The sequence below is a fragment of the Pontibacter amylolyticus genome (genome assembly GCF_014638845.1).
In the GTDB taxonomy this organism is placed as follows: Bacteria; Bacteroidota; Bacteroidia; order Cytophagales; family Hymenobacteraceae; genus Pontibacter; species Pontibacter amylolyticus.
The window spans coordinates 188,422-246,092 of sequence record NZ_BMFP01000007.1 but is presented as its reverse complement, the minus strand read 5'-3'; the positions used below and the strand labels follow the sequence as shown (position 1 = coordinate 246,092).

Sequence of the window (57,671 nt, the reverse complement as noted above, 5' to 3'; positions counted from 1 at the left end):
AAGTGTAGGTTATAGCATCAGAAAAGAACCAGCATGAGCCAGAAAAATTCCGCCTTATACAGCATATTCTTTAACCGGTGCCCGCGCTGTCGTGAGGGCAAAATGTTTAAGAGTGGACTCTACACCGCTAAGTTTGCCGACATGTACCGGGATTGCCCCTGCTGCGGACAGGAGTTTGAGCCAGAACCTGGCTTTTACTATGGCGCCATGTATGTGAGCTTTGCCTTTAATGTGGCCATCTTCATCATTTCGCTCCTTATCCTGTCCCTGTTTGTAAAAGAGATCACGATGGCCATGATGATCGGGGTAGTGGCTGCTGTGGTGGTCGGGCTTTTGCCAGTCATTTTCAGGTGGTCGCGTTCCCTGTACATCCACATATTCGTGCGCTACGAAGGCCCCTGCAGCGAGATACCTAAAAAGGTGCACTCTTCTTAATCCAGTCCGGCCCGGGAAAGACTTCAAATACATTTACGTATACCTTAAAACAAGCGAGAGCACTTCGGTAGGTCCGGGGTGCTCTCGCTTGTTTATTGGACTGGTGGATTAGTTCACGGTAAAGCCCTGCATGGTATAGAGGATGCCCAAACCCAGTGACTGGTTGTACTGAACATCGCTGTCCTGGTCGTAGTCATAGATGAAGTTGGCCATCAGGTTAACGTTGATATAGCGGTTAACCTTGGCAGTCAGCACGGAGTTGAACAGGTGGTCGATGCGTTTGCCGGTTAGCTCCTTGTAGTTGATGTAGGACATGTAGTTCAGTCTCAGGTTGACGTTGGTGAAAATGTCGCGGTTGTAGCTCGCCTGCACCATGGCAGCAAGCCACTCCGTGCGCACGCTTTTGCCTTCCGGTACGCCGTAGCGCTCGTTCACTGCTACATTATCATCTGCCAGAAACGTGAAGCGGGGCGCAAAAGGGCTTAGGCGAAGCGAGAAATAAGGATTGGGCTTATACTCAGCACCAAGCGCAAAGGTCAGAAAACCCGGCGACAGAAAGTTCGAGATCAGGCGGTCGGTGCCGTCGGCATCCACATCATACTCATAGCCTTTGGTAAACTGCGACAGAAAGTTTGCCGACACAAAAGTATTCCAGTCAGAGGAGATCGCGTAGCCGTACTTGGAGTCGAGGAAGATGCGGTCGATGCTCTTGCGCTGTTCCTCACCCTTGTTTTTAAGCATGCCATACTGCAGCTGCACGGCATTGTCCCAGGTGGTTTTGCCCAGTTTGTAATCGGCGCGGGCATCCACGTTGGCGTTAAAGGCAATAGAGCTGATGCCGCCCGCTTTCCAGTTGTCGCTAAAAGCAGCCTGGTTGAGGTTGATCCCACCCGCAAAGCTGCGACGCCAGGTGGTGTCGGGCTGGGCGGTAATCAAACTGTCTTGTGCTTGCAAAGTGCCAATGCTTAGCCATAGCAAAAGGGAGGTGAGTAAGGTTTTTTTCATGAGGTGCTGGTTATTGGAACGGGGTTGAGATTGTGGAATATAAATTTGCTATATAGTGCTTACGCAATTTTCCAGGGATGGGTATGTCTTTTTGTGATCTGGTCCTTACTATGGACAGGCTATTCACTTTCGGGATAGGTATACGCTATTTCTGTTTCTCCCTGGTGAACGGTACAAAAACCACCGGCATTAGGTTGCGGGTGACGGCTTTGCCCCGTTTCTTTTGGATCAGTTTGAGGGTTTGGGTCATGTATACCGGCCCGACAGGTATGACCATACGGCCCCCTTCCCTGAGCTGCTCAAACAGGGGAGGGGGAACGGACTCGGCGCCCGCCGTTACCACGATCGCATCGAAGGGGGCATGCTCCTCCCAGCCTGCATAGCCATCGCCGATTTTCACCTCCACGTTGTCATAACCCAGCTGCTTGAGTCGCGCTGCGGCCATTTTCCCGTGCTCCGGGATGATCTCGATGGTGTATACCTGCTTTACGATCTCGGCCAGTACGGCCGCCTGGTAGCCCGATCCGGTCCCGATCTCCAGTACTTTCATAGCGGGTGTGGGCTCGATCACCTGGGTCATGTAGGCTACCATGTAAGGCTGGGAGATGGTTTGCTTGTACCCGATGGGCAAAGCGCCATCAGTATAGGCTTCGGCGGCGATGGAGGGGGGGACGAAGAGATGGCGCTGGACGGAGCGCATGGCATTCAGCACGGCTTTGTCACTTATTCCCCGTCGCTTCAGCTGCTGCTCCACCATTTGCTCACGCTTCGCTTTGTATGCGTCTTCCTGCACCGAAGGTGTGAACAGCAGCAAAGAGAGCAGTATGTAAACGGGCATCAGCATAGGCTTCTTAATTTTGACAACAGGTATAGTTATTTATACTTCAGCCTATGGATTATGTTATGGGGCTGTTGCCGGGGAAATACAAATTTCTTTAGGCACGGGTGCTGGGAAAACCGATCTCTTCTTTTATATTTAAAGCTCATTTCCCTTGTTGGTATATTTCAGGTATGGCTTTTAGTATCTTTCAATCGTTCTTAATCCGGGGCGCTGTGGCGTGCGTTTTGTGTTTATCTTTCAGTGCCTGCTCTCAAAACGAAGCGCTTATCGTGGAGGAGGACTGTGAGTTGCACGTAGAGGCCCCCGAAACCTTCACACCCACCGTCGCCACCAAACTTGGCAAGCAGGTAGATTCCCTTTTCACGCAATTGCACAAAAGAAAGGGCTTCAACGGCACCGTGCTTGTCACCAAATATGACCAGATCATTTACCGGGGCGCTTTCGGGTATGCCGATTTCAAAACCAAGGACACCCTGAGTACCCAAACCGTATTTCAGCTGGCCTCCGTTTCGAAGCAGTTCACGGCCGTGGCTGTTATGATGCTGAAGGAGCAGGGCAAATTGAGCTACGACGACAGCCTGCAGGTATACATCCCCGATTTCCCTTACCGTGGCATCACCATCAGGCAACTGCTCACACACCGTTCCGGTCTGCCCAACTATACCTATTTCAGTGATGAATTATGGCCTGACCGCAAGGTGGACCTGAGCAACGACGATGTGCTGAGCATGATGGCCGTGCACAAGCCCAACATCTATTATCAGCCCGACCGTACCTTCAGCTATAGTAATACAGGGTATGCGTTGCTGGCCTCCGTTGTAGAAAAAGCCTCGGGGCAGCCTTTTGCCGAGTTTATGCGCGAGCATATTTTCGAGCCGCTCAAAATGCACAGCACCTATACCTTTAACCACGAGTTAGTTGCCCAGAGCGGCAAAGTGGCATCGGGCCACATAGGGGGCCGCCGCAAGCGCCTGCCCGACTACCAGGACACCGTGCTTGGTGACAAGGGCATGTACTCTACGGTAGAGGACCTGTACAAGTGGGACCAGGCACTCTATACCCAAAAGCTGGTGAAGCGCGAAACACTGGAAGAAGCCTTCTCGCCGACCGGCAAAGTAAATAAAAGAGATGAGTCCTATGGCTACGGCTGGCGCATCAAGCAGCTGGAAAGCGGCGATACGGTGGTCTACCACGGTGGTCTGTGGCATGGCTTCAACACCTACTTTCTGCGTAACCCCAACGACCACAGTTCCATCATTGTGCTCAGCAACTTGACTAACGGCAGCCTGAACTATATGAAGGACGTGCGAAACTTTATGTATCCGGCACGACCTAAAAGCGAACAAAGGCAAGTGCAGGTGGCAAGTGCCCGGTAGTAGGCAGGTATAAATCCGATGAAGCAACAGCAATTTCCAACCGATTTTATCGCCTTCCTGGCCTCTTCTACCCTCGTAGGGGTGAAAGGCGGAATAGCGCGCGAAACTTTTCTCAATATCTGGATGGTCGAAGTGGCGGGGAGGGTTTTCGCCCGCAGTTGGGCCAAAAGTAACAGAAGCTGGTTCACGGCTTTTGTAGAGGAAAGCGTCGGGCAGATCCAATATGGACAAAGTGTGCTGAACGTAAAAGGAGAGCGGGTGAATGACACTGATCTGAACCTGCTCATTGACGAGGCCTACAAAGCCAAGTATACCCAGGAGCACAACCTGCCTTATGTAGCTGGCATCACCCAGCCTGAATACCACCCCTATACAATGGAGTTTATTTTTGATAGTCTGCCGGCTTAGCTGCTTATCAGTGCATTTACAAATAGGGGTCTGGCCATTTAAAAAATAGCCATTTTCTTTCTGAACTGCCTCGGCGATACCCCACTCTTCCTTTTAAAAAATTTCCCAAAAGCTGATTGGTCGGAGAAGTTGAGGCTGTCCGCTATTTGCTTGACCGACAGCTTAGGTTGCTGCAAAAGCAGCCTAGCCTCACTATATATCATCTGGAAAATAAAATCCGCCACCATCTGGCCCGTCAGGCGCTTGACCACCAGCGTCAGGTAGTGGGGCGTGATGTGCAGTTGATTGGCACAACACGAAACTTGATGCTCGGTCTTGTGATGATCAGCTCCTCAGGTATAGCAGCAAAAGGAATTCTCCTTGATGTGCCGCCCTTTTTATAGTAGTAGTGGCTCACTATTAACCAATTCCATATTTGTGAGAAGCACGAATTGTGCGCTTTACCGCCGGTTACGGCCATCTAAAGATTGATGGAAATGTATGATAAAGTCTGCACAGCTATACCTGTTGAACTAATAGTGGCGCTTTGGATTTGGCTGGGACAGGAGCTTCAGGCAGTAAGTTATTTTGCCATATTGCTCCCTGCACACGCTTAAAGCAATTAAACAACTGCTCGCCACCATGGCCAAGAATGCGCAACACAAACCCATTGATAGCTGCCTGGGACAGTCCGAAGAAGACGCCTTTTTCTGCTGCTACTATCTGCTGGACCTTCTCTAGGTATACCTGCACAGGCTGCTCACCGGTGTTCAGGTATACGAGCGTTCCCTGGTGGGTATAGCCCTCCCACTGGCCGATGGTGCCCGGCGGCACCTGCCGCGGCTGTAGCAGCACATTGTCTTTTAGTATAAGCTTCTGTTTGTAATAAACCTCAGTCAGGTTCTGGAAAGAAGTAAACAGGAACGCTTCGCCGGAGTGCTTTCGGCCACAGGTGATGATCTCGCTCAGCAGCAATTCGCACCCCTCCTGCAGGTAGATTGTCGTATGGCCTTCAAACTTCGAATTTTGATGCGGCACCACGGGATGGGGCACGTAGCTGAAAGCGCAGCCGGGTTCCAGCATGATCTTCATGTTCTGAATTGCACCTGTCTGCATTCTGTACAGACGCTGGTAGGCCTGCGACTGCAACTGCAGTCGAGCGCCGGCTTCCAATTTTATAGAAATAGCATATTGGTCATTATCCAGCAAACCCGGCGAGGAACTCATGACCATCAGGTATAAATCATCATCGGTTTTGTATTGCCCCACATTCGCTACCCGAAAAGGCCGCGTGAAAAAGGCGTCTACTAGATAAGACTTCTTTTCCCTGAAACCAGCAACAATCGACAGTTGGCTTATCATGTAGTAAGTTGTGTTCAAAACAATTTTCTGCACTAAGACATGTAGAGTCGCGAGTACAGGTGCTCGTGTTGCATACAGTGAATATCGAATCCAATGTTGCAGACACCCACCAACTCCCTTCTCAGATCAAACGTTTCCTCGGTCAATTGCTCTAGCAGCGGGTGAAGGCGGAAAAGAATATTCTGCCCATCCAACTGCCCCAAAGGAATCAACTTGACACAATTGGTGACCATCCCTACAGCCGCGCTATAATAGAACGCCAGCAACGCTTCTTTCACAGGAACATGCAGCAGAAAAGCATACAGGCCAAAAGTAATGCAGTAGTGCCCGGCAGCTTCCTTTTCAAGGATCGCTTTCTCGAAATGCTCTACCAATTGATGATCTGTTTGCCGGTTAAAAATTTTGAGAAGACGAACTCCCAGTTTCATACTTGCCTGCCTGATTTCTTTTGGGCTTTTTAGGGCCGTGCATTCCTGGTCCAGCTGAATTAATTCGGATACATCTTGGCGAGACGCTGCTTCATATGCCAGCCGGACAAAGGCCGCGTCGTTGTACTTGATGTTGTTGGCCAGCATGCTTCTGATAAAGCTGTCTGCCGAAACCGCATCGTAGACTGTACCTTGCTGCACGTATGCTTCGAGTCCGTTGGAATGTGAAAAGCCCCCGATGGGCAGGGTGGGGTCGGAAAGATGCAGCAGGCTGGTCAGGTAATGGTTTTTCATGCTCTTCTTTTGATGCCTGCTTAATTATTCACAGGTGCCGCAATTAAAATACAAAATAGCGTTGCGCCATGGGTAGCACGCTGGCCGGTTCGCAGGAGGCCAGTTCTCCGTCCACCCGCACCTGGAAAGTTTCCGGGTCCACTTCAATATCCGGCGTTAAACCGTTATGGATCATGTGCTTCTTGTAAATATTGCGGCAACCAAATACGGGCAGGATCATTTTCTTCAGGCCATATTTCTCGATGATGCCCCTCTCAATGGATAGTTTGGATACAAAAGTGGCACAGGTATCAGGCAAGGCACCGCCAAAGGCCCCGAATGTGCGTCGGTACAAGACAGGCTGTGGTGTGGTGATGGTCGCATTCGGGTCACCAATCTGGCCTCCGGCAACCATACCCCCTTTGATGATCATCTCGGGTTTTAAACCGAACATGGCCGGCTTCCACAGCACAATGTCCGCCATTTTGCCCGACTCCAATGATCCCACATAGTCTGCTATACCATGCGTGATGGCGGGATTAATAGTGTACTTGGCGATGTAACGTTTCACCCTGAAATTATCGTTGTCATTCCCTTTGTCTTCCTCCAAAGGGCCCCGCTGCTGCTTCATGCTGTGCGCCACTTGCCAGGTGCGAATCACGACTTCCCCCACCCGGCCCATGGCCTGTGAGTCTGAACTTGTCATGCTCAGCACACCCATGTCGTGCAGCACGTCTTCCGCGGCAACTGTCTCGGGACGAATGCGTGAGTCGGCAAAAGCCACATCCTCGGGAATTTCCTTGCTCAAATGGTGGCAAACCATGAGCATATCCAGGTGCTCGTCTATGGTGTTTACCGTATAGGGCAGGGTCGGGTTGGTGGAGGCTGGCAGCACATTCGGGTACATAGCCGATTTAAGAATATCGGGCGCATGGCCCCCGCCAGCTCCCTCGGTATGGAACATGTGGATTACCCGTCCGTTGATCGCGCTGATGGTGTCCTCCAGGAAACCGACTTCATTCAGGCTGTCGGCGTGGAGGGCAACCTGCACATCGTACTTATCGGCTACTTTCAGGGCGGCGTCAAGCACGGCAGGCGTGGCGCCCCAGTCTTCGTGCACTTTCAATCCCAGCGCACCCGCTTCAATCTGTTCCACCAGTGGGCCGGTGGTGGAACTGCTTCCCTTGCCCAGGAATCCAAAGTTCATAGGAAACGCTTCCACCGATTTGATCATCTTTTCCAGGTTCCATGAACCGGGTGTTACTGAACTGGCCGTGGACCCACTTGTTGTGCCTACGCCGCCCCCGATCATGGTCGTAATGCCGCTGAACAGGGCATGGTCTATCTGATCGGTCGCGATAAAGTGTACGTGGGTATCGATGCCACCTGCCGTGGCAATCAGGCCGCTGCCATCGTGTACTTCAGTGGCGGCACCAATGATCATGTCAGGTTCCACCCCTTCTATGGTGTCGGGGTTGCCAGCCTTCCCGACGTGCACAATTTTACCGTCGCGTATGCCGATGTCCGCCTTGATGATGCCCCAGTGATCGATAATGATGACCCCCGTTATGGCCAGGTCCAGCACACTTTCACTGCGTCTGGCCGTGGAGGATTGCGCCATGCCGTCACGGATGGTTTTGCCGCCCCCGAACTTGTTTTCATCACCGTAAACACAGAAGTCCTTTTCTATTTCGATGATCAGGTCTGTGTCAGCCAAACGAACCTTGTCCCCTACGGTAGGCCCGAACAACTGAGCATATCTTTTTTTATCAATTGGCAGGCTCATATAGTTTCGTTTTTGAAGTTATTGTTTTCAAGGCGTTTCATGGCGGCCATCTTGCTTCTTTCCAGTATTGTATCGCCGCCTACCAGGTTGTTAATGCCGAAAACCCGCCGGGCACCGCCAATAGACGTCAACTCCACTTCCTTTTCCTCACCGGGCTCAAAACGCACTGCCGTACCTGCAGCCACGTTGAGGCGCATCCCGAAAGCCCTCCCTCTGTTAAACAGCATTTGCCTGTTTATCTCAAAGAAGTGACAATGAGAGCCCACCTGCACTGGACGGTCGCCGGTGTTAACCACTTTAATAGAGACCACAGGCCGCCCGACATTGCACATGATTTCACCTTCGCCTATAAAGTATTCTCCTGGTATCATATCTATTAATTTATCGATTTAGCGGATAGGGTTCAGCACGGGTATAAGCTTGGTACCGTCTGGGAAGGTGGCCTCCACATGCACTTCTGTCACCATTTCCGGAATGCCCTCCATCACATCCTCTCTGGTTAACAGAGAGGCGCCATACTGCATCAGTTCGGCCACCGATTTTCCCTCCCGGGCGGCTTCTATTAAACGGTTACTGATAAAAGCGATAGCCTCCGGGTAGTTGAGCTTGATGCCCCGCTCTTTCCGCTTTATTGCTATTTCACCTACCATGTACAGCAGCAGCTTTTCAGTTTCTCGTGGGGATAAATGCATAAGGAGAGGTAGGTTAGGTTATATTATTCAATTCGGTGTAATGGCAAATATTATATATATACAATTTAAAAACGGTATACTACTTATTCTTCAACGATTCCATAGATAAAACGTTACTTATAATGAGTTGTGATTTAGTAAGATAGTAGTTGGGGTATAGCGAACTCACATTATTCAATTAAACCTAGGGGCATGTATGAAGAATCTGGAAAATAAAGTAGCACTGGTAACCGGTGCAGGGCAGGGTATAGGTCGCGCCATCGCCTTGAGGCTGGCAAATGAAGGTGCCAGGGTAGCGATAGTAGATCTCAAGGAAGATAAAATGCAGGCTGTTGCGGAAGAAGTAAAGGCTGCAGGCAGCAAAGCCGTTATTTTCAAGGCCGATGTAACGAACCGGGATACTGTATTTGCCGCTGTGGATTATGCTGAAAAGGAGCTGGGCGGTTTTGACATTATGGTGAACAATGCAGGTATAGCCAGCATCCAGTCCATTGCGGACATTACACCCGACGAATTTGATAAAACCATGCGGGTAAATGTGCAGGGGGTGTTATGGGGCATACAGGCCGCCGCCCAGAAATTTAAGCAGCGCGGGCAAAAGGGAAAGATCAGCAGCGCATCCTCCATTGCCGGGCATGAAGGTTTTGCCCTGCTGGGTCTTTATTCGGCAACCAAATTCGCGGTGCGCGCCCTTACACAGGCAGCGGCCAAAGAGTTTGCAAGTGCCGGGATCACCGTCAACGCCTACTGCCCCGGTGTTGTCGGAACCGATATGTGGGTGGAGATTGACAGGCGGATGGCTGAGATCACCGGGGCACCCATCGGTGAAACGTACAAGAAATACGTGGAGGGCATCGCCCTGGGCCGCGCCGAAACACCGGAAGATGTGGCTGCCTTTGTTTCCTACCTGGCTGGCCCGGACTCAGACTACATGACGGGACAGGCACCACTCATTGATGGAGGCCTCGTGTATCGGTAGAGTTTTGCCAGTTGAGTCTGCGGCTTACGGACTGATTTTAAACTCCCACATACTCCGCACTATTTCAGTGTCTTCAATTATTTCTATACCTGCATGAATCCTCAACGGCAACCCAATTTCCTGCTTATAGTGGTAGACGACATGGGCTATTCCGATTGCCAGCCTTTTGGCGGCGAAATCAGAACACCCCATATTCAGCAGTTGGCGGATAATGGCGTTTGTTTCCGGCATTTTCATACTTCCGCCCTGTGCGCGCCCACCCGGGCTATGCTGCTGTCAGGCTGCGATAACCACCATGCCGGACTGGGCCATATGCCGACTGCGCATGCCACCAACCAATACATGCAGCCCGGTTACGAAGGGTACCTGAACAGCGATGTCCTGACCATGCCCGAAATCTTAAAAGAAGCCGGCTACCATACCTACATGGCCGGTAAGTGGCACCTAGGAGAGCTGGAAGATCGCCGACCACATCATCGCGGCTTTGAGCGAACGTTTTCTTTTTTAGGCGGCGGCGCCAGCCACTTTAACGACCAGCGTCCCTTAAGCGAATTCGAGAAGCCGCACTCAGAGTATACAGAAGACGGCAGAACAATCGAAACCCTGCCCGATGACTTCTATTCCTCCGACTTCTACACCGATAAGATGATGCAGTATGTGACGGAGCAGCAGGATGATAACCCGTTTTTTGCCTACCTGGCTTTCACTGCACCACACGACCCCTTGCAGGTGCCGGATGACTGGCTGGATAAGTATCAAGGCGTCTATGATGGCGGGTATGATGCCATCCGGAAGCAGCGCCTGCAACGGATGAAGGAGCTGGGGCTTATACCTGAAGGAGTATCTCAAAACGAAGGCAGCGGCCTATTTGGGACATGGGATGAACTCTCCTACGAAGAACGCAGGGAGGCGGCACGCAAAATGGAGATCTATGCTGCCATGCTGGAGAATCTGGACTGGAACCTGGGGCGCCTGTTTGACAGGCTGAAAGAACTGAACAAATTCGACGACACGATCATCTTCTTTCTCTCCGACAATGGTGCCAACCCCAAAGAGCCACACTTTTATGCGCCTAATACCGAAGAGTCAATTGAGCGGGAATATGATAACCGCCTGGAAAATTACGGAAAGATCAACTCGTTTCTTTCCATCGGCGGGGCCTGGGCCGAAGTAGCCAATACGCCTTTGTCTTATTTCAAACTCACTACCTACGAAGGCGGCACGCAAACGCCGCTGATCGTTTCAGGCAGACGCATGCACAAACGTGGCGTGGTTACGGACGAATTGCTGCATGTGACCGATATCCTGCCCACTATTCTGGATTATGCCAATGTGCCCTACCCGAGCACAAATAATGAGATGAAGCCACTCTACGGCACTTCGCTCAAACCATGCTTGCAGGAGGAAACGAAACAGCCGGTGCGCAATGCGTTTGATGTGCTGGGGTTTGAAATAGCGGAATGCAAAGCCGTGCGGAAAGGAGTCTGGAAACTGATCTTCATGCCGCCCCCCTACGGTGAAGGCGATGAGTGGCACTTGTTCAATCTGAAAGAGGACATCGACGAGGATAACAATCTGGCCCGGCAATTACCTGAAAAATACAAGGAATTAAAGGCAGAATGGGAGGCTTATGCGCTTTCGGTGGGATACATAGAGGCCAATGGCGAAAGCGCATTAGCCAAACTCGGTTTTGAAGAATTTTACCGTTTTGATCCAAAGCACCGGATAGACCCTAAGTCAGGACTCGGGAAAGCTCCTGAAAAGAACGTTGAGCCAACTGACTTGGGGGATTAAACCAGACTGGGTTATTGACATCCTAATCAAAATTTCAGGGATCGTATCGCCGGTCTTTGTCTTCCTGACGATATTCAATGGCGGCCTAACCCGGAAGGTAAGCGACATTATAAGTGTCTCAGAGACAAAATATTCAGCCTGCGCATGTCAGTGGTCAATTTTATACTGGCGCCGCTATTTGTGTTGTTAATGCTGCCATTCTATCCGCTTGATCCATACCTCCGCTTTGGCCTTACGATCTCCAGTATCTGCGCCGGTGCGCCCTTCCTGATAAAACTTACCTTCCTGTCGGAGCATGGCATGGCCCTTTGTTATACCTTGAAAACAGCGAAAACGGTTAAAACACATTTACAAAATACAGCACGCCAATAGCAAATAAGTGTAGCTTTTGGTCTGGGTTTACCTCAGCCACAGCATTATTATAACGGGCCGTGTTGTAGTAGTAATAGGTAAAAAATCTCATATCCTGACTGGCGACAGGTTTGTATTCCAGCCCCGCCCAATAGCCGTAATGTTCTCTGAAATTATCTCCGATATCGCTGTCCTTTCGGTGGCTGGCTGTTTCATAAAAACCTTTGGCTGTTACGAACCACTTGGGTATAAACTCATAGTCTACCCTAAGTACAGCAGTCTTGTAGTTAATGTCTTCCAGAAAGGTAGGCTCAAATGCCGGCAAGCGCGCCAGGTAGTTGTTGACAGCCGGTGATCCGATATTGGCATAGTCTACGGCCAGGTTGGCGCTTTCCAGATCCAGGTAGGCATTTAGTCTGTCAAGCACAAGCTTGTTTCCGATAGCTACCCCATGGTTAGTTTTATTCCTGGCAAACTGCGAAGCGTTATAACTGTAAAATGTCTGCCACCTGTTATCAAAGAAGTTTCCCAGCCAGGTTAGGTATAAGCCAAAAGGTGCTTTCGCTGGCTTTAACCCGTTCAGAGCATAACCCGTGGCATTATAAGCTGTGTTAAAATCCTGATTGTAGGTGTTGTGCAACTGCAACTGGATGGAGTGATTTTCGGTAACTTTGCGACCCAATTCCACGGCCAGCAGAAACAGGTTCAGTTGCTTGTTCACAAGATCGGAATACTGGTATTCAAAAGTGGGATTCGTATCGAATTCCCAACTGCCCACATTCGCAGCTTGCTTTCCAGCTGTCAGGTGCCACTTTTTCCCCATTCCAAAACGGTAAGTTATATTCGCATGGTCGACTGCGCCTGGGGCATTGTCCAAACTGTTTGGCGCATAGCTTCTGTTTAGCCGGTATCTGACGCGAAAGCTTAAATCCGGTGTAATGTCTCCCCTCAACTCAATGCGCGATTCGTTCATCTTAATCGACCCCTGGTTAGAAGAGCCACTTGGAAACTCTGCTGAGCTTCGAAATAGGAAGTTCAAATCTATTCTTCTGCTCAATTCCGACAATTTGTATTCTGATGGTAACGGAATGATGGGGTTGTTGCCCGAATTGGTGCTATCCGTCGCACTCTTTCTGATTTCAGTGTTTTGTGCAAACGCGCACTGTGCTACTAGAAGTTGGGCAATAAAAAAGAGGAAACATTTGCTCATAAGCATGATGTTTAAAACGTTGATGTAAATCCGTAAACTTCGCTTCCTGTCTTCCTGAGAATTAAACCGCAGGCCGCTATTCCATTCTACCGCTGGTCGTCCGCCCTGACGACCTTCTCTTTAAAATCAGATGCCAAACGGGCGCAGTATCCGGTATGGCTGCCAGTGTTAGCCAGAAGTAGCCTCAATGATCTTCCGGCTCTGAAGCGGAGGGGCTGGCGGAAGTCCGGTAACTTCGAGGATCTCTTGCTCGTCCAGCGTTTCACGTTCCAACAAGGCATGCGCCAGTGCATCCAGCTCTTTGCGGTATTTTGTCAACAAGCGCTGTGCTTCTTCGTGTGCCTCATTGATGATGCGCAGCACCTCTTTGTCTACAGCTTCCGCTGTCGCCTCGCTGAATGGTTTGGCTCCCGGAAATGAGCCCATGTTGTTTCCGAGGTATTGGTTTTGGCGGGGAGCCAGTTGTACCATCCCCAGTTTGTCGTTCATACCCCAGCGGGTGACCATGGAACGGGCCAGGTTAGTTGCCTGTTCAATGTCGTTCTCAGCACCGGTGGTACGGTTGCCGTACACAATCTCTTCAGCCGACCGGCCTCCCAGAATGCCGATGATCTTGCCGCGCAGGTATTCCTCTGAATAGTTGTAGCGGTCGCTGTCCGGTCGCTGGTAGGTTACGCCGAGTGCCTGGCCACGCGGCACGATGGTTACCCGGTTGACTGGGTCGGCTCCGGCAACCACCAGGCCCAGGATAGCATGGCCGCCTTCGTGGTACGCAATCCGTTCCCGGTCATCGAAACTCAACAGCAGCGGACGCTCCGGCCCCAGCACGATCTTTTCCAGGGCGTCATAGAAGTTCAGTTGGGTCACTGTTTCCTGATTTAGCCGTGCCGCCAGCAGGGCCGCTTCGTTTACCAGGTTTCTGATGTCGGCTCCGGAAAAGCCGGGTGTGACCGAGGCAATTTCATCGAGGCGGACATCCGGTGCCAACGGCACGTTACGCGTATGCACTTTAAAAATCGCTTCGCGGCCGGCCTTATCCGGCAGGTTCACCACCACGCGCCTGTCAAAACGCCCGGGCCGGAGCAAAGCCTTGTCGAGCACCTCGGGCTGGTTGGTTGCCGCCAGCACAATCACACCTTCCTTGCTGTCGAAGCCATCCATTTCGGTCAGGATCTGGTTCAGGGTCTGTTCCTGTTCGCTGGAGCCGCCAATGGCTTGCTGACCGCGGGCACGGCCTATCGAATCCAATTCATCAATAAAGATAATGGCCGGCGCATTTTCTCGTGCCTGTTTAAACAGGTCGCGTACCCTGGCAGCACCAACGCCCACGATCATCTCGATAAATTCGGAAGCACTCATGGAGAAAAAAGGCACGCCCGCTTCCCCGGCTACCGCACGGGCCAGCAGGGTTTTACCGGTGCCGGGCGACCCGACCAGCAAAACACCTTTGGGGGCAGCACCACCCAGGCGGGTATATTTTTCAGGGTTCTGCAGGAAGTCTACGATCTCCACCAGTTCGTTTCTCGCTTCATCAATGCCGGCCACATCGTCGAAGGTGACCCGTTTCTGTGTACCTTTATCGAAGCGTTTCGCTTTGCTTTGTCCGATGCCCATCATGCCGCCCCCCCATTCCAGCCTGTTTTTTCGCCCGGCGGTACATCCAGATATAAAAGCCGATAATGATCAGTGCGGGACCGAAGAGTGACAAAATTGAGAGGAATGGGTTGGGCGCTTCCTGGATAGGCTCCGCCAGTATCTCAACACGGTGTTCGATCAATAAATTTTCGAGACCCGGGTCAACAAAGGAAGGCACGATGGTAGTGAAGTTTTTGACCGGAATTGTCTTGTTCTCCGCCGTACTGTCCGCATCCTGCGGATTGTACTCAACCTCCTGGATGAATTGCCCTGTGATCAACTCGCCCTTGGTAAAAATTGCTTTTACGTTGTTCTTGCTTACTTCCTCTTTAAAGAGAGTATAGGGTACTTTTATCGGGTCTGCTGCGCCGGGGAAGAAAGTCCTCGAAAGAAAGAAGTTTAGCAGGAGCAGACCCAGGAAAAAGAGCCAGACCTTGCTCGGGGGCATCGGGTTTTTCCTGTTGGCGTTAACAGGCGGAACACCAGTAGATGGTGCAGGATTGCTTCCCGGTTGTTGTGCAGGTTTATTCATAAGTCAATTCATTCGCTTTTGCCGGTTTTTTTGAGCTTTGAAGCCATTTGGGTGTTAACATATAGTGGTCTAAGCTGGAAGGAATGCGGTTAGTTGTTGCCGTTTTAATGTTGGTCGATGACTCAAGGTATAATGTCTCCACATAGGTCATTCTATTAACGAATCGGGGCTCTTTCTGTCTGATAGCCAAGGGGATGGGCATAAATGAATTTACGGTGCTAATCGTATCAGGTTAGCAACTCGCCTGGATAGGAATTTAGTCTGTTTAGGACGCGAAATCACCGGCTCTTTCATCCTGACTGGTCAATATAGTATCAGTACACGCAAATATTAAGGGCAAACTTCAGGTATAGCTGTTGTATATTGGCTCTGCAACCAATACAACCCAACCACATGGCTTTCTTTCCAATAGCTAAATCCCCCAAAAGTTTAAGAAGTAGTCTTACATCCAGCTTTCTCTTTTTTCTAGCCCTACTGCTGAGTCCATACCTGGCGGGGGCGCAGGGTACCCAAGCGGATTATGAGCGTGCGTATACCCTGCCGGAGAAAATAAAAGAGAAGGTATGGTATGCACCTACCTCTTTTACCTGGCTGGAAAAGGAGAACAGGTTCTGGTACATGCAGCAGACGCCGCGCGGAAAGGAGTTTGTGCTGGTTGATGCAGCGAAGAAAAGCCGCAAGCCGCTCTTCCACCAGGAGAAACTGGCAAAGACGCTGGCAGCAGCCTCAGGTAAGCAGGTAGATCCTTACAGTTTGCCCTTCAACACGGTTAAAGTGCTACCCGGAGGCCGCGAAATGGAGTTTGAGTTTGAGGACAAGGTATGGAGCTACACCTTGCACTCTAATCAGCTGACCGAGAAACGCAAGGTGGAGAAGCGGGAGCCAGGCACCTGGAACTGGCGCTTCAACAGCGAGGCAGAAGGCAAGCCGGTGCCTTCGCCGGACAAAAAATGGGAGGCCTATACCAAAGGCCATAATGTGTTCATGCGCAACGCCGCCAACCCGAAGGAAGAATACCAACTGAGCTACGACGGAACCGAAACAGACTACTACTCGGCGCACATCGCCTGGTCGCCGGACTCGAAAAAGCTGGCCACGAACAAGGTACGTCCCGGCCGCGAACACACGATCTACTTTGTAGAGGCAGCCCCGGCCGACCAGCTGCAGCCCAAGCTGCACTCGCGCCTATACCTGAAGCCCGGTGATGCGGTGCCGCAGCGAACGCCGCAGTTGTTTTTGGTAGACACTAAAAAGCAGGTGGAGGTAGACGCTTCTTCTATTCCCGACCAGTACCACCTGACCAACCCGGTGTGGCGCCAGGATAGCCGTGCCTTTACGGTGGAGTATAACCAGCGCGGCCACCAGGTATACAAGGTGCTCGAAATAGACGGACAGAGTGGCCGCCTGCGTGATGTGATAGACGAGCAAAGCAAAACCTTCATTCACTACAGCGGCAAGCATTTCCGACACGATGTGGCCGATGGCAAAGAGGTGGTTTGGATGTCGGAGCGTGATGGCTGGAACCACCTCTACCTGATCGATGGGGCTACCGGACAGGTGAAAAACCAAATCACGGAAGGGGAGTGGGTGGTACGCCGTGTGGTGCAGGTGGATGAGGCAAAGCGCAGGATCATTTTTGAAGGCAACGGCCGCGAGGCAGGCCAGGACCCCTACCTGGTCCAGTACTACAGCGTGAACTTCGATGGTAGTAGCTTGGCAGCCCTTACCAGTGAGAACGCCTATCACCGCGGTACATTCTCGCCGGACTATACCTATTTTGTGGATACTTACTCGCGGGTAGATGTACTGCCAGTCACTGTACTCCGCAGTGCCGCCGATGGCAAAGTGATCATGGAGCTGGAGAAGGCAGACGTAAGCGAATTGCTGAAAACGGGCTGGAAAGCGCCGGAGGTGTTCTCAGCCAAGGGCCGCGACGGCAAAACTGACATCTGGGGTGTGATCATCCGGCCGTCCAACTTCGACCCTGCTAAAAAGTATCCGGTTATCGAGCACATCTACGCCGGTCCGCACAACTCCTTTGTACCCAAAACTTACAACCCGGGCGCGAGCCTGATGCACGAAATGGCCGAGCTGGGTTTCATCGTGGTGCAGATCGACGGCATGGGCACGTCCAACCGCTCCAAAGCCTTCCACGACGTGGCCTGGAAGAACCTGAAAGACGCCGGCCTGCCTGACCGTATCCGCTGGATTAAAAGCGCCGCGCAGAAGTACGCCTCCCTGGATACGACCCGCGTGGGCATCTTTGGGATGTCGGCCGGCGGACAGAGCTCAATGGGGGCCTTGCTCTTCCATCCGGAGTTTTATAAGGTGGCCGTATCTTCGGTAGGCTGCCACGACAACCGCATGGACAAAATCTGGTGGAACGAGCAGTGGATGGGCAAACTCGGTCCGCACTATGCCGAAAGTTCCAACGTGGTGCATGCTAACAAGCTGCAAGGTAAACTCCTCCTGATAGGAGGGGAACTGGACGACAATGTGGACCCTGCCTCTACCACACAGGTAGTGGACGCGCTCATCAAGGCTAACAAGAACTTCGATTACATACTGGTGCCCGGCATGGCACACGGCACCGGCGGCGACTTCGGTGAGCGCAAGCGCCGCGACTTCTTCGTGAAGCACCTAATTGGCGTTGACCCGCCGGAGTGGGAAATCAAGCAGGAGGCCGGTAGCGCGGCAGTTGGGTCGGCTAGTTCGACGAAGTAGGTTCTGGCTGCACGTCTTATTCCTATGGCTTAAAGCCCTTACGAGGGGCAGGGCTGTTATATTCAAACTTTTTGTCATCCTGAAAGGATCTTGTGGGCGAGTAGCGAAAGCTAAATTATCTTTCAACCAAGATTCTTAACAGAATGACAATAGTTGTGGTACCTGTTTTCTTAGAATGAAATGACCCTATTACGAGGTGTATACTAGTCTTTAGTCTATAAACATAAAAAGCCCTCCGGTGACCCTTCTCAAAGTGATTCCGGAGGGCTTTTGCGCTATACCTTTAGTAGACAGCTTACAGCGCTTGTTGTCGGATGGCCTCTACCTCAGCCAGTGTCCGATCCAGCGGCTCACCCAATATGCGGCTGCCGTTTTCGGTTATCAGCAGGTCGTCTTCGATGCGGATGCCCCCGAAATCACGGTAGGTGTCTAACTTTTCAAAATTGATGAACTGCTGGGTGACCTTGTCGTTACGACGCATGTCGATCAGTTCGGGAATGATGTAGATGCCCGGCTCTACTGTCAGTACAAAGCCGGATTCCAGCGCGCGGCCCAGGCGCAGCGACTTCAGTCCAAATTCAGTGCTCTTGCGCAGTTCGGGGGTATAGCCGACGTATTGCTCGCCCAGGTTTTCCATGTCGTGCACGTCCATGCCCATCATGTGGCCCAGGCCGCACTGGAAGAACATGGTATGGGCGCCTGCCTGCACGGCTTCTTCGGTATCGCCGCGCATCAGCCCCACCTGTTTTAGTCCGTCTGTGAGTTTACGGCAGGCCAGCAGGTGAACGTCTTTGTATAGTATACCCGGTTTCAGGGCCGCCATGGCCGCTTCGTGCGTTTCCAGCACCACCTGGTAGAGTTCGCGTTGGCGCCCTGTGAAGGTTGGCCCAACAGGGAAAGTACGGGTCATGTCACCAGCATAGCCTGCCGGGGTCTGGATGCCGGCATCCAGCAGGAGCATGTCACCTTGCCGTAGCGTGTTGCCGCGGTAATGGTTGTGCAGAATTTGCCCCTGTGTGGTACAGATTATTGGGAAGGAAAGAAGGTTGCCGGTTGATTCTGCATAGCGGAGTGCTTCGGAGGCCACTTCGTGCTCTTTCATGCCTTCGCGGGCAAACTGCATCACGTTGCGGTGCATGCGTGCGGTATAGTTAACGGCCCTTTCGATTTCCTGTATTTCTTCCTCGGATTTAATGGAGCGTTGCGCCACTACGGCCTGTATCAAAGGCAGGCTCGGTTCCAAAACGGTTTTTCCGGTCCAGGCCTGTAGTTTCAGCAGGTGCTCCGGACGGTAAGGTGGCAAAAAGTGCAGGCTCTTCGCACTTGCTATATAGTTGGCTATCTTCTCCGTGGGCAGTACTTTGGACACGCCCACCTGTTCGGCGAGCGAGGCCAGGCTGGGCAGTGCTCCCATCCAAATTACATCGTCCATACTTTGCTCTGGTCCGAAGAGGATCACCTCGTCACGGTCGATGTCTAGAATGCCTGTCAGGTCAGCAAGGTCGAGCCCGAAATAGTAGCGGAAGGTGCTGTCCTGGTAAAAGGGGTACCAGTTGTCTTTGTAGTTCATACTGGCTTCCTCGTTGCCCAGGAGCAGGATCAGGCCCCCGCCGAGTTGTTGCTTCAGTTGCTGGCGGCGCTGGGTATAGGTGTTTGCATCAAACATATAAGATGAATCAAATTGGGTTTATACTTTATTGACAGTCGCCTGACGGCGGAATTCGCGTGGGGTGATGCCGATGGTTTTGACGAAGACGCGGTTGAAGTGCGACAGGTTGGCAAAGCCGCAGGTGAAGGCGATGCTGGCGATGGTCTGGTCGGAGTGCAATAGGGCCTGGCAGGCGTTACTTAAACGCAACTCGTTCAGGAAAGTGACCAGGGTTTTGCGGGTGCGCTCCTTGAAAAAGCGACAAAAGGCCTCGCGGCTCATGTTGGCGACTGAGGCTACTTCTTCAAGGGTGAGGGTCCGGTGGCTTTCCTCCACCAAAAACTCGAGCACCTGCTCCATGCGCTTGCCCTCGCGCTCGCTCAGGTTGTGCATCTGGTCGGCCAGGTTCAGGCGCTGCAGCGTAGCCTGGTGCATGAGTACATTTACCAGTTGCAGCGCGCTCACTACTTTTTCCAGGTTTTGCTTGTGTTGAAGCTGCCGGACCTGTTCCCTAAAGCTGTCAGGCGCTGTAAGGTTTACCCGGTAGCAGCCGTTCATTTGCTCAAAGAACTCCTTTACTTCCTGCATTTCTTCAGCTGCCCAGAATGCCTCGCCAAAGGCACGCAAATCAAAGAACAGGATGATGCTGTGGCTTTGACTGGTTTCGCCAGGCTGATAATACAGGTCGTCACTTCGGAACACGTGGGGCACATTCTGGCCTAGCAGGAAAATATCGCCCGGGCCGAAGCGGCCAATATAGTCCCCCACGATCAGCTTGCCCTCGCCTTCCAGAATGCAGCTCAGCTGTATTTCCGGATGTTGGTGCAGCTTGTCATAGAAGTAGGGCTGGCAGTCCACCTGGTAGCGGATCAGCTCTTTGCTCGGCTTCGGTATTTTGAACGGGATGACCTTCATGCTGGTACCATGTTAACTAATATCTGCATCACTTGCAAAATACAAGTCAATATTCTATTAGTTCTTATTAATCCAGTACAGGATTTTTGCTGTTTCATACTATACCTTTGAAATAGAACCAAAACCCTTTTTATCATGATCAACTGGAACGGAGTATTCCCTGCACTCACCACGAAATTCCATGCCGACGGCAGCCTTGACTTCGATACCTTCTTCAAGAACGTAGACGCACAGCTCGAAGCAGGTGTGGACGGCATCATCCTGGGCGGCACCCTGGGCGAAGCCAGCGTACTGCGCACTGAAGAGAAACAGGAGCTGACCCGCCGGGCCATCGCCTATGTGGCGGGCAAAGTGCCGGTTGTGATGAATATTGCCGAAGGTGCCACGCACGAAGCCGTGCAGCGTGCCCGCGAAGCAGAAGAAATGGGCGTAGATGGCCTGATGCTGCTGCCGCCCATGCGCTACTACTCCGACCACCGTGAGACGGTCACTTTCTTTAAAGCGGTAGCCGAAAGCACCTCGCTTCCCATCATGATCTACAACAACCCCGTAGACTACAAGCGGAACATCACCCTGGAAATGTTTGACGAATTGCTCGTGCACGAGAACATTCAGGCCGTAAAAGAATCGACCCGCGATCTGACCAACGTCACGCGCATGCTCAACCGCTACGGCGACCGCATCAAAATTCTGTGCGGGGTAGATACCCTGGCCCTGGAGAGTCTGTTCATGGGCGCGCATGGCTGGGTGGCTGGCCTGGTGTGTGCTTTCCCGAAAGAGTCGATGGCGATGTTTAAGCTAGCGAAAGCCGGTCGGGCACAGGAGGCGCTGGAGATCTACCGCTGGTTTATGCCGCTGCTGGAGCTGGACATCCACCCAAAACTGGTACAGTACATTAAGCTGGCTGAGCAGATGGAAGGCATCGGCAGCGAACATGTGCGTGCGCCGCGCCTGCCGTTGATCGGGGAGGAGCGGGAGGCCGTGATCGCCACCATCAAAAAGGGAATAGAAACAAGGCCGCAGCTGCCTGATTTTAAAGAAGAAGCCTATGCCGTATAACGAAGCTTTAATTAACGCTGCACAGGCGTTTGAATCATATAAAAAAACCACCCCGGCACAGCGGACACAGCTCCTGCGAGGTATAGCGGAGGCCATTGAGGCGCTGGAGGATGAACTGTTGGAAACGGCCAGCCGAGAGAGTAATCTCCCGCTGGCCCGCCTGACCGGCGAGCGTGGGCGCACTTGCAACCAACTGCGCCTGTTTGCTGACCTGGTGGAGGAAGGCTCCTGGGTAGAGGCCACCATCGACACCGCCCTGCCCGATCGTCAGCCTTTGCCGCGTCCTGACCTGCGCCGCATGCTGGTGCCGCTCGGGCCTGTGGTGGTGTTCGGTGCGAGTAACTTTCCGCTGGCCTTTTCCACTGCTGGTGGCGACACGGCCTCCGCACTGGCTGCGGGCTGTACCGTGGTCTACAAAGAGCATCCGGGCCATCCGAAAACCTCGCAGCTGGTACACAAAGCCATCACCCAGGCACTTCAGGCAAATGGACTTCCGGAAGGAGTGTTTCAGCATGTAAGTGGTGGTATAGAAGTAGGGCAGGAGTTGGTGAAGCATCCCGCTACCAAGGCTGTCGCTTTTACGGGATCCTACCAGGGTGGCAAAGCTATTTTTGACCTGGCCATGCAGCGCGAAGTGCCCATTCCGGTATACGCCGAGATGGGTAGCACCAATCCTATTTTCATCCTCCCGGAAAGACTAATGGAGAATACAGCTGAGTTGGCGCATCAGGCGGCTGCATCGGTGTTGCTGGGAGCGGGGCAATTCTGTACCTGTCCGGGCCTGCTTTTTGTGCCGGAGTCGGCCGTAACGGCTGAGTTTATGGAAACGCTTGAAGCAGAGCTTGCTACGGCCAGCCCTGCCAAAATGCTGCACGATGGCATTGCCGGCAACTATTACAAAGGACTGAAGGAACTCCTGAAAGCAGAAGGGGTGCAGGCACTGGTGCAACAGGAAGCCGACGTGCTGGAAGGACGAGCCGCTCTGGCCAGTACCAGCGCAGCGCAGTGGCTGCAGAACCCGGCACTTCAGGAAGAGGTCTTCGGGCCTTTTACGCTTGTAGTCAGGTATAGCAACGCATCAGAATTGATCTCGGCAGCGAAAGCATTGCAGGGGCAACTGACCTGCACGCTCTGGGGCAGCGACCAGGAGCACGAACTGCAACAGTCCCTAATGGATGTATTGCGCGAAAAGTGCGGACGTCTGTTATTCTCTGGTGTGCCTACCGGGGTGGAGGTGAGCCATGCCATGACGCACGGCGGCCCCTTCCCGGCCACGACTGACAGCCGCAGCACGTCGGTAGGAACTTACGCCATCAAGCGTTTTGCGCGGCCGGTTACGTTTCAGTCGGCTCCGCAGACACTCTTGCCGGTAGAGCTGCAGGACGAAAACCACACCGGCCTGTGGCGCACCATCAACGGAAAACTTTCCCAAAGCAGCCTATAAGGATACCTATGGCCAGAAAAACATTCTTTTGCATCGATGCCCATACCTGCGGCAACCCGGTGCGCCTGGTGGCAAGCGGCGGCCCTGTGCTGCAGGGCCACAACATGAGCGAAAAGCGCCTGCACTTTCTCCGGGAGTATGACTGGATCCGGAAAGGGCTGATGTTTGAGCCCCGCGGCCACGACATGATGTCGGGGAGCATCCTATACCCGCCGCACGACCCGGAGAACGATGTGGCTGTGCTTTACATCGAAACCAGCGGCTGTCTGCCCATGTGCGGGCACGGCACCATCGGCACGGTCACGATTGCCTTGGAGGAAGGCCTGATCACGCCGAAAGTACCCGGCCAGCTGCGCCTCGAAACACCGGCCGGTCTGGTGCGCGTGCAGTATACCCAGGAGGGCAGCAAAGTGAAATCGGTGAAGCTGACGAACGTGCCGGCCTACCTGGATTCGGAAGATCTGACCGTAGAATGCCCGGAACTGGGAACGCTGAAAGTGGATGTGGCCTATGGCGGCAACTTCTACGCCATTGTGGACCCGCAGGAGAACTTCAAAGGTATAGAGGACTATACCGCCGATAAGCTTATTTCCTGGAGCCGTGTGTTGCGGCAGCGCCTTAATGAGCAGTATACCTTTGTGCACCCCGAGAACCCGGCTATCAACGGCCTCTCGCACATCCTCTGGACAGGGGAGCCTTTAGCAACTACTTCCACAGCCCGCAACGCGGTTTTCTACGGCGATAAAGCCATCGACCGTTCGCCCTGTGGCACCGGCACCTCGGCGCGTATGGCGCAGTGGTATGCCAAGGGCAAGCTGAAGCCAGGACAAAAGTTCGTCCATGAAAGCATTATAGGATCGGTATTCACTGGCACCATCGAAGAGGAAACGACCGTGGCAGGTAAACCGGCGATCTACCCCGGCATCGAAGGCTGGGCCATCATCACCGGGCACAACACCATCTTCTTCGACGACGAAGACCCATACGTTCACGGTTTCCAGGTAATCTGATATGAGCAAGGTAACTATCATCGGTGGGGGCATCGTGGGCCTGTTTACAGCTTACTACCTCTCAGAAGAAGGCTTTGAGGTGACCCTGCTCGACCAGGGAGACATGCAGCAGGGCTGCTCCACGGGCAATGCCGGCATGATCGTGCCGAGCCATATTGTGCCGCTGGCTTCGCCGGGTATGATCAGCAAAGGACTGAAGTGGATGTTTTCCGCTACCAGTCCTTTTTACATTCATCCCCGTTTGGACAGACGCTTGCTACAGTGGTGCCTGCACTTTTACCGCGCCTCCACCAAAAAGCATGTGGAGCACAGCATCCCCTACCTGAAAAACCTGAGTCTGCTGAGCAAACAGCTATACCTGGATTTCGCGCTGCAGCACCCAGAATCCCAAATCGGATTGGAAGAGAAAGGCCTGCTGATGCTGTACAGAACACCGGAAATGGAGCGGGAGGAAATCGAAATGGCGCACCTGGCCGATCAGCATGGGGTAGAGGCAACGGTATTGTCGCGGGACGAAGCGCAGCAACTCGAGCCAAATGTAGAACTGGACGTGCGTGGGGCGGTGCATTTTACGGGCGATGCGCACCTAGATCCTGCAAAATTGCATTGCTTTCTGAAGGACTACCTGGCGGCCAAAGGGGTAAAGCTGGTGGCACAGGCGCAGGTATTGAAATTTGAGAACAAAGGCCACCTCATACATTCCATCGTCACGACCCAAGGCGACTTCCCCTGCGATCAGCTGATCGTCTGTGCCGGGGCCTGGTCGGGGAAACTGGCCAGCAAGCTAGGCATTTACCTACCCATGCTTTCGGGCAAGGGCTATAGTTTCATGCAGCAGAATCAGCCAGCCCTGCAGGTTCCAGCCATCCTCTGCGAGCGGAAAGTAGCCGTTACACCTTTCGGGGAACAAGTGCGCTTCGGGGGCACCATGGAGATTACGGGAACCAACCAAAGCATTAACCAACAGCGGGTGCGGGGCATTTACGACTCCATTTCGAACTATTATACCAGCTTCCAACCTACCTTTCCAGAGCCCGAGAAAATATGGAGCGGCCTTAGACCCTGCTCACCAGATGGCCTGCCTTATATTGGCGCGACGCAGCGCTGGAGCAATGTGCTGTTTGGTACCGGTCATAGTATGATGGGTGTGAGCCTGGCACCGGCGACTGGCAAAGTGCTGGCCGAACAACTGCTACACAAAAAAGCGCAGCTGCTCACCGATGCGTTCTCGCCGGACAGGTATAGCTAGCTCAGATATACTGTATTCAGGTAATCTATACTTGTAATAACGGATTTTTAGAAGGTACTTCACTTGCCAAGAACATCATCATTTAAACAACGATTCAGGTATGCACAACTTCAAACTCCGGACCCTCCTGTTGCAGCTGTTGCTGCTACTTATTACTGTAAGCGTTTCCCTTGCCCAGGGCAACCAGAACCGCCAGTGGTTGAAAGCCGGAAATGCCTATGTGCAGGCAGAGGAGGGGCAGCTGGTAAGGTATACATTGCCGGAGGAGGCTACCAGTGTTTTCCTGGAGAAGGCTGCGCTTATACCTGCTGGCAAAACCGAGCCCTTAAAAGTGAGGAGTTTTGCTTTAGCGGCCGATGAACTGAAAGTGCTGATCTATACAAACACCCAAAAGGTATGGCGCTACGACACAAGGGGCGATTACTGGGTGTATGACCTGCAAACAAAACAGCTTCGTCAGTTGGGAGCCGGAAGACCGGAATCATCGCTCATGTTTGCCAAATTCTCGCCGGATGGGGGCAAAATCGCCTATGTGAGCGAGCACAATATTTTTGTTGAAGACCTCAAGAGTGGTCAGCAAAAGCAGCTGACGCAAGATGGCACCCGCAAGCTCATCAACGGCACCTTCGACTGGGCCTACGAAGAAGAGTTCTCCGCCCGTGACGGCTTCCGCTGGAGCCCTGACAGCAAAAGGATTGCTTATTGGCAGCTGGACGCGACACAGGTAAAAGACTACATCATGTTTGACATGTTAGACGGGGTGTATGCCAAAGTGATACCGGTAGAGTACCCGGTAGCCGGAGAGTCCCCATCGCCTTACAAGATCGGCGTGGTGGACATTACCAGTGCCGCTACCCGTTGGATGGAGATACCCGGTGACCCAAGCAACACCTACCTGCCCCGCATGGAGTGGGCTGCTTCTGCCGATGAACTGATCGTGCAGCAACTGAACCGCAAGCAAAACGAAAGCACGCTATACCTCTGCAACGCAGGCAGCGGCAAAGCCAGGCCGATTTACAAAGAACAGGACAAGGCCTGGATCGATATTCTGCCGAGCTGGGACAACTCCTACAGCTACGGTGGCTGGGACTGGCTGGATGGTGGCAAGGAGTTTCTGTGGGCGAGCGAGAAAGACGGCTGGCGTCACCTCTACCGCGTGAGCCGCGACGGCAATAAAGAGCATTTGATCACCAAAGGCAACTACGATGTGATGGAGATTGCCGGTATAGACGAGAAGGGGGGATACGTTTATTTCATAGCCTCGCCCGAAAACGCTACCCAGAAGTACCTGTACCGCACGCGCCTCAATGGCAGAGGCAAGGCCGAGCGCCTTTCGCCGGCATCGCAGCCGGGCACCCATACCTACAGCTTGTCTCCGAACGCCAGGTATGCCCAGCACCGCTTCTCCAATCACTATACAAAACCTGCAAGTGAGTGGGTGTCGTTGCCAAGCCATAAGGCAACAGCAGGCGAAAGCGCCGTAGAAAAGGCTATTGCCAGTGCCGACAAAGCGGCCAGTGGGGTAGAGTTCATCAAAGTAAGGACCGCCGATGGTGTCGAGATGGATGCCTGGATGGCCAAGCCTACCAACTTTGATCCGAAGAAGAAATATCCGCTTGTTTTCTATGTATACACCGAGCCAGCCGGCCAAACCGTGACCGATGTGTATGGGGCAGGTCGTAACAATCTGTATAAGGGCAGCATGGCCGAAGACGGCTACATCTATGTGTCAGTGGACAACCGGGGTACGCCTTCGCCCAAAGGAAGAGACTGGCGCAAGAGCATCTACCGGAAAGTAGGCCAGCTAAACATTTCCGACCAGGCTGCGGCTGCGCGAGAACTACTAAAGTTACCGTATGTGGATTCTTCCAGAGTAGCCGTTTGGGGTTGGAGTGGTGGTGGCTCCGCTACCCTTAACTTGCTCTTCCAGCATCCGAACCTCTATAAAACAGGAATTTCGGTAGCGGCCGTAGCCAACCAGCTTACCTACGACAACATTTACCAAGAGCGCTACATGGGCCTGCCGCAGGAGAACCGCGAAGACTTTGTACAGGGCTCACCCATCACCCATGCCAAATACCTGCAGGGCAACCTGCTCTACATCCATGGTACCGGCGACGATAACGTGCACTATAACAATGCCGAACAACTGGTAAATGAGCTCATCAAGCACAACAAGCAGTTCCAGTTTATGCCGTACCCGAATCGTTCGCACAGCATTTCGGAAGGGGAGGGGACCAGCCAACATCTTTCCACCTTGTTCACCAATTTCCTGAAGCAGCATTGTCCGCCGGGTGGCAGGTAATACTTTATTCTTAAGAGGGAAAATTTATGAGAGCACAACTGGTAGCATTTTCTGCTGCCAGCTGTGCTTTTTTCATACCTTCTCCGCACTGGTTATACCTGAGAGGTGTGCCTTGCAGGCATGCAGCCAACTCTTTTCGCTGTGCCCCTTGGCGCTGCAGCGACAGTGTGTAGTGATCTGACATGGAAAGAAGCGCCCCAATGCGTTGCATTACTGATAGCAGAACCAGCACAAACTCCCCACGTACATTAGGTATACCGTTCAGATCCCTCATCTAATCACCCTTATTAAGCAACCTGCCATCACCTCAAGTTATAGAAAGCATTCCGGGCCAGTGTACCCTGTTGCTCCTCTAAAGCCTTGTATGTAAAGGATCTGCCTTGCCCACCAGCACGACAGCAGTGGTGGGTTCTGTTAAGGAACGCTGACCCGTATACCCTCGCTTCTCCCTCACCAATTCTTATTCTGTACATTCAATATGAATAATTTTCAAAAGTTAGGAGAGGCTGTGTTGGCCGCTTCTTTCGCTTTGCTTGCCAGCATACCCACCTTTGCCCAGAACCATGTGGGTACAGGTCAACACGAAACTCACCAAGCAACTGAGATGCATGAGTTCAGGCACTGGCGTGTTGCCGTCGTCGTGTACCATACCTATATCGGAACGCGCACAACAGAGGGCAGGCGCACGCTTATCGTGCCTTCGCTGGGGTTGGACCTCGAATACTGGTTCAACGAAAAGTGGGGCATCGGCTCGCACAACGACCTGGAACTGGTCAGCTTCGAAGTCGAGCGGGAAGAGGAAATCTTTGTTGAACGTGAAACACCTGTGTTGTTCACCCTGGATGCCCTCTGGAAACCCTGGAAAGAACTGGTCGTGATGGCTGGACCAGGTATAGAAATTGAGCCGAAAGAAAACTTGTTTGTGTTTCGGGTGGGGCTGGAGTACGAGATTGAGATTGGGTCGCACTGGGATGTCGCCCCTACCATTTTTTACGACAGCCGCACCGATGCCTACGATACCTTTACCATGGGCCTTGGTATAGGCAAGCGATTTTGAATATTTTCACAAAGTCTGTAAGCAAGGGAGGTGTCGTGTCAATGTAACTGGCTTCACTGGAGGACGGCACGTATGGATTAACTATATGAGGGCAGGGTGTATACCTGCCCTGTAACAGATTATAGTTTAAATACTTACAAGCCGGGCGCGAAACTGGAGGAATTTTTATTATACACGTAATCGACAGAAAGCTATGAAAAAGTTAGAAAACAAAGTTGCCATCATCACAGGTGGGGCAGGCAGTATCGGCGTAATTACAGCCAGGCTATTTTTAGAAGAAGGGGCTAAAGTAATGCTGGTCGATCTGAAGGAAGACGCGTTGCAACAGGCTGTCGATGAGCTTGGCAGTAATAATGTGCAGTACTGTGCCGCGGATGTGACAAAATAAGAAGATGTGAAGCGCTATGTGGAGGACACTGTGAAAGCCTTTGGAAAGATCGATGTGTTCTTTAATAATGCCGGTATTGAAGGGGTGGTGAAACCGATTACCGAGTATCCCGAAGAGATGTTCGACAAGGTAATAGCGGTCAATGTGAGAGGTGCGTGGCTGGGGGTGAAGTACGTGTTGCCGCAAATGAATGACGGCGGCAGTATCATCAACACTTCTTCTGTGGCGGGCATCAACGGAAGCCCCAATGTAAGTGCCTATATCACCAGTAAACACGCCGTGGTAGGCATTATGCGGGCAGCTGCTGTGGAGGCCGCCCCCCGAAAGATACGGGTGAATTCCGTGCATCCCTCACCGGTCGATAACCGGATGATGCGCTCTCTGGAAGAGGGTTTTGCACCGGGTCATGCCGAAGCTGCCAAACAGCAACTGGAGAAGACTATTCCGCTGGGCAGGTATGCTGAACCGGAGGAGATCGCGCAACTGGTCTTGTTTTTGGCCAGCGACGAAAGCCGCTTTATAACCGGTACAACCCAGGTGATTGACGGCGGCCTAAGCGTTCAGTAAGAAGTCCACTGGTTTTTTGCGTTGAATTCCTGAATACCGTCTATACCTTAAAGGGATGGCAACTAACCGATGAGGGAATTATTCCTTTTCTCATCGGTTAGTTGATCTTTAGTTGTCATCTATTGGCAGCTCTGAATTGTTCGGGTGTGCAACCTATGTGTTTTTTGAAAAAACGAAAGAAGTACGTGTTGTCAAAATACCCGAGCTCATGGGCTATCTGGGAGCTTGTTAAATCTGAATGAACCAGGAGTCTTTGTGCTTCCAGTATGATCCGGTATTGCAGGATATCTTTCGTGGTTTTGCCCAAGGCTTGTTTACAGGTCTCGTTTAAGTGCTTCGCGGTAACGTGTAAACGGCCTGCATAAAAGGACACTGTCTTCTGTTCCTTGTAGTGTAAATTAATCAGCCGCTCCAGGTCCTGCAGAAGCGTTTGTTCTTTTGCAATAGGAACGGTTGCACTTCCATCAGGCTGGAAAATCTGGGCCAGTTTCATCAGCAGTATATCCAGGTACCTGCTCAGAATGCTATTTCTCATCGGACTGTCCACCTCGTATTCCTGTTGTAGCATGTGCAGGACCGGTGTCAGCTTAGCCTCATCGGTTTCGGTTAGGCGTATGACCGGACTGTAGAGTAGTGCGTTGAAATAAGGGAAATCGGAGAGTAGCCGATCAGGATATTCCCTGGTATAATACGCCTGCGTAAAGAAGACGACGAAGCCATCGGCATCGTTAGAAAGCGTCCAACTGTGCACCTGCCCGGGCGTCAAAAGGAACACGGTACCTGGCTCTACAGCATACTCCCTGAAGTCTATTGTATGTACTCCGGTGCCTTGTGTTACCAGCAGGATAATGTAGAAATCGTGCTTATGTGGCTCGCGGATGAACTGATGCTCCTTTAAATGAGCTGCGAAAGAACTGAAGTAGAAGTAACGGTCTTTATTCGCAAGGGCCTCGAAATCCTGGATCTGGTAAATGGGCAAATGTTCTTTCCGCATGAAAGCTTTTACGTTGCTGAAGAATCAATGATAGGGTAAGCTGAACGCTAGCCTTGCGTGGCCAGGATTGGGCGTAAAAGTACAGCTTTTAGGCCTTTTATTGCCGTCAAAATATGAAAGGGTATAGCTAATTTTGAACTGTGGTTAAAAGCACCCACTAAATGAGCATGAAAAATTCATTATTATATAGTTTAGCAACCGTAAAATGCCCCAGATGCCGGGAAGGAAGCATGTTTCCGAAGGGAACTCTGTACACCTCCAGGTTTGCAGAGATGCACAAATCCTGCCCTTGTTGCGGACAGGTATTCGAACCGGAGGTAGGCTATTATTACGGCGCCATGTACGTCAGTTTCGCATTCAACGTGGCAATTTTCCTGGTGTCCCTGTTCATTCTATCGCTATTTGTAGAAGAGGTAACCCTGGCGATGATGATGGGGGTGGTAGCCGTAACCGTAGTTGGATTTCTGCCGGTTATCTTCCGCTTATCCCGGGTGATCTGGATAAGCATTTTTGTGAGGTATGAGGGGCCGGGTAGCCAGATTCCAAAAAAACTAACAGCCTAGTCAATTACATGAGAGATTGTTGCAAAACCGGAGATGAACAGCCTTCCGGAAGCTGGAGAAGGTGGATCAAATGGCTGGTCTATGCTGCCGTTTCTTTGGCCTTAGTTATTGTGTTACTACAACAGCTATCGCAATAATGAACCTAGAATAATATTGTAAGATGAAAAAAGTAGTATTTTATTTTTTAGCCCCTGCCATGCTGCAACTAAGCTCCTGCAGCGGAGATGAGGGGCAAAACGTGCAATCTCAGACAGAAATAGCAGAAGCGAAGGTGCCTGAAGAAAACCCCGCCAACCATATACATACCCCAAAAATGGTTAATCAGGAAACAAACGCAAACGTCCTGGCCTTGGCTGATGGTGGTTTGCCGAAAGAACTGGTTTGCATGGTGAACAATGCCTATATGGGCAAGGATCAGTTCCTGGTTGAGTTTGAAGGCAAGCAGTACTATGGCTGCTGTGAGATGTGCGTGAAAACAATTCAGAATGAGCGCCAGGTACGCGTTGCGCTTGACCCGTTAACAAGAAAAGAGATAGACAAAGCTAGTGCTTTTATCGCCCTGAAGCCCGGCAGCAATAGCGATGTGTTGTACTTTGAGTCAGAAGAGAACTACCGAAAGTTTATTAATTAAGGCTTAGGATAGCATTGAGGCGAGGTAAATTCAAAAGCCACTACAGGTATACCTGTAGTGGCTTTTGTTATGAACGGCAGGCGTCCTTGGGCTGAGTATAATGGCCCACTTAGTTACTATTAATGCGCTAAGTAACTGTAGGGGCCTCAGTTCGTTAGCAATATAGGGCCGTGCTTTACTTTATTTACCGATGGGAAGAAGGGAGTTACTCAGTTACTGGTTCTGTCTGACATTTCTGCTTTACATGCTAGCTGCATCGGAATGCGGTGCACAAGTGTTTTCAGGTGAAGTGTTCGCTGGTACAGCCTGGAGTTTACCTACCCAATTAAAAATAAAGCAGCCCGGCGAAAGCGACATTGCTTTTAAGGCCCGCTACCGCACAAGGCCATGGAAAGGGTCACCGTACTACGCATACCGCGTGGGCTTTCAGCAATGGTCACTGGAGTTGATTCACCATAAACTATACCTTCAAAATCCACCTCCCGAAATAGAGCACTTTGAAGTTTCGCACGGGTATAACATGGTCATGGTGAGTAGAGACCTATCGTATATCCATAACCCGTCTCTTTTTAAACTAGGCTTGGGTATAGTCATTGGCCATCCGGAAGGGAGCGTAAGAGGGAAGCCAATTGATCCGGTGAACAGCTTATTAGGGGGTGGGTATCATATTTCAGGCGTATGTTTTCAAGCCGTCATCAGTCCTAAACTGAAAATCACGGATCATTGGTTTATTCGGCCGGAAACCAAACTGACAGCAGCCTGGGCACAGTTCCCTTTATTGGGAGGAGGCTCTGCACTGGTACCAAATATTGCCTTTCATACCTTGGTGGGGTTGGGTTACCAAGGGGAACTTTAAACTTGCTATTTATGCTGTTACAGATTGGCTCTAATCCGTTGAACTATACATGGCTGTCCTGTCCGGTAAACCGGGAGTCTCCGGATGGCTAAACTTACCCAAAACGAAGTATAAAAGTTGTGCCTTCTCCTTCTTCAGACTGTACCTGAATGGTGCCGTTATGCAACATCACAATCTGCTTGCACAAGCTAAGGCCGATGCCGCTGCCTTGTTTTCGGGTACTGAAGAAAGGTATAAAGATTTTCTCCTGAACCTCCTCTGACATGCCTTTTCCGTTATCGGATACCCTGATCACGATTTTTCCATTCGAGGCCTTCAATGCAGATAAAGTTATCACAGGATCGATACGGTCTTTTACAGCATCGATAGCGTTCACAACCAGATTGATCAGCGCCTGGTCCAGCAGGGTAGGATCTGCCTGAAGGGCTAAATCCTGATCTTTTAAATTGATTTCCAAGCTGATGTTTTTTTGAGCGAGCGTTGGTTGCATTAAGCGGGAGAGGTTGGAAAACAGCTCCCGAACGTATACCTTATCTAAATTCAGCGTGGTTATCTTATTCAGGTTTCTGTAGGTTTCAGCAAATCTTAATAAGCCCTCACTTCTGCGTTTGATCGTACTTATACCTATCTCAAGATCTTCCACGTCATCCTGTTTTATACCGGTGGTAATAGAATGCTGCAACCTGTTTTTCAGGGTATCAGCCAGTGAAGAAATTGGTGCCACTGAATTCATGATTTCATGCGTCATCACGTTCAGAAGCTTTTGCCACGCCTGCGATTCTGTTTCGTCCAGGGCTTCATTTATATTCTGAAAAGCGACCAATTTATACTGTATCCCCTCATTCTGGAAGGTAGCGGCGGATAAGAGCACTTTTATAGCTCTTTTATCTCTTTGAGCTGTATGAGCAGTGGCTATTTTGGTCTGTCCGGGTTGTAATTGCTGCACTTCCAGGTATAAGCCCAAATCCCTTTTCTCAAGCGCATGCACCGACTTCATGTGAGGCACATGAAGCAAATTCTTAAGGGATTCGTTCATCAGCAAAATATCACCGCTATCAAGTGCATACGTCATAATGCCGGTGTCTATTAGCTCGGTTATTTTCTGCAGGTTCTGATACTGTGTTTGCTTTTCGAGGCTGATGGATTTGAAAGTAGAGCTGATCTCATTGAACCCATGTCTGAGTATCTTCAGGTCTGAAGGTGCATGGCTCTCGTCAAAGAAAATTGAAAAGTCGCGGTAATGGATGGACTGTATGAATTGCTGAAATTCTGCCTGTGCCCGTTTGTGAAACTGAATCAGTTCATATACCTGGAAAATGATAACAGGAAGTATAAAAACAAGCGCTTCTGACCACTGCTTTAGAAGCAGGAAAGCCGGCATACTTAGGGTAATCACCAGGAGTACTACCCGTAGAGAAAGCTTTGATTCATAATTGTTAAAGTTCATACTTATTCAGTCGGCGGTAGAGAGCGGTGCGCGTTATACCCAATTCTTTGGCTGCTTTCGTCATGTTGCCACCATGCCGCTCCAACACGAGGTTGATAGTGGTCTTTTCCAGCTCTTCCAGGTTTGTTTCCACTACAGTAGCCTCAGTAGCAGGTGGGGTTTCTATCGGTGAGAAAAGAATGTCTTCCGCGGATAACAATTCGCTGTCCGCCATAATCACGGCCCGTTCAATGGCATATTGAAGCTCCCGCACGTTGCCCGGGTAATGGTAGCGCAGCAGCTTTTCCTGCGCTGGCTTAGTCAACTCAAGCGTTGGTTTCATGTATTTTCCGGCGTACACTTTCATAAAATGCTTTGCCAGCAGAATAATGTCGTTCCCTCGCTTGCGGAGTGGCGGAATCGTAATTTCCACGGTGTTGATCCGATAGATGAGATCTTTCCGGAAATGCGCGTTATTTGCCAGATCTGCCAGCGACATATTGGTTGCGCAGAGCAGGCGAACGTCAATGTCGATCGGCTCATTGGCGCCTACCCGGATCACCTGTCTGTTCTGCAAAACGCTGAGCAGTTTAGACTGTTGCTGCAGGGATATATTGCCTATTTCATCCAGAAAGATCGTACCGCCTTTGGCAGTTTCAAACCTGCCCGCCCGATCTTCTTTTGCATCCGTGAAAGCGCCTTTTTTATGTCCGAACAGTTCCGATTCAAAAAGGGATTCTGTCAGCGCCCCTACATCCACTTTTACAAAGGGCTTGTCAGCCCGTAGCGAATGCTGGTGTATAGCCTTGGCCACAAGTTCTTTACCTGTTCCGTTCTCACCCAGGATTAAGATGTTGGCATCTGTTGGCGCTATTTTTCTGATCTTGACAAAGATCGCCTGCATTGCTTCGGATTCGCCCAGTAAATCGAAGGCAGGCACAGTAGAAGAGGGCGCAAAACCAGTGGTTTTCGTACCGTTCGCTTTGGCGGAAATGGCAGCCTGAATGGTACCGATCAGTTTTTCGTTGAGCCATGGCTTCACTACAAAGTCAAATGCGCCTTCCTTTAGAGAACGTATCGCCAGGTCGATGTCGCCGTAAGCCGTTATCATGATGACTGCTGTGTCAGGCTTCAGCTCTTTTATCTTTTTTAGCCAAAATAAACCTTCGTTGCCTGTGTTGATGGAACTGACGAAGTTCATGTCCAGCAGGATAAGGTCGAATGTTTTCTCCTTTAAGATGGAAGGGATATGTTCGGGGTTCTTCTCCGTGACAATCTCCTTTACCTGCGGCCTTAGTAATAGCCGGACGGCAGTCAGTACATCTGTGTCGTCATCAACCACCAGAATAGAAGCCTTCTTTAATTGCATAAGCGAAAGTGTATAGCAATGGAAAAGTATACAGCAACGGAATAAACTACAATTATGCCATTAATACAATACGCTGATTTTGAAGCAGTAGAACCATTCTGCTCTTTTTAAGATGTGCGTTTTCGCACACTGATCGCACGGATCTGCACGATATTGTTTTGTTGTTATAATTAATGCGCTGATTATGAGGTATATGTAGTTTTGGCATTTGTTCTGATGATGTGAGTTTGCCTTAAACCAGCGCTATTAAAATCATAAATGAATTCCAGAACTGTTAAGCCATCCTCGTATGTTCAGAAATTATTTTAAAACCGCTTACAGGAACCTGTTCCGCCACAAGGGATTCACTGTTATCAATATTGCAGGACTGGCGTTAGGCTTGACTGCCTGTTTGCTGATCGGCTTGTTTGTGCACGATGAACTGCAGTACGATAAATTTCTTCCGGAAGGGGAGCGCGTATACCGCGTATACAATGATATTTCGGCCCAGGAAGCAGGTTCTGTCTTGGCGGTTGTTCCACCCATGTTCGGAACTACTTTAGAGGAAAGTATACCGGAAGTGGATAAGGTTGTACGCATCCTGATGCTGCAATTTGACGCGAACAACCTGGTAGAGGTGGGGGACAAGAGTATTTATGAAAAAGGACGCTTCTTTGCCGATCCTGAGTTCTTCGAAATCTTTCAGCTTCCGTTCAAGTATGGCTCTCCCGAAAAGGCCCTGGATGATCCTTCTTCCGTTGTTATTTCTGATGCGTTTTCAGAGCGGGTGTTCGGAGACATAGATCCTGTCGGTAAGAAAGTGTCTTTAGACAAACAGCCTTTTATTGTAAGAGGCGTTTTTAGTACTACCGAAAGATTTCATTTGCCTGTCAACTTTGTGCTTCCCATGGCAGCAGCGGAGTTACCCGCCGAGCGTATGAAATCCTGGGGATGGCAGCAGTTTTATACCTATGTAAAGTTGAAAGAGGGAGCTGATTCACAGTCGGCTCAGGCAAAATTCAGGGGCATCGTAGCAAAACAAATTGATGAGGACACGAATCAGCCATATAAATATCTGCCGTTCCTACAGCCCCTGAACGAGGTATACCTGTATTCCGCAGGCTTTAAGTTTGATCAATCGATTAAGGGTAACATTACTTATGTAAAGGCACTGAGCGTCATAGCCATCTTTATCTTACTCATTGCCTGTTTTAATTTTGTGAACCTGGCAACAGCCAAGTCTTTGCAGCGCGCCAAAGAAGTGGGTGTACGAAAAGCCATTGGTGCCAGCCGGAGCCAGTTAATGTTACAGTTCCTTAGCGAAACCGTGTTGCTGACACTCATCAGTGTCATTTTTTCTGCTGCACTCACTTCCCTGCTTCTGCCTTCCCTAAATGCCTTCACGGGTAAGGAAATGGACTTCAACGTATTCACGAACCCATCCCTGCTTTTACTGTTGATTGGCCTGACACTGGTGGTTGGTATTCTGGCTGGGCTTTATCCGGCAATGGTTTTATCTGGTTTTCAGCCTGTAAAAGTTCTGAAAAGCGCCGTTGTGGTGGACAGTACAGTAGGTAGAATCCAGTGGTTGCGGCACGGGTTGATTGTGGTACAGTTTGCCTTGTCTATTTTCCTGATCATAAGTGCCAGTGTCGTTTATAAGCAGGTAGGGTACCTGCACAACAAGGACTTGGGCTTTAACAGGGAGCAGATCATGTTTTTCCAGATGAGGGGAGATAACATGTTCACCAACCATGAAACGTTCAAAAGTGAGTTACTGAAAGGGGCAGGTATAAAGGACGTTTCGATGGGCTATGGTTTCCCGGGTGATGCGACGGCAGGTGATGGCGTAATTGTGCCGCGAAATGGAGAACAGGTCCGGCATGCTACGACGCTGTTGATGGTCGACTTCAACTATATAAACACACTGGATATTAAACTGGTAGCCGGCAGGCCTTTCTCAAAGGACTTTAAAACAGATGCTGATCAGGCCTTTATGATAAACGAAACGGCCGTGAGAGAACTAGGCTTCGAAACGCCGGAGAAAGCTTTAGGGCAAACATTGCTGTGGCCAACCTGGGATAACCAGGATTCTTTAAGGGAAGGAAAAATAATCGGTGTTGTAAAAGACTTCCATTTTAAGAGTTTATATGACAAAGTAGATCCAACGGTACTGCAAATATACCCTGGAGCTTACGTGAAAGTAGCCGTAAAAATGGATACTGAGAATGTAGCCGGTTCTATAGCGCATATCCAGGGTGTCTGGGACAAATTCTCGCCTGATTACCCGATGGAATACATTTTCATGGATGATAACTTTGAGAAAATGTATAAGGCAGAAGATAAGCTGAAGTCACTGCTGACCATTTTTACAGCCATCGCCATTTTCGTCGCCTGCCTGGGGCTGTTTGGTTTGGCTGCCTATGCTGCAGAGCGTCGGAAAAAAGAAATAGGCATCCGGAAGGTACTTGGCGCTGAAACGTCGTCCATCGTTATGTTGCTCTCAAAGGATTTTCTTAAGCTGGTGGTTGTAGCCGCACTCATTGCCTTTCCGGTTGCCTGGTATGCTATGCAGACATGGCTACAGGATTTCGCTTACCGCATCGATATACCTGTCTGGATATTCCTGGCCGCCGGAATTGTAGCAGCCCTGCTGGCATTTGTGACCATCAGTGTTCAGGCCATAAAAGCGGCAACTTCAGATCCGGTAAGGAATCTAAGGGTAGATTAGGTATAGACAAACTGACATTACTGCTCTTAAAGTTGTCAGCTGTACGGTAGCAGACACTTGACTGTACGGTAACGCACACTATACCTATCAGTGTTTACTATATTTGTGTTTAATTAATTGATAATCAGTTATTTGCTTGTTGTGGCATATTAATTGGCAGAGCAGAACCAACAGGATTAACCAAGCCGTTTACCATGGACCGCGTTCTAGAGAAAAAGAAACCCACCCCTAAAAAAATTGCCCTGATAGCTGGTGCTGCCCTTGTATTGGTCATCGTGCTCTACAACCTGCTCTTTGCAGATCAAACATCAAAATTAAATGTAGATACCAGCCGTGTTACCATCGGAACGACACAAAATGGCTTGTTTCAGGAGTTTATAGCTATTGACGGAACAGTAGAGCCGCTCAAGTCTTTTTTCCTTGACATAACAGAAGGCGGCCGCGTGGAGAAGATTTATACAGATGATGGTCGCATGGTAGAGAAGGGTGATACGATCCTAAAGCTTTCCAACACTACCCTGCAAATAGATTTCATGACGCGCGAAACACAGCTTTACGACCTGATGAACGAACGCCAGAATTCTGAAATCTCCATGAAGCAGGACCTGATCCGGAAGCAGAATGAACTAGCTGAGATTGAATACAACTTAGCCCTGGCAGAAAGAACCTATAACAGGAATAAGCTCCTGATTGCCGAGAAGGTGATTTCGCAGGAAGAGTATGAAGCATCCAAAGACCTGTACGAGTATCAAAGCAAGCGACGCGCGCTGGCAGACCGCTCCGTGAAACAGGACACGCAACTGATGAAAGAGCGCCTGCGTCAGCTGGACGAGTCTATCAGTAGAATGACGGCAAACATTAACATGGCCAGGGGCACCCTCAATAACCTCTATGTGGTTGCTCCGATAGCCGGGCAGCTTTCTACTTTAAGAGCAGAAGTGGGGGAGTCCAAATCACCGGGAGAGAACATAGGGCAGATAGATGACCTGGATGGGTATAAAGTGAATGCCAGCGTGGATCAGCATTACATCTCACGCATTTTTCCCGGCTTGACAGGCACTTTCGATTTTAATGGTACTTCACATCAGGTAAAGGTGGCGAAGCTGTTTCCGGAAGTGCAGAACAATACATTCAGAGTAGACATGGAATTCATGGATGGTGCCCCGCAAGGTATACGCCGTGGACAGACGCTCCAGCTCAAACTTAATCTGAACGGTGGAGCCAGGGCAGTCTTAATACCGCGCGGAGGTTTCTATCAGAGCACGGGTGGCAATTGGATATTTGTGGTAGATAAATCCGGAGAGTTTGCCGTGAAGCGGCCTATTAAGCTTGGACGACAGAACCCACAATACTATGAAGTAATAGATGGCTTGCAACCCGGCGAAAAAGTGGTGCTGTCTTCATATGAAAGTTACGGCGACATCGACAGGCTTGAACTGAAGTAAAAAGAAAAGGGAGGGGTGTTGCAGGAATCAGTCAAGCTAAAAGATAGACGATCAATTTTATCCTTCAGGACTTTTGCTAACGCATTCAGAGCCAATAAGAATAAGAAATAATAAACACTAAATAACCCATCAACATGAGCAACAAAGAACTAATCATTGAGACCGAGAATCTTCAGAAGAAGTATGTAACGGATACGGTGGAAACTACTGCCCTTGCTGGTGTTAGTTTGCGAATTGCAAAAGGGGAGTTCGTTGCTATTATGGGACCATCGGGTTGTGGCAAATCCACCTTGTTAAATATCCTTGGTTTATTGGATAACCCCACATCCGGTAGCCTGCGGTTCTCAGGTCAGGAGATAGCCGGAGCAAGTGAGCGCCAAAGAGCTAAAATCAGAAAGCAAAACCTGGGCTTCGTTTTCCAAAGCTTTAACCTGATTGATGAACTTACTGTGGAAGAAAATATTGGACTGCCTTTGGCCTACCTGGGAGTCTCCAAATCTGAAACAGAGCGCCGTGTAACAGAAGCCATGGAGCGCATGGGCATTGCGCACCGCCGCTCACACTTCCCTCAACAATTATCAGGTGGACAGCAGCAACGGGTAGCTATTGCACGTGCCACGGTGTCCAACCCGAGCCTTATACTTGCCGATGAGCCAACAGGTAACTTGGATTCGGTGCATGGCCGTGAAGTAATGGCGCTGCTTTCCGAATTAAATGAACAAGGTACCACCGTTGTGATGGTGACACACTCGCCTTCCGATGCAGAATATGCGCACCGAATAGTCAATCTGTTTGACGGCCAGATTGTAACTGAGAACATGAACATAAGAAAGCATGCGACGGAGCTACTCTAGAACGGCTTTGCTTCTATCAATGTAATTGGGCTAGCGACTGGCATGGTGTCCTGTAGGTAGCCGCTGGTACGATTTCAATCCTTGAGCTGATGTTAGAGCAGTTAGTGTTGCGGCATTTTCTTGGGCGCCATTGGCATCGATATAATTATATCAGGTATAGGAGACTAGGAGTCTACTGAGATGTTGCAGTAACTGGTGGTTGTCTTTTTGCCGGGTCTTCTTCTTGGCTTTTGGTTTGCGCTCCCGAGATGATCACTAAACAGGGGCTGCTGCTAAGGTAAAATACAGAAAATAATTTAATTTCGTTAAAGCGTACATACAACAATGCAATAGGAATTAAGGCTCAGCAGGGTTAAAAAATTAGATACTGTAAAAATAATATCAGCTATGAGTACCAGAGCAAGAGACCAACAGAAAAAGCAGCGCCAGAAAGAATTCTTGGAGAGGAAGAAACATCAGGAGTCTCTTAAAGCTGCGGCAAAAAAGGCTAAACGCAATGCATCGAAACATGATGGTGAAAGTGATCAGCTACCTATAACCAAAGACTAAACTTCTTCCTTTCCTTTTCAGAAGAATATGCTGTCCCTTCCATTCGTGTAGAAAACCCCCTGAGTAAATGGTCGTGTCGGTTTAGCTATCTATCCACCATTTTAAACTAGGCAGGAAGTTATATTTTCTACTACTTTGTATTTTATAAGCTTGTCCCAAGAGAAAAATTATGGAAGGAAATAAAGTGCTTAATTATATACAAGATGTTATAGAAAACATGCCAGCTGACTGGTTGAAGTTAACAACTCATCGTCTGGATATTTATGAAGAACAATTAGCCAAAACCCAATTCTTAGATCAGTTTGAGAGCCTATTTAAAGACGGCAATGCAACAACAACAGCCCTGAGTGAATTACCAACCGCTTTCGATTATATCCGGCTGGGCCATCCACTGTCTTCAGTTCTGGAATGGACGATTGCTAAGTTGAATGATCTGAAACCCCAAAATGTAGTCAGTTTTTCATCGAAGACGGCCCCAATCCTGGCAGTGCTGAGAAAAAACTTGCTGGATCATCGGGATACCCAGATCATTTATACCGGCGAGTTACCGGATGCTTTTGATGCTGAAGTGCTAAAGCGTGTTTACGGGTACAAATTTGACTTAAAGCAGGTTGAGAAAGCAGAAGCGGTTCCGGAGTTTAACGGCAGCACCATTTTCGTTTCACAGGAAAATGAAATTGGTCATGCTGTCCTCCCCCCAAACATTGACTTCATTGTAAAAGTGCATCCCCGCTTGGGAAGTATTGTGTTGGTAAACGGAAAGCAAAACGAGGGGTACGTTTCAGAAATTCAGCATGTGCGAAGAAGAGAAACCATTGCCATGACCCCGGCCGATTGTCTTTCTGCTTTGCAGCAGCTTATAAGAAAGTCATCTTCTGAGTATGAGAAAAGTAACGCTGACATAAGCAAAGCGCGTGTCTTAGATTCTCTTAAAGAGATCACCGGTGCAAATACAGGCGCCTTGGTTGGTTCTTCCGGACTGTCTGTTCAATATGCGATCATGATGGGGCTGGTGCACGATGCGCTGGATCAACATAAAGGGAAGGCTATTAAGTTTGTTGTGCCTCCAAACTGCTATGGTGGCACAAACGACCAGGCAAGACGAGTGGCTGCTTGTATTGAAAATGTTGAAATAGTAGACCTACTGGTTGATGGCGACCATGATATGGTGCAAAGCATTGACACTGTGTTGGATAAGATTGCTAAAGAAAATGCAGTCCCTTACATTATCGCTGAGATTCCAACGAACCCAAGAGTGGAAGTGCCGGATCTCGATAAATTGAGAGACGTGCTACGCAAGGAGCGCAAGACTGCCAGCGGTGAAGTGGCCATTGATCCGGTATTTATTTTAGATCAGACATTCTGCCCTAACGTGCAGTTTGTGAGTGAGGACAGTGTCCTCTCCACCATCAGGACCATTTCCTACGCCAGCGGATCGAAATTCCCAAGTGGAGGCAAATGTACAGCCGGCTACTGCGTTGCGAACACAAAAGCCGAAGCTTTGCTGGAAAAGATAGAGCAGCACCTGATACTTTGCGACAACGAGGCCACGGATCTTCAGATGGAGATACTGGCAGAGCAACTGCCATCCATGAACCAACGGATTGCAGATGCCTACAGGAATACGCGTGCGTTTGTAAATTTCATCCAGGAGACGCTGCCCGAGGCGAAAATCAATTTCGTTTCAGAAGAATTGGCAAAAGAAGGATTCACGCCATCCGTATTTTCACTCGATCTTCCTACCAAAGGAAATACGGATGAAGAAAGGGAAACTTATAAAAGAGCGTTGAACCTGAAATTGATCAATTTAATGATCAATGAAATTCCCCATGAAAGTAAATACTGTGTGAGCTATGGGCAATTAAAAGGGTGCTATTGGACAATACCTGCCACGTCCACGCAGGGCACGACGAAAGAAGACGACAAAGATTATATCGCCCGTGTCGCGCTATCTCCTGATCTGGACCTGGAGCTTCATAAAAAAGTCTTTCAGGATTTTGTTGAGCAAGTTTAAGCCATCTAGCAACGCATTCTTGCTACAGTTGGCAATGGTGCTTTTGTTGTTCAGGTCGGCAAGATCAGGCAAGTCTGCACTGGTGCTTAGCCAAAGGAAGGGGAGTGAAGCCTAAGTAGAGTAACCGAGCACAAAAAAGCCTCACCAGGTACACCTGGTGAGGCTTTTTTGTGTAGACCGCAAGATTAGATTAGCGACCTTTCTCCACAAGGATTTATCTTCGATTAAGACCGATCGAAGAGTAAGAAGGAAAATAAAACAATTGAAATAATCTATAAAGGACAAAGTTATCCTTTATAGATTATTTTCGTACCTTTAGAACATGTGCACCTTAAAACCTGCTGCCATGCCGAAACAAGGAAGTGATAAAATCCCAAAAGAACGTTCAAAGCACTTTTACGTCATACTGCTAACAACTTCTATCCTCCTTCCGACTGCCACCTTCGCCCAGTCAGGGAGCGCCGGTGACAGCGGTCTGTTCAGTTTGCCGGGTATCCTGATCACCATCACCTTGCTGATTATACCTGTTGTCGCCGCCCTTTTTCTGCTGGCGGTGAAGGCGAACGCACTCTTCAGGAATATTCAGAACAAAAAAGACGCAGAGGAGGCCACCCGTTTCGCTGCATACCTGAAGACATTGAATGTGGAGCAGCTGGAAGCGCTGCAGAACGACAGGCTACACCAGGATTATCACCTGAATAATAAGGAGCTATCAGGGCCTTTTTCTCCGGAGGACTCCAGGGGCCTTTTAAGCAGCATTAACGAGCGGGCCAACATCCGTTTCATAGAAGCCAAACGCAAGGCCATTGTACGGCCCGGCATCGACCCGGCGCTCTCAAAACTTATACTTTGGTTTTTGGGCACTGCCACGTTCTGGCTTGTCTTCGGAACATCGGTAGGAGAGTATATCGGCATTAAGTTCGTGGCCCCGGATGTGGACCAGGTGAGTTGGCTGAGCTTTGGCAGGTTGCGTCCGGTGCACACCAATGCGGTGTTCTGGGGCTGGTCGTCGCTGGCCATGCTCGGGCTGGGCTACTATGTGGTGCCGCGGGTAAGTAACATCCAGATACACAGCCTGAATAGTGGGTGGTGGTCGCTTATCCTCATCAATGCATCGGTTGTGCTGGGCACCAGCGCGCTGATGGCGGGCATTAACAACGGCGGGGGCGAGTACCGCGAGTACATCTGGCCCATTCAGTTGCTGTTCGGCATCGGCCTGGTGATCACGCTGGTTAATTATCTGAGAACGGTTGCTAATCGCAAAACAACGGAAATCTATGTATCGAATTGGTACATTGTAGCGGCGGTGATGTTTGCGATCGTAATCTCTATTGTGGCCTACCTGCCCAATTTCCAGAACGGACTCGGCGAAACCATCATCCAGGGCTACTACATGCACCAGGGTGTGGGCATGTGGTTTATGCTCTTCACGCTCGGTTTGGTCTACTATTACCTGCCGCAGCAGCTCAACAAACCCATCTATTCCTATAGTTTAGGGATACTGGCCTTCTGGTCGCAGATATTCTTCTATACCTTGATCGGAACGCACCACTTTGTGTTCAGCGCTATACCCTGGTCGCTGCAGACGGTGGCGATTGTGGGCAGTGCCGGCATGATTATACCGGTCGTGTCCGGCACCACCAACTTTATAATGACCTTCCGGGGAGCCTGGCATAAAGTGGCCGGCAGCTATACCTTGCCTTTCTTCATTGTCGGCATCATCTTCTACTTCACGGGCTCACTGCAGGGCACGGCAGAAGCTTTTCGCAGCACCAACCTGATGTGGCACTTCACGGACTTCACGGTGGCGCACTCGCACCTAACCATGTACGGCATCATTGCCTTCTTTCTGTGGGGTGGCATCTATGCCATTGTGCCGCGGCTTACGCGCCAGGAACCGCCCCAGATCACGGTGGGCATTCATTTCTGGATGGCCTTTATCGGGATGATGTTCTATACCATCCCGCTGATGTGGGGCGGTACCATGCGCGGTCTGATGTGGATGGAAGGACTGCCTTTTATCGAAAGTGTGACCATGATGGCCCCTTACTGGTTGTGGCGTGCCATTGGCGGTTCGCTGATGTGGGTATCGCACCTGGTGTTCGCCTACAATATGTACCAGATGATAAACCCGCGCAAAACGGTGAACATCAACGAAGAAGCCATCAAGAAGCTACATGCGAACGACTATGAATTGGTGGATATTCTCGATAAATGAAAGCACCAGACAATAGCACTACCCATTAAATTCCTAACAGTTGCTCTTTAGCACACACACAGCATATGATGGACTTTTTTAACGACTACAGGAAACTATACTTTACGGCACTCGGTCTGTTCGTTGTGCTCACCATGCTGGTGGCTATCATGCCCGCCATCAGCAACCAGAACAATAACAGCCCGCTGCCAACCGAAGAGGCCCTGAGTGAGGCCGCCTTGGCTGGCAAGGCGCTCTATGTGGCGAACGGCTGCGTGGCCTGCCATACCCAGCAGGTGCGCAACCTCGATATGGACAAGGTATGGGGCAAGCGCCCCAGCATTGCCGCCGATTATGCCGATGAACGACGCACCGATCTATGGCGCAATACTGCCACCCTGATGGGGACCGAGCGCACCGGCCCTGACTTAACCGATGTAGGCAACCGCCAACCCAGCGCCGAATGGAACCTGCTGCACCTCTACCAGCCGCGTGCTGTGGTAGCGGAGTCGATTATGCCGGCTTACCCATGGCTGTTCGAAGAGAAAGCCGAGTTGGTGGAAGGGGATGTAGAGGTTCCCGTGCCTGATGCTTTCCGGAAGGGTGTGAAAGGCAAAATTGTGGCAACCAAAGACGCCCTGAACCTGGTAGCCTACTTGCAGTCGCTGAAGCAGGCGGAGCTGCCCGGCGCTATGGCCGCGCCGGAGTTCCTGTACAAGCGGGAAGTAAAAGCTAAGGCGGGTGCAAGTGGAGGTGAAGACATGGGGCTGGATGGCGCTGCGCTTTACGCGGCCAACTGCCAGAGCTGCCACCAGGCCAGCGGCGAGGGCCTTAAAGGAGCCTTTCCGCCCCTGAAAGGCAGCAGTATTGTACTGGACGATAACCCCGAGGTGCTGATTGATGTGGTGATGAACGGCTACGATGCCCGGCCGGAGTTTGCGTCCATGCCGGCCATCGGCACAAACATGAAATTGTCTGCTGCGGAGGTAACCGCCATCATCAACCACGAACGCACCAGTTGGGGCAACAGCGCGCGCAAGGTGCCGGTGGAAGAAGTCCAGAAGATCATGGACCTTCTGAAACAGACGGCCAAGAAATAGAGAAACTAAAAGTACACCTCAAATCAAGATCGTACCCATGCAAAACCAAGAAGAAGATTACCTGCCAAGCCTTATTACTGCCACGCCTTTTGAAGGCCGGCAACTCGCTATAAAACTAGCCCGGAAATCCATAGGCGCTATCCAGCCGGATGCCGGTATACGGCAACAGCTTCGGGCGGCGTACGCTTCCGATACAGAGCAGTTGATTGCATCGGCTCACGTAATTGCAGTAGAATTTCAGACAATTGCACAGGCAAACAAATACTGGAGAACAAAAGATTAAAAGAAGAACTGACCTATGAAAACATTCCTGTTAACGGTTCTCGCCACCCTCCTTAGCCTGGCAGCTTTTGCTTGTCCGGTGTGTGAGAAGCAACAACCCAAGGTGCTGCAGGGCATCAGCCACGGCGCAGGACCGCAGAGTGACTGGGACTATGTCCTGGTCTGGGCTACGGTGGTTATTGTGGTGCTTTGTTTGTTTTTTAGCATCAAGTGGCTGGTGCGTCCGGGCGAAAAAGGTGAGGACCATATCAAAAGAACCGTATTAGATTTCTGACAGAATGGAAGACAAAAGCTCTGTAATAATATTTGTGGACGACGATCCGCAGCCTGTCGGCTCCTTCAGATCACCCATCAACTTTGAGCTGGATACCCGGAAACTGGTAGACGGAGAACATACCCTGCGCATCGTCAGCAAAGACCCGTCGGGCAGGGAGGGCATTCGCAAAATTCCCTTTGTAGTGCGTAACGGACCGGACATAAACGTGGAAGGCATTTCGGAGAACGAAGTAGTAGACGGCGTACTGCCCATCATGATAAGCGCTTACGGCAAGGGCGACCAGAAAGTGTTTCTGATAGAAGGCAGTGAAACGCCGCGCAGCATTCCCAACTGGGTCTGGATCCTGCATATCCTGTTTGGCGGCTGGGCCCTGTATTACCTTATCACACAATTTACAATTTAAAGATGACACAAAAACACGATATAACCGGGCTGGAGGATATAAAAGTATTGGTAGATGAGTTCTATACCTTGGTCCGCAACGATGAGCTGCTGGCGCCCATTTTTCTATTCAGGCTCAATACCTACTGGAAGCCGCACCTGGAGAAGATGTATACCTTCTGGAACGCCGCGCTGTTCGGGGTAAAAGGCTATACCGGTAACCCCTTTGCCAAGCATGCCACCATGCCTGTGGAAGGGGAGCATTTTGAGCGCTGGCTCTCCCTTTTCATCGGTACTGTTGATACTTATTTTGAAGGCCCGATGGCCGAGGAGGCGAAGAAAAGAGCTTTGATCATGGCAACTAACTTCGAAAGGCGTATCGATGGGCTGAAGGGAACCGACAAGATAACGCTGGTATAAACAGCTACCGCTACGGTTAACTTTTTATAATAGATCTTACGAAGATGAAATGGAAATGAAAGAAATTCATGCCAATGCTTCTTACAAAGTATTGAGCGTTAACTTAGCCAAAGGTGAGGAGATGCCGCGGCATTATGCCTCGTCAGATGCATTCCTGGTTATCAGGGAAGGCAAAGCAGTGCTGAAACTTCAGGAAAGAGAAGTTGAACTGGGGTCAGGTTCTACTTTGCATATTCCAGCTAAAGAGCCGCACAGCCTGCATGTGTTGGAAGACTTTGCTGCCACCGTTGTATTAGCTGCCGGTGCGCAGATAAATTTTATCAACAGCCAGTAAAGCGGAAGTAGTAAATCCATAATTCTAATAGCTGTTGTAGCATTACGACCAGGTATAGATCAGAGTCAGGTGCATAAAGTTTTCTATCCTTTATTAAGTAGTTATACTTTATGTTTGCGCAGGATATTTAAAATGGTGAGAAAATATGATTTCTAAGGCATGTAAGTATGGCATCAGAGCAGCAGTTTATATTGCCTCGAAAGCTGGGGAAGGGGTAAAACTGAACGTAAAAGACATAGCTAGAGAGGTAGATGCACCTGAGGCTTTTACAGCCAAGATACTGCAAATCCTCAACAAGCACCGGATCATTACTTCTTTAAAAGGACCTTATGGTGGGTTTTTCATCGATGAATACCAGCTCGAGCAACCTGTTATCAACATCGTGAATGCCATAGACGGCATGGCCGTTTTCTGGGAATGCGGACTGGGTTTGAAAAAGTGCTCGGAGACCCACCCATGCCCCATGCATGACAAATTTAAAGTAGCACGTGAGTCCCTGCGGGATGTGTTTCAGAACACCACCATACAACAACTAGCCACGGAGCTTAAAGAGGGTACTTCCTTTATCAAGAACCTTACGTAACGCACCCTCTGATAGAAGTCAATCCTACCGGTCTCTGAATTAAGGTGCCTGAAACTGTAGGTTGCATAAAGCGCAAAAGAGAAGAGAATGCTTTAGCATGCGAAAATTCTCCGACGCGCATAAAAGAAGCCGCTCTAGGTATACCTGAAGCGGCTTCTTTGTAGTCCGTAGGAGTGAATTATCGAACTTTTTCCACACTAATCTGACATCCTTAAGTGATTTTCTGGGAATAGGATAGGAGCATTAAGATAATTGTTCTAAATAAAGCTTTAGCTCTGTATTACTACAGCCTAGTTTCTTCTAAATGGTGCCTCGCCTCCTTTTACCTGTTTTCATTTATCTCCTTCATAATTTCTGCAAATAGTCTGGTAGATTTTAGGCGGTCATTTATGTCGTACATGGTGGACACAGTGATCAATTCATCCACCCCCGTTTCTTCCAGAAATTCCTGAATCTGCGTTTTTACCGTTTGCTTACTACCGACAAAAGAATACCGGAGCATTTGCTGTAAAGTTGGATGTTGTAATATTTCATTCAACTCTTCGGTCATTTCGGTTGGGGGATGCAAGGGGTCTCTGGATCCGGTTAACACACCCACGAACATTCTGATCAAAGAGGTGAACAGTTTTTCCGCTTCTTCATCTGTATCGGCCACTAATGCATTCACCCCGGCAATGGTATAGGGTTTCTCTAAAACCCCGGAAGGCTGAAACTCCTGTTCATATATTCGCAAGGCGTTGTGTAGATGCGTGGATGAAAAATGACTCGCAAAAGCGTAGGGCAATCCCTTTTCAGCCGCAATATGGGAGCTATCAGTCGTCGAGCCCAATACGTAAATAGGAACTTCGGTCCCTTCTGCAATGGGAGCCCTTACTTTGGCAGTCTTATTTTCTACAGAAAAATACTGCTGAATTTTCTCTATTTCCCCGGGAAAAGAATGGGCAGCCTCCATAAAGTCTGACCGGATAGCACGAGCAGTGGCCTGGTCGGTGCCGGGGGCCCTTCCGAGCCCTAAATCAATGCGGTTTGGGTATAGATGAGCGAGCGTACCAAACTGCTCGGCTACAATCAAAGGCGAATGATTGGGAAGCATCACCCCACCTGAGCCTACCCGGATAGTGGTGGTGTTTTCGGCCACGTAACCTATGAGCAGGGATGTGGCGCTACTGCCAATATTGTCCGAGTTATGATGTTCGGCAAACCAAATACGTTTGTAGTGATGTGCTTCCGCTTCTTTTGCCAATGCCAATGAATTGTGCAGGGTCTTTTGTATGGTTTCCCCCTGCGATACAATGGCAAGTTCTAAAATGGAATAGGCAATGTTATGTTTCATGGTATTCAATTCTTGTTCGTTTCTGCTAACCAGGTACAGCTGATTATTACTAATTAGTTGACTAGTCATGTTCGATCTTCCAGGCACTTAGCCTTGCGGTTTAGCAGGTACCGGGCATACTGCCTGTAACCACTACTATCCGCACAAGTGAGTACACAACGATGCTGATAACAGCCCTTCAGTACAGTTCAAATAGCAAAAAGACCTACTCTTGATCTACTGCGTAAGCTGATCGATTGATGGCTACTATTTCATCATGCGAGGGGAAGGTCTTTGCATGCATGAATTTCTCCATGACAGCATCCCGAGCTGCAGGGGCTTCTCCCTTTTTGGCTGCAGCAATCGCCTGTTTCAGTTCTGCTTTGCTCAGTTCAGTACAATAGGCGGGCGTACCCGGTTCCTGTCTCCATGATTCAGCAAGACTTCCGCCGTCCACTGTGTCAAAACCTACCTGGTTAACCAGTTCAGCAGCCACTTTTTTATGCGCCTCATTATCGCCGGCAACCGAAATGGCAATTCTTCCTTCTTCACCGGCCAGCTTCCCTTTATGCTTCAAGGTGTACTCCATTATATTGTTGAACACCTTAATAACCGGTCTTCCCAAAGTTTCTGAAATGTATTCACTTTCCGTCTTGCCTTCTAAGCCAGGCAGCTCGCCATCCCGAAATGGGTAATAATTGGAGGTATCCATAATAATGACCTCCTGGGGTACGTCCTGAAGCAGATTCTTTGGCAGGTCTTTATATGCTTTGAAAGGGATAGAGAAAATGATAGCATCCACATCTTTTACCACGTCCTCAATAGTGGCTGCCTCGGCACCCAAATTGGCAGCTATCTTTCTAAGCGTGGCCATATCCCGGGTGTTGGTCACTTTTACCTGATGACCTGCAGCTGAGAGTTTTTGGGCCAGGATGCTTCCAATAGCACCTGTTCCAATGATTCCTGTTTTCATATTTTCTTTTTTAAAGGTCTATTAATGTACTAACGCATTCTTTATGGTTCATACAGGAAAGTTTAGCAGTATATACCAAAACTGATGTAACCCACTCAAAATTTTGAAAACTTTTTATAGGTGTACATTGGTATAGCCAGCCAATTAGCTTTCCCTGAAAGCGGGCTTAGGCAACTCCAGATGGCCTCTCAGTGTATCAGCTTCATACTCCGTGCGGAATATGCCGCGTTCCTGTAGAATAGGTACGACCAATTGGATAAAATCCCGCAAGCCATGGGGATGGTCCTGCCGGAGAATCAACATATCTATTGCGCCTTTCTCATACCATTGCTGCACCTGATCAGCAACTTTCTCGGCTGATCCAAAAAAGAGTGGACGCGGGAGGCTGTTTTTTGGAGTTAACCGTAACAGTTCCAGGTATTTTTCCAGGGCTTCCTGATCTGTCCTGCCAACGATTGGATTTTGTGAGACTGACACGATAAAATCTTCAGCCCTTCTGCCTTTTTCAACTAATCGGCGTCTTAATTCGTTGGCGATTGCCACTGTTTGCTCCAGTGTATTGCCATGGGTAAATACACCGTCTGTATAGCTGGTGGCATGATCCATAAACGTGGGCGAAGTACCTGCTGTGTATAATACAGGTCGCCCCTGAACCGAACGACTAAGATTCAAAGGCCCGTCTACCTGAAAATATTTTCCCCGGTAATTCACCCGATGCATTTTTCGGGGATCTAAAAACACGCCACTTCCCTTATCCCGGATAAAAGCATCGTCTTCATAGGTATCCCACAAGCCCAACACGATTTCCATAAATTCTTTATTCATGGGGTATTGGTCTGACTTGCCTAGATGACCTCGACTGAAGTTGACCATGCCTCCCGGGTTTGAAGTAATAGCGTTTAAAGACGCGCGACCCCTGCTTATCTTATCCAGTGACAGGATTTGTCGGGCTGCACTGTATGGATCGGCATAGGAAGTGGACACGGTAACAGATAATCCGATTTTTTGGGTGTGCATACTGAGGGCAGACATGACGGAAGCACCTTCAAACATGCTCAGGTAATGGGGGATGTTTCCCGGGCCGACATGGCTCACGTCGACCAAAAAGAGCGTGTCAAACTTGGCTGCTTCGGCTAGTTTTGCCTGTTGGATATAATAATCAATGTTCTCACTGGCGTCAGCCGGCATATCGGGGTGCTGCCAGCCCACATGATTCCATCCCAGACCATCAATATTGGCCGCCAGCTTTAACTTCTTTCTATTTTGCATACCGATTACTATTGATCCTTTTCTCTACCCACACTGTTACTGCTCCATGGATAAGTATTGGGCTTCGCTGTTTAGATTCTTCAGTGGGCCCTGATAAAATATGTTGCAAAGTTATGGAAAGATACTTTCCTTTGTATAGTGCTTTCCCAAAGGAAAGTGAATAACATCATCAAGCGAGCAATGGCAGCAAAAAAAGCATGCAATGATTGCCTAAACACGGTGAAGCCGGTGCGGGATGCACTTGACGTGATCAATGGCAAATGGAAATTGCCTATTATTATCTCTGTCACGACTGGAAATGAGCGGTTCACTGATATACAGGAGAGTATTCCGGGAATCACACCGAAGGTGCTGGCAAAGGAACTGAAGGACTTGGAGCAGCACCGCTTAATCAAGCGCGTAGTGGTAGAGGACTACCCGGTCAAGATCTTGTATAAGCCGGAACCCTATGCTGATACCCTGTCTCCTATCATCTACGCCTTGAAGGATTGGGGAATAAACCACCGGAAGAAAATCTTTGAAAAGGAGTAATCCTGAGGTAAGTAATCTGGAGAAGTCAAGAGTCAGTAAATTATTAATGAAGCGCTGGAAATTAAATAAGGTGGTAGGGTGATGTGATTGAAGAAGTGAGATACCACAAGTGGCATAATAGTAAAATTCAAAACCGAAGAGGGAAATTATCGAACCAAAAAAGCCGCTCCAGTTTTATCTGAAGCGGCTCTTTCGTAGACAAAAGGAGTGAATTATCGAAATTTATCCACAGGGATCTGGCTGTTCTAGAAGCGTATCTTTACATGGGAGAGGAGCTGAAGAACAGATAGTTGTTGCAACCTTTTAAGTCATTTAGACCTTTTTAGCTGATTGATCTTCTCCAGGTTGTTCCGGCTGATTTTAAGCGTGGAGGCGTCATTTGCAGCACTAGCAAGTTCAATGGCTTTCTGGAACTGCTCTTCAGCCTGCTTTAGCCTGCCTTGCTTAAACAAGGCTTCCCCGTAGCTATCGAATGCATTGGCCGAGCTAGCATAAGCCACTGTGTTGTACTTGAAAATCAGCAGGGAAACCGGCAATGTGGCCGGGTTATTAAGATACTGTTAGGCGATGGTGTTGATGGTGCGCTCGCCGAATCCGGAGCCTTTTAACCCATCAAACACGATTGCTTCGGCTTTGGATTCTTTTCGCTGCTTCAGGTACGTATCCGCCTGAGCGAGTGTATTATCTAAGGCCAACATTTTGCCTTCGTGCTCTTGCCGCGCTTTTTCCTTCGTTGCCGCTTGCACTACCTGTCTGATAGCATTGATCACCAGTTCCGGTTCTTCTCTATGTATGTTATGGCCACTATTAGCCGTTATTACGTGTGCGCCGCTGGTAAACTGGCTGAAAAAATCGTTGTGCAGGTTTCGCCATACTTCCACGCCTTTTGGTTCATGGAGAAACAATTCTGGGTTTGCCCTTTTCTGCACAGAGGTAAGCACCACAGTCGGTACTTGTGGCAGCTTTCCGGAATCAGGCAAAACAGCTTTTTCGAAAATCCTGTTTATGGCTTCACTCTCCTGCTTGAACTTGTCTGGCACAAAGCTGTTTTGCAGTTCCCTATCTTTGACCGCTTTGGCAGGATCTGCCTTTTTCAGTTCCTGCATCATTTTCTCGTGCGCCGGATCAACAAAGACCAGCCCTTTCACTTTATCCGGATGCTGCGCCGCATAGGCCCGGATAATGAAGGCGCCGTACGAATGGCCCACTAAAATGAAAGGCGGTTTCAGGTTTGCCTGATCAATGAGGGTGCTCAGATCCTTTACGGCTGCCTCTAGGGTTTGCGGTTTTGGATTTGGTTCAGACTTGCCCGTTCCCGCTCTCGAATACAGCATCACCTGGTTCAAATTCAGCACTTCCGCAGCCACGTTGCCCCATACTTTGTAGTCTGTTCCGAAGCCTGATTCGAAGATCACGGTATATTCGCCATCCCCTGCCTGTATCATCTCCAACGAGTGATCCCCGACATTAACCATTTTTGTTTGTTGGGCATTCGCCAATAGCATGTTCCCGAAGAAAAACAGCAGCAACAACAGTGTTCTTTTGATCGTCATAGTTTTAGTTGTTTATAAGAGAAGATGAAGATTAAATAAAGCTGCCATTTATAGCAGGTGCAGTTACATACTCCGAATATGCTATGAACAAAGACTGTTGGTTAGGTCCAAGGCAATGTGGGGAGTAAGTGGTATAAATATATACACAGTACCTTGTATTACAAGGTACTGTGTATATATTTAGTAAACCTTTAGACGAATTGATGTATTCTGTTTCTTAACACCGCCTGGCTATCGTCGAGAGAAACGAAATTATAGAAAAGGCAGCAGGAGCTGCCTCCGGCCTATTACCAATAGTTTATAATATTATCGTTGTTCTTGAAGCAGCGGTGAGAGCGAGGCTGCTTAGGTGTCTGAAATGCATAAAAAAAGCCTCTCAACGTTTAAATGAGAGGCTTTCAAGTAGTCCGTAGGGGAATCGAACCCCTGTTGCCAGAATGAAAATCTGGAGTCCTAACCCCTAGACGAACGGACCGTGCTACTGTATTGCGGGTGCAAATATACAAGCCGATTTTTAGGAAGCAAAATTATTTTTCAAAAATAGGTCATACTGCTCTTCGTCTATACCTGTGAGGCGCTTTCGAGAGGGTGAAGCAAATACCTAACCTGGTCGTTTTTGTAAACTTCGTCTTATCTTGTGCGTTATACCTTCATCTGTAAAAATTTAAATACTATGTCAAAAAGAGCATTCTATACCGGCGTAACGCCAGAAGCATACAACGAACTAAAAAGCAAACTGCAGACCTACGGCATGAATTTGCAGGGCAACAGCGGTCGCATAGACGAGAAAGGCGTCAATGCCAATTTCAACTACGATCCTGACGCGAAGTCGCTCGAGATCAGTGACCTTTCGGTGGGCTTCCCGGCCAGCATGATGATCAACTCCGACAGCCTGATGCAGCGCATGAACGAGATGATCACTAAGTACGGAGGCCGTGCCGAGGGTTAGGTCATATCCTGACGCAGATAATGCCGTATAAGAAAACCACTTGAACTAATTACCTAAACGAAACATAACTATGGAAAACGATAACAAGAGCAACCAGAATGCCGACAAGAGCAAACAAAGCCAGGGCAAGAAGGAACAAAGCGCTCTCAGACTTCTACAGCCACACGACATGTCGAAGACAGTGGAGTCGGCCATGCATGTATTTCAGGGAAAGCACGACAAACTGCCTGAACTCCTGCACGATGTAGGCAAACTGGTGCTGCAGGGCGCGCGCCGCATGAGCACGACACAGCTTATCCTGACAGCGGGAGCTGTAACTCTCGGCGCTGTGCTGGTTGCCAAGTACGTGGCTGACCAGGATTTCGACTTTGAAGCCTAGTCGCTATCTACAATTAAATAGAAACCCTTCACCTGCTTGTGAAGGGTTTTTTTGTGCAAGCTCATTTCTGGTACGGCCTTTGTAATTGGAGACTATATAGCATGAAGCTATATTTACCAGATTATTTCAACCTTTTTTAACAAAACTATGATGAAAGTATCCTTTGTTGCCCTAATGTTTATGCTGGCAACTGTGTTCCCGGCTTTGGCACAGCAACAAGTTTTGCCGCCCCTGATCAGTGTGAACGGAATAGGGGAGGTGAAGCTCGAGCCCAATGAAGTTGTGATTACCCTGGGAGTGGAAACACGCGAGAAGACTCTGGATCAGGCCCGAAAGCAAACCGATAAGCAGGCGGCCGCCATTATCGCCTATCTGCGCAAGCAGGGCGTGGATGCCAAAGACATCCAGACTTCTTTCGTCAACCTGCAGCCCATTTACGCAGGGAACGAATTTGGAAAAGCGCAACCGGAATTTTATCTGGCTCAGAAAACGATGACCATCGTGATCAAAAAGATCAACAAGTTTGACGAACTGCTGTCTGGTTTGTATGACAATGGTGTGAACCGCATCGATAACATCTACTTCAAAGTTTCGGACATTGAGAAGCACCGTGCCGAGGCCCGTAAAAAAGCCGTAGCCGATGCCAAGCAAAAAGCCAATGCCCTGACAGCCGAGTTGGGAGTCAAAGTGGGCAAAGTGTACTCGATCAACGAGCATACCTCCAACGGCTCGCCACGCATGGGCTACGCGAAAATGTCGATGGATATGGAAATGGCACAGAGTGGTGGCCCATCCATTGCCGGAGGTGAAGTAATTGTCACATCTAATGTTAGTGTGAGCTTTGTGATAGAGCAATAGCCTATACAGGTATAGAGTATCAAAAAGGGCTCCCCGGCGTTTGCCGGGGAGCCCTTTCTATAAGGTATCAGGTATAAAAAAAGTAATTAACTCAGTTTTTGATAGCGCTCCAGCGGTTTGAAGTTGTTCTCATCATCCAGCAGAAAACTGATCGGCTTGGTCGGGTCTGCCAGTATCTCTTTTTCTCGGATATCCCAAGGCTTTAGCATCTCTTCCAGCATATGCGCGTAAGCGGTCATTTCCCAAGGATTGAAAACCTCATTTGTCACATCGTCTATAATGGTATCAAGGGTGATGTGTGTGTCTCCCGGCTTGATCGGACGCTCGAAATACTCGGGTATCACATTAAAAATATAGGCTGCATAGAACACCCGCGCTTTAAACTCCGCCACCTGGATAGGGTGCAGTTGCTGCCCCTGAGTGAGGCGATAAAGTTTGCCCAGCGCCTTCCCGATAATGCCATTGTCGAGCAAGGTGCAAACTAGCACAACCGGCCCCAATTTGACACTGAAAGCCATTGTCGTCAGTTCATCATGATATTCAAAGGGTAGCTCGTCCTGGGTAGGGCTTACCTCCAACATAAAGAGCGAGCAGGGCAGGAAATCAGAGAAAGCCATCGGAACCCGCATCGATTGCAGCACTTTGAAGAATTCGCGGAACTTGCCCAGCATTTTCGGGTTTTCGCTCACCGGGTTCTGCGGCATGATGAGCGGGTCGGCCTCTTTGATCAGTTCGGTGATCAGGGTGCCGTAGTACATCTTTCCGATCCATTGAAACAGCTTCCTGGGATCCAGCGCCTGCAGTCCGGCTATACCTTGCTCACTGGCCGCAGCGATTTCCTCTTCCAGCGGAATGACGTGCTGCGTATGGCATTGGTCGCAGCAGGGGATGGTGAGCTCACCGTAGGTCGTGATGCTCTTATCGAGCAGGAGCAGTTCCTTGTCGCGCAGCTTATACCTGTCCTGTAGCCAGGTCGCAAATACAGGTGTTCGGTTGTCGGGTTCGGTATGGGCCCCGCACAGAAAGCAGTGCTTGTCGCTGAACTGCATGTTCGGAAACGGGTCGTATAGTTTCAATTCCGTCATGATCGTGTCGTTTGAGGGTGCAAAGATACGAAGAAGTGCTTGTCAGAATCAGGATTTACAGGATTAAAGAGGGCCCCTACCCCGAAGGGGACTTTTGGCTATTGCCATTTCAAGGTATAGCTTCGTGGTTAAAACAGTTCTTTTGCAATACCGGGTCTAACCACCCCTGCCCCTCCTTGTCTAAGGAGGGGAATTTTCGGCTTCTGCCAATCAATAGGTATAAGCGCTGTAGTTTCTGTCACGCACCCTTGGCAGGTATAGCAAGACTAACTTGCCCCGGAAGCCATGAAACAGATCACCCTGCCCGGTGCACAAAACGACAATA

General features: G+C 49.8%; 54 protein-coding genes, 1 tRNA gene and 1 pseudogene. 33 read left to right on the top strand and 23 right to left on the bottom strand.

Annotated features, from left to right (window positions below; genetic code table 11):
• The first annotated feature begins 102 nt into the window (after positions 1–102).
• Positions 103–435: a DUF983 domain-containing protein gene (locus IEV97_RS17465; protein ID WP_229734018.1), complete on the top strand. Its 333-nt coding sequence runs from the start codon at positions 103–105 to the stop codon at positions 433–435.
• 108 nt (positions 436–543) lie between these two features.
• Here the strand turns inward: IEV97_RS17465 and IEV97_RS17460 are convergent, their stop codons facing one another.
• Together IEV97_RS17460 and IEV97_RS17455 are read right to left on the bottom strand one after the other, a co-directional pair.
• Positions 544–1,440, bottom strand: coding sequence for a DUF3078 domain-containing protein (locus IEV97_RS17460; RefSeq protein WP_188502766.1), 897 nt, complete (start codon positions 1,438–1,440; stop codon positions 544–546).
• 145 nt (positions 1,441–1,585) lie between these two features.
• Entirely contained in the window at positions 1,586–2,284 is a 699-nt protein-coding gene (locus tag IEV97_RS17455; protein ID WP_188502765.1) for a protein-L-isoaspartate(D-aspartate) O-methyltransferase, read from the bottom strand.
• 221 nt (positions 2,285–2,505) lie between these two features.
• Here IEV97_RS17455 and IEV97_RS17450 point away from each other — a divergent pair, with 221 nt between their 5' ends.
• A complete protein-coding gene (locus tag IEV97_RS17450; protein WP_229734017.1) occupies positions 2,506–3,657 on the top strand; it encodes a serine hydrolase domain-containing protein in 1,152 nt (383 codons plus the stop codon).
• Between the two features lie 18 nt (positions 3,658–3,675).
• The gene (locus tag IEV97_RS17445; protein ID WP_188502764.1) at positions 3,676–4,065 is read left to right on the top strand and encodes a DUF2255 family protein; all 390 of its coding nucleotides are present in this window, start codon (positions 3,676–3,678) and stop codon (positions 4,063–4,065) included.
• Positions 4,066–4,103: 38 nt separating this feature from the next.
• Here the strand turns inward: IEV97_RS17445 and IEV97_RS20270 are convergent, their stop codons facing one another.
• The 6 genes from IEV97_RS20270 to ureA form a co-directional block, all read right to left on the bottom strand.
• The gene (locus tag IEV97_RS20270) at positions 4,104–4,316 is read right to left on the bottom strand and encodes a helix-turn-helix domain-containing protein (RefSeq protein WP_373283838.1); all 213 of its coding nucleotides are present in this window, start codon (positions 4,314–4,316) and stop codon (positions 4,104–4,106) included.
• A 247-nt stretch (positions 4,317–4,563) separates the two neighbouring features.
• Positions 4,564–5,406, bottom strand: coding sequence for an urease accessory protein UreD (locus tag IEV97_RS17435; RefSeq protein WP_188502763.1), 843 nt, complete (start codon positions 5,404–5,406; stop codon positions 4,564–4,566).
• A gap of 32 nt (positions 5,407–5,438) precedes the next feature.
• Positions 5,439–6,128 carry an urease accessory protein UreF gene (locus IEV97_RS17430; RefSeq protein WP_188502762.1) on the bottom strand — a complete coding sequence of 230 codons (690 nt, stop codon included), beginning with the start codon at positions 6,126–6,128 and terminating at the stop codon, positions 5,439–5,441.
• A gap of 43 nt (positions 6,129–6,171) precedes the next feature.
• Positions 6,172–7,893, bottom strand: a complete 1,722-nt coding sequence (gene ureC, locus IEV97_RS17425) for an urease subunit alpha (protein ID WP_188502761.1) — start codon at positions 7,891–7,893, stop codon at positions 6,172–6,174.
• On the bottom strand, positions 7,890–8,264 hold the full coding sequence (ureB, locus tag IEV97_RS17420) for an urease subunit beta (protein ID WP_188502760.1): 375 nt from the start codon (positions 8,262–8,264) through the stop codon (positions 7,890–7,892). Before ureB ends, ureC begins: the two co-directional genes overlap by 4 nt.
• Positions 8,265–8,282: 18 nt before the next feature.
• Positions 8,283–8,585, bottom strand: a complete 303-nt coding sequence (gene ureA / locus IEV97_RS17415) for an urease subunit gamma (RefSeq protein WP_188502759.1) — start codon at positions 8,583–8,585, stop codon at positions 8,283–8,285.
• A gap of 196 nt (positions 8,586–8,781) precedes the next feature.
• On the opposite strand from ureA, the gene IEV97_RS17410 reads away from it, so the two are divergent.
• Positions 8,782–9,564, top strand: coding sequence for an acetoin reductase (locus IEV97_RS17410; RefSeq protein WP_188502758.1), 783 nt, complete (start codon positions 8,782–8,784; stop codon positions 9,562–9,564).
• A gap of 93 nt (positions 9,565–9,657) precedes the next feature.
• On the top strand, positions 9,658–11,358 hold the full coding sequence (locus IEV97_RS17405; protein WP_188502757.1) for an arylsulfatase: 1,701 nt from the start codon (positions 9,658–9,660) through the stop codon (positions 11,356–11,358).
• A gap of 337 nt (positions 11,359–11,695) precedes the next feature.
• Here the strand turns inward: IEV97_RS17405 and IEV97_RS17400 are convergent, their stop codons facing one another.
• The 3 genes from IEV97_RS17400 to IEV97_RS20105 form a co-directional block, all read right to left on the bottom strand.
• Positions 11,696–12,919 carry a porin gene (locus tag IEV97_RS17400; protein WP_188502756.1) on the bottom strand — a complete coding sequence of 408 codons (1,224 nt, stop codon included), beginning with the start codon at positions 12,917–12,919 and terminating at the stop codon, positions 11,696–11,698.
• A gap of 168 nt (positions 12,920–13,087) precedes the next feature.
• Positions 13,088–14,536 carry an ATP-dependent zinc metalloprotease FtsH gene (gene ftsH / locus IEV97_RS17395; protein ID WP_229734015.1) on the bottom strand — a complete coding sequence of 483 codons (1,449 nt, stop codon included), beginning with the start codon at positions 14,534–14,536 and terminating at the stop codon, positions 13,088–13,090.
• Positions 14,496–15,086: an ATP-dependent metallopeptidase FtsH/Yme1/Tma family protein gene (locus tag IEV97_RS20105; protein WP_229734014.1), complete on the bottom strand. Its 591-nt coding sequence runs from the start codon at positions 15,084–15,086 to the stop codon at positions 14,496–14,498. The genes ftsH and IEV97_RS20105 overlap by 41 nt, the downstream gene beginning before the upstream one ends.
• Positions 15,087–15,479: 393 nt before the next feature.
• Here IEV97_RS20105 and IEV97_RS17390 point away from each other — a divergent pair, with 393 nt between their 5' ends.
• Positions 15,480–17,810, top strand: coding sequence for a S9 family peptidase (locus IEV97_RS17390; RefSeq protein ID WP_188502755.1), 2,331 nt, complete (start codon positions 15,480–15,482; stop codon positions 17,808–17,810).
• Positions 17,811–18,105: 295 nt separating this feature from the next.
• Here the strand turns inward: IEV97_RS17390 and IEV97_RS17385 are convergent, their stop codons facing one another.
• Both IEV97_RS17385 and IEV97_RS17380 read right to left on the bottom strand, forming a co-directional pair.
• Positions 18,106–19,476 carry an aminopeptidase P family protein gene (locus tag IEV97_RS17385; protein ID WP_188502754.1) on the bottom strand — a complete coding sequence of 457 codons (1,371 nt, stop codon included), beginning with the start codon at positions 19,474–19,476 and terminating at the stop codon, positions 18,106–18,108.
• A 21-nt stretch (positions 19,477–19,497) separates the two neighbouring features.
• A complete protein-coding gene (locus IEV97_RS17380; RefSeq protein ID WP_188502753.1) occupies positions 19,498–20,373 on the bottom strand; it encodes an AraC family transcriptional regulator in 876 nt (291 codons plus the stop codon).
• A gap of 138 nt (positions 20,374–20,511) precedes the next feature.
• Between IEV97_RS17380 and IEV97_RS17375 the strand changes: the two genes are divergently transcribed.
• From IEV97_RS17375 to IEV97_RS17345, 7 genes and pseudogenes are all read left to right on the top strand, one after another.
• Entirely contained in the window at positions 20,512–21,432 is a 921-nt protein-coding gene (locus IEV97_RS17375) for a dihydrodipicolinate synthase family protein (RefSeq protein WP_188502798.1), read from the top strand.
• Positions 21,422–22,876 carry an aldehyde dehydrogenase (NADP(+)) gene (locus tag IEV97_RS17370; RefSeq protein WP_188502752.1) on the top strand — a complete coding sequence of 485 codons (1,455 nt, stop codon included), beginning with the start codon at positions 21,422–21,424 and terminating at the stop codon, positions 22,874–22,876. Before IEV97_RS17375 ends, IEV97_RS17370 begins: the two co-directional genes overlap by 11 nt.
• Before the next feature lie 8 nt (positions 22,877–22,884).
• Positions 22,885–23,886, top strand: a complete 1,002-nt coding sequence (locus tag IEV97_RS17365) for a 4-hydroxyproline epimerase (protein ID WP_188502751.1) — start codon at positions 22,885–22,887, stop codon at positions 23,884–23,886.
• Between the two features lies 1 nt (position 23,887).
• Positions 23,888–25,135 (top strand): NAD(P)/FAD-dependent oxidoreductase, encoded by a 1,248-nt coding sequence (locus IEV97_RS17360; RefSeq protein ID WP_188502750.1) that lies wholly within the window; start codon positions 23,888–23,890, stop codon positions 25,133–25,135.
• A 100-nt stretch (positions 25,136–25,235) separates the two neighbouring features.
• Positions 25,236–27,440, top strand: a complete 2,205-nt coding sequence (locus tag IEV97_RS17355; protein WP_188502749.1) for a S9 family peptidase — start codon at positions 25,236–25,238, stop codon at positions 27,438–27,440.
• Between the two features lie 478 nt (positions 27,441–27,918).
• A complete protein-coding gene (locus tag IEV97_RS17350; RefSeq protein ID WP_188502748.1) occupies positions 27,919–28,497 on the top strand; it encodes a hypothetical protein in 579 nt (192 codons plus the stop codon).
• Between the two features lie 193 nt (positions 28,498–28,690).
• Positions 28,691–29,452, top strand: a pseudogene (locus IEV97_RS17345) (SDR family NAD(P)-dependent oxidoreductase).
• 115 nt (positions 29,453–29,567) lie between these two features.
• Here IEV97_RS17345 and IEV97_RS17340 read toward each other — a convergent pair.
• Complete coding sequence (locus IEV97_RS17340; protein ID WP_188502747.1) at positions 29,568–30,446, bottom strand: AraC family transcriptional regulator; 879 nt, start codon at positions 30,444–30,446, stop codon at positions 29,568–29,570.
• A gap of 272 nt (positions 30,447–30,718) precedes the next feature.
• Here IEV97_RS17340 and IEV97_RS17335 point away from each other — a divergent pair, with 272 nt between their 5' ends.
• The 3 genes from IEV97_RS17335 (at position 30,719) to IEV97_RS17325 (ending at position 32,496) form a co-directional block, all read left to right on the top strand.
• Positions 30,719–31,009, top strand: a complete 291-nt coding sequence (locus IEV97_RS17335; protein WP_229734013.1) for a DUF983 domain-containing protein — start codon at positions 30,719–30,721, stop codon at positions 31,007–31,009.
• 160 nt (positions 31,010–31,169) lie between these two features.
• Positions 31,170–31,640 carry a hypothetical protein gene (locus IEV97_RS17330; RefSeq protein WP_188502745.1) on the top strand — a complete coding sequence of 157 codons (471 nt, stop codon included), beginning with the start codon at positions 31,170–31,172 and terminating at the stop codon, positions 31,638–31,640.
• Positions 31,641–31,830: 190 nt separating this feature from the next.
• Entirely contained in the window at positions 31,831–32,496 is a 666-nt protein-coding gene (locus tag IEV97_RS17325) for a hypothetical protein (protein ID WP_188502744.1), read from the top strand.
• A 94-nt stretch (positions 32,497–32,590) separates the two neighbouring features.
• On the opposite strand, the gene IEV97_RS17320 is transcribed toward IEV97_RS17325, so the two are convergent.
• Together IEV97_RS17320 and IEV97_RS17315 are read right to left on the bottom strand one after the other, a co-directional pair.
• Positions 32,591–33,943, bottom strand: a complete 1,353-nt coding sequence (locus IEV97_RS17320; protein ID WP_188502743.1) for a sensor histidine kinase — start codon at positions 33,941–33,943, stop codon at positions 32,591–32,593.
• The gene (locus IEV97_RS17315) at positions 33,933–35,291 is read right to left on the bottom strand and encodes a sigma-54-dependent transcriptional regulator (protein WP_188502742.1); all 1,359 of its coding nucleotides are present in this window, start codon (positions 35,289–35,291) and stop codon (positions 33,933–33,935) included. Before IEV97_RS17315 ends, IEV97_RS17320 begins: the two co-directional genes overlap by 11 nt.
• Positions 35,292–35,580: 289 nt before the next feature.
• Between IEV97_RS17315 and IEV97_RS17310 the strand changes: the two genes are divergently transcribed.
• From IEV97_RS17310 to IEV97_RS17250, 13 genes are all read left to right on the top strand, one after another.
• The gene (locus IEV97_RS17310; RefSeq protein WP_188502741.1) at positions 35,581–38,001 is read left to right on the top strand and encodes an ABC transporter permease; all 2,421 of its coding nucleotides are present in this window, start codon (positions 35,581–35,583) and stop codon (positions 37,999–38,001) included.
• A gap of 194 nt (positions 38,002–38,195) precedes the next feature.
• Positions 38,196–39,446, top strand: coding sequence for an efflux RND transporter periplasmic adaptor subunit (locus tag IEV97_RS17305; protein WP_188502740.1), 1,251 nt, complete (start codon positions 38,196–38,198; stop codon positions 39,444–39,446).
• A gap of 134 nt (positions 39,447–39,580) precedes the next feature.
• Positions 39,581–40,300 carry an ABC transporter ATP-binding protein gene (locus IEV97_RS17300; protein ID WP_229734012.1) on the top strand — a complete coding sequence of 240 codons (720 nt, stop codon included), beginning with the start codon at positions 39,581–39,583 and terminating at the stop codon, positions 40,298–40,300.
• 387 nt (positions 40,301–40,687) lie between these two features.
• Positions 40,688–40,849 (top strand): hypothetical protein, encoded by a 162-nt coding sequence (locus tag IEV97_RS17295; protein WP_188502739.1) that lies wholly within the window; start codon positions 40,688–40,690, stop codon positions 40,847–40,849.
• 169 nt (positions 40,850–41,018) lie between these two features.
• Positions 41,019–42,863 (top strand): PLP-dependent aminotransferase family protein, encoded by a 1,845-nt coding sequence (locus IEV97_RS17290; RefSeq protein ID WP_188502738.1) that lies wholly within the window; start codon positions 41,019–41,021, stop codon positions 42,861–42,863.
• A gap of 346 nt (positions 42,864–43,209) precedes the next feature.
• The gene (locus IEV97_RS17285) at positions 43,210–45,081 is read left to right on the top strand and encodes a cbb3-type cytochrome c oxidase subunit I (RefSeq protein ID WP_229734011.1); all 1,872 of its coding nucleotides are present in this window, start codon (positions 43,210–43,212) and stop codon (positions 45,079–45,081) included.
• Positions 45,082–45,146: 65 nt separating this feature from the next.
• Entirely contained in the window at positions 45,147–46,160 is a 1,014-nt protein-coding gene (locus IEV97_RS20285) for a cbb3-type cytochrome c oxidase subunit II (protein WP_229734010.1), read from the top strand.
• A 37-nt stretch (positions 46,161–46,197) separates the two neighbouring features.
• Complete coding sequence (locus IEV97_RS17275; RefSeq protein WP_188502737.1) at positions 46,198–46,443, top strand: hexameric tyrosine-coordinated heme protein; 246 nt, start codon at positions 46,198–46,200, stop codon at positions 46,441–46,443.
• Positions 46,444–46,458: 15 nt separating this feature from the next.
• The gene (locus tag IEV97_RS17270; protein ID WP_188502736.1) at positions 46,459–46,716 is read left to right on the top strand and encodes a hypothetical protein; all 258 of its coding nucleotides are present in this window, start codon (positions 46,459–46,461) and stop codon (positions 46,714–46,716) included.
• A 4-nt stretch (positions 46,717–46,720) separates the two neighbouring features.
• Positions 46,721–47,122: a cytochrome C gene (locus IEV97_RS17265; protein WP_188502735.1), complete on the top strand. Its 402-nt coding sequence runs from the start codon at positions 46,721–46,723 to the stop codon at positions 47,120–47,122.
• Positions 47,123–47,124: 2 nt separating this feature from the next.
• Positions 47,125–47,520: a group III truncated hemoglobin gene (locus IEV97_RS17260; RefSeq protein WP_188502734.1), complete on the top strand. Its 396-nt coding sequence runs from the start codon at positions 47,125–47,127 to the stop codon at positions 47,518–47,520.
• A gap of 49 nt (positions 47,521–47,569) precedes the next feature.
• Complete coding sequence (locus IEV97_RS17255; protein WP_188502733.1) at positions 47,570–47,854, top strand: cupin domain-containing protein; 285 nt, start codon at positions 47,570–47,572, stop codon at positions 47,852–47,854.
• A 145-nt stretch (positions 47,855–47,999) separates the two neighbouring features.
• Complete coding sequence (locus tag IEV97_RS17250) at positions 48,000–48,437, top strand: RrF2 family transcriptional regulator (protein WP_188502732.1); 438 nt, start codon at positions 48,000–48,002, stop codon at positions 48,435–48,437.
• 322 nt (positions 48,438–48,759) lie between these two features.
• Here the strand turns inward: IEV97_RS17250 and IEV97_RS17245 are convergent, their stop codons facing one another.
• From IEV97_RS17245 to IEV97_RS17235, 3 genes are all read right to left on the bottom strand, one after another.
• Positions 48,760–49,770 carry an LLM class flavin-dependent oxidoreductase gene (locus IEV97_RS17245; RefSeq protein WP_188502731.1) on the bottom strand — a complete coding sequence of 337 codons (1,011 nt, stop codon included), beginning with the start codon at positions 49,768–49,770 and terminating at the stop codon, positions 48,760–48,762.
• Positions 49,771–49,975: 205 nt separating this feature from the next.
• Entirely contained in the window at positions 49,976–50,722 is a 747-nt protein-coding gene (locus tag IEV97_RS17240) for an NADPH-dependent F420 reductase (protein ID WP_188502730.1), read from the bottom strand.
• A gap of 144 nt (positions 50,723–50,866) precedes the next feature.
• Entirely contained in the window at positions 50,867–51,991 is a 1,125-nt protein-coding gene (locus tag IEV97_RS17235) for an NtaA/DmoA family FMN-dependent monooxygenase (protein ID WP_188502729.1), read from the bottom strand.
• 180 nt (positions 51,992–52,171) lie between these two features.
• Between IEV97_RS17235 and IEV97_RS17230 the strand changes: the two genes are divergently transcribed.
• Positions 52,172–52,522: a winged helix-turn-helix transcriptional regulator gene (locus tag IEV97_RS17230; RefSeq protein WP_188502728.1), complete on the top strand. Its 351-nt coding sequence runs from the start codon at positions 52,172–52,174 to the stop codon at positions 52,520–52,522.
• Between the two features lie 308 nt (positions 52,523–52,830).
• Here IEV97_RS17230 and IEV97_RS17225 read toward each other — a convergent pair whose 3' ends face one another.
• The 3 genes from IEV97_RS17225 to IEV97_RS17215 all read right to left on the bottom strand — a co-directional run bounded on the left by IEV97_RS17225 (position 52,831) and on the right by IEV97_RS17215 (position 54,550).
• On the bottom strand, positions 52,831–53,058 hold the full coding sequence (locus IEV97_RS17225; RefSeq protein WP_188502727.1) for a hypothetical protein: 228 nt from the start codon (positions 53,056–53,058) through the stop codon (positions 52,831–52,833).
• A 24-nt stretch (positions 53,059–53,082) separates the two neighbouring features.
• Positions 53,083–54,075 (bottom strand): alpha/beta fold hydrolase, encoded by a 993-nt coding sequence (locus tag IEV97_RS17220; RefSeq protein WP_188502726.1) that lies wholly within the window; start codon positions 54,073–54,075, stop codon positions 53,083–53,085.
• 403 nt (positions 54,076–54,478) lie between these two features.
• Positions 54,479–54,550, bottom strand: a tRNA-Glu gene (locus IEV97_RS17215).
• A gap of 198 nt (positions 54,551–54,748) precedes the next feature.
• On the opposite strand from IEV97_RS17215, the gene IEV97_RS17210 reads away from it, so the two are divergent.
• The 3 genes from IEV97_RS17210 to IEV97_RS17200 all read left to right on the top strand — a co-directional run bounded on the left by IEV97_RS17210 (position 54,749) and on the right by IEV97_RS17200 (position 56,261).
• On the top strand, positions 54,749–55,024 hold the full coding sequence (locus tag IEV97_RS17210; protein WP_188502725.1) for a hypothetical protein: 276 nt from the start codon (positions 54,749–54,751) through the stop codon (positions 55,022–55,024).
• A 70-nt stretch (positions 55,025–55,094) separates the two neighbouring features.
• Positions 55,095–55,403: a hypothetical protein gene (locus IEV97_RS17205; RefSeq protein ID WP_188502724.1), complete on the top strand. Its 309-nt coding sequence runs from the start codon at positions 55,095–55,097 to the stop codon at positions 55,401–55,403.
• 147 nt (positions 55,404–55,550) lie between these two features.
• Entirely contained in the window at positions 55,551–56,261 is a 711-nt protein-coding gene (locus IEV97_RS17200) for an SIMPL domain-containing protein (RefSeq protein ID WP_188502723.1), read from the top strand.
• 86 nt (positions 56,262–56,347) lie between these two features.
• Here IEV97_RS17200 and IEV97_RS17195 read toward each other — a convergent pair whose 3' ends face one another.
• Complete coding sequence (locus IEV97_RS17195; RefSeq protein WP_229734009.1) at positions 56,348–57,346, bottom strand: hypothetical protein; 999 nt, start codon at positions 57,344–57,346, stop codon at positions 56,348–56,350.
• Positions 57,347–57,671 lie beyond the last annotated feature (325 nt).

Coding starts and splice junctions, on each gene's coding strand:
- IEV97_RS17465 (WP_229734018.1), top strand. CDS start 103: ATGTTTAAGAGTGGACTCTACACCGCTAAGTTTGCCGACATGTACCGG.
- IEV97_RS17460 (WP_188502766.1), bottom strand. CDS start 1,440: ATGAAAAAAACCTTACTCACCTCCCTTTTGCTATGGCTAAGCATTGGC.
- IEV97_RS17455 (WP_188502765.1), bottom strand. CDS start 2,284: ATGCTGATGCCCGTTTACATACTGCTCTCTTTGCTGCTGTTCACACCT.
- IEV97_RS17445 (WP_188502764.1), top strand. CDS start 3,676: ATGAAGCAACAGCAATTTCCAACCGATTTTATCGCCTTCCTGGCCTCT.
- IEV97_RS17435 (WP_188502763.1), bottom strand. CDS start 5,406: ATGATAAGCCAACTGTCGATTGTTGCTGGTTTCAGGGAAAAGAAGTCT.
- IEV97_RS17430 (WP_188502762.1), bottom strand. CDS start 6,128: ATGAAAAACCATTACCTGACCAGCCTGCTGCATCTTTCCGACCCCACC.
- ureC (WP_188502761.1), bottom strand. CDS start 7,893: ATGAGCCTGCCAATTGATAAAAAAAGATATGCTCAGTTGTTCGGGCCT.
- ureB (WP_188502760.1), bottom strand. CDS start 8,264: ATGATACCAGGAGAATACTTTATAGGCGAAGGTGAAATCATGTGCAAT.
- ureA (WP_188502759.1), bottom strand. CDS start 8,585: ATGCATTTATCCCCACGAGAAACTGAAAAGCTGCTGCTGTACATGGTA.
- IEV97_RS17410 (WP_188502758.1), top strand. CDS start 8,782: ATGAAGAATCTGGAAAATAAAGTAGCACTGGTAACCGGTGCAGGGCAG.
- IEV97_RS17405 (WP_188502757.1), top strand. CDS start 9,658: ATGAATCCTCAACGGCAACCCAATTTCCTGCTTATAGTGGTAGACGAC.
- IEV97_RS17400 (WP_188502756.1), bottom strand. CDS start 12,919: ATGAGCAAATGTTTCCTCTTTTTTATTGCCCAACTTCTAGTAGCACAG.
- ftsH (WP_229734015.1), bottom strand. CDS start 14,536: ATGATGGGCATCGGACAAAGCAAAGCGAAACGCTTCGATAAAGGTACA.
- IEV97_RS20105 (WP_229734014.1), bottom strand. CDS start 15,086: ATGAATAAACCTGCACAACAACCGGGAAGCAATCCTGCACCATCTACT.
- IEV97_RS17390 (WP_188502755.1), top strand. CDS start 15,480: ATGGCTTTCTTTCCAATAGCTAAATCCCCCAAAAGTTTAAGAAGTAGT.
- IEV97_RS17385 (WP_188502754.1), bottom strand. CDS start 19,476: ATGTTTGATGCAAACACCTATACCCAGCGCCGCCAGCAACTGAAGCAA.
- IEV97_RS17380 (WP_188502753.1), bottom strand. CDS start 20,373: ATGAAGGTCATCCCGTTCAAAATACCGAAGCCGAGCAAAGAGCTGATC.
- IEV97_RS17370 (WP_188502752.1), top strand. CDS start 21,422: ATGCCGTATAACGAAGCTTTAATTAACGCTGCACAGGCGTTTGAATCA.
- IEV97_RS17365 (WP_188502751.1), top strand. CDS start 22,885: ATGGCCAGAAAAACATTCTTTTGCATCGATGCCCATACCTGCGGCAAC.
- IEV97_RS17360 (WP_188502750.1), top strand. CDS start 23,888: ATGAGCAAGGTAACTATCATCGGTGGGGGCATCGTGGGCCTGTTTACA.
- IEV97_RS17355 (WP_188502749.1), top strand. CDS start 25,236: ATGCACAACTTCAAACTCCGGACCCTCCTGTTGCAGCTGTTGCTGCTA.
- IEV97_RS17350 (WP_188502748.1), top strand. CDS start 27,919: ATGAATAATTTTCAAAAGTTAGGAGAGGCTGTGTTGGCCGCTTCTTTC.
- IEV97_RS17340 (WP_188502747.1), bottom strand. CDS start 30,446: ATGCGGAAAGAACATTTGCCCATTTACCAGATCCAGGATTTCGAGGCC.
- IEV97_RS17335 (WP_229734013.1), top strand. CDS start 30,719: ATGCACAAATCCTGCCCTTGTTGCGGACAGGTATTCGAACCGGAGGTA.
- IEV97_RS17330 (WP_188502745.1), top strand. CDS start 31,170: ATGAAAAAAGTAGTATTTTATTTTTTAGCCCCTGCCATGCTGCAACTA.
- IEV97_RS17325 (WP_188502744.1), top strand. CDS start 31,831: ATGGGAAGAAGGGAGTTACTCAGTTACTGGTTCTGTCTGACATTTCTG.
- IEV97_RS17320 (WP_188502743.1), bottom strand. CDS start 33,943: ATGAACTTTAACAATTATGAATCAAAGCTTTCTCTACGGGTAGTACTC.
- IEV97_RS17315 (WP_188502742.1), bottom strand. CDS start 35,291: ATGCAATTAAAGAAGGCTTCTATTCTGGTGGTTGATGACGACACAGAT.
- IEV97_RS17310 (WP_188502741.1), top strand. CDS start 35,581: ATGTTCAGAAATTATTTTAAAACCGCTTACAGGAACCTGTTCCGCCAC.
- IEV97_RS17305 (WP_188502740.1), top strand. CDS start 38,196: ATGGACCGCGTTCTAGAGAAAAAGAAACCCACCCCTAAAAAAATTGCC.
- IEV97_RS17300 (WP_229734012.1), top strand. CDS start 39,581: ATGAGCAACAAAGAACTAATCATTGAGACCGAGAATCTTCAGAAGAAG.
- IEV97_RS17295 (WP_188502739.1), top strand. CDS start 40,688: ATGAGTACCAGAGCAAGAGACCAACAGAAAAAGCAGCGCCAGAAAGAA.
- IEV97_RS17290 (WP_188502738.1), top strand. CDS start 41,019: ATGGAAGGAAATAAAGTGCTTAATTATATACAAGATGTTATAGAAAAC.
- IEV97_RS17285 (WP_229734011.1), top strand. CDS start 43,210: ATGCCGAAACAAGGAAGTGATAAAATCCCAAAAGAACGTTCAAAGCAC.
- IEV97_RS20285 (WP_229734010.1), top strand. CDS start 45,147: ATGATGGACTTTTTTAACGACTACAGGAAACTATACTTTACGGCACTC.
- IEV97_RS17275 (WP_188502737.1), top strand. CDS start 46,198: ATGCAAAACCAAGAAGAAGATTACCTGCCAAGCCTTATTACTGCCACG.
- IEV97_RS17270 (WP_188502736.1), top strand. CDS start 46,459: ATGAAAACATTCCTGTTAACGGTTCTCGCCACCCTCCTTAGCCTGGCA.
- IEV97_RS17265 (WP_188502735.1), top strand. CDS start 46,721: ATGGAAGACAAAAGCTCTGTAATAATATTTGTGGACGACGATCCGCAG.
- IEV97_RS17260 (WP_188502734.1), top strand. CDS start 47,125: ATGACACAAAAACACGATATAACCGGGCTGGAGGATATAAAAGTATTG.
- IEV97_RS17255 (WP_188502733.1), top strand. CDS start 47,570: ATGGAAATGAAAGAAATTCATGCCAATGCTTCTTACAAAGTATTGAGC.
- IEV97_RS17250 (WP_188502732.1), top strand. CDS start 48,000: ATGATTTCTAAGGCATGTAAGTATGGCATCAGAGCAGCAGTTTATATT.
- IEV97_RS17245 (WP_188502731.1), bottom strand. CDS start 49,770: ATGAAACATAACATTGCCTATTCCATTTTAGAACTTGCCATTGTATCG.
- IEV97_RS17240 (WP_188502730.1), bottom strand. CDS start 50,722: ATGAAAACAGGAATCATTGGAACAGGTGCTATTGGAAGCATCCTGGCC.
- IEV97_RS17235 (WP_188502729.1), bottom strand. CDS start 51,991: ATGCAAAATAGAAAGAAGTTAAAGCTGGCGGCCAATATTGATGGTCTG.
- IEV97_RS17230 (WP_188502728.1), top strand. CDS start 52,172: ATGGCAGCAAAAAAAGCATGCAATGATTGCCTAAACACGGTGAAGCCG.
- IEV97_RS17220 (WP_188502726.1), bottom strand. CDS start 54,075: ATGACGATCAAAAGAACACTGTTGTTGCTGCTGTTTTTCTTCGGGAAC.
- IEV97_RS17210 (WP_188502725.1), top strand. CDS start 54,749: ATGTCAAAAAGAGCATTCTATACCGGCGTAACGCCAGAAGCATACAAC.
- IEV97_RS17205 (WP_188502724.1), top strand. CDS start 55,095: ATGGAAAACGATAACAAGAGCAACCAGAATGCCGACAAGAGCAAACAA.
- IEV97_RS17200 (WP_188502723.1), top strand. CDS start 55,551: ATGATGAAAGTATCCTTTGTTGCCCTAATGTTTATGCTGGCAACTGTG.
- IEV97_RS17195 (WP_229734009.1), bottom strand. CDS start 57,346: ATGACGGAATTGAAACTATACGACCCGTTTCCGAACATGCAGTTCAGC.